At 77.0% G+C, this 57,671-nt stretch carries 53 protein-coding genes and 1 pseudogene (1 of these 54 running past the window's edge); 7 read left to right on the top strand and 47 right to left on the bottom strand.

Annotated features, from left to right (window positions below; all coding sequences use genetic code 11):
- Positions 1 to 1,236 (top strand): HNH endonuclease signature motif containing protein (locus tag EDC03_RS17700; RefSeq protein ID WP_206749998.1); only part of this gene is annotated, 1,236 nt, incomplete at its 5' end.
- Between the two features lie 257 nt (positions 1,237 to 1,493).
- Here EDC03_RS17700 and hisF read toward each other — a convergent pair.
- Positions 1,494 to 2,336, bottom strand: coding sequence for an imidazole glycerol phosphate synthase subunit HisF (gene hisF, locus EDC03_RS15135; RefSeq protein ID WP_123381108.1), 843 nt, complete (start codon positions 2,334 to 2,336; stop codon positions 1,494 to 1,496).
- A gap of 163 nt (positions 2,337 to 2,499) precedes the next feature.
- On the opposite strand from hisF, the gene EDC03_RS15140 reads away from it, so the two are divergent.
- Entirely contained in the window at positions 2,500 to 3,645 is a 1,146-nt protein-coding gene (locus EDC03_RS15140) for an FUSC family protein (RefSeq protein ID WP_158674330.1), read from the top strand.
- A 100-nt stretch (positions 3,646 to 3,745) separates the two neighbouring features.
- Here EDC03_RS15140 and EDC03_RS15145 read toward each other — a convergent pair whose 3' ends face one another.
- The 8 genes and pseudogenes from EDC03_RS15145 to EDC03_RS15180 form a co-directional block, all read right to left on the bottom strand.
- Positions 3,746 to 4,237, bottom strand: coding sequence for a PH domain-containing protein (locus EDC03_RS15145; protein ID WP_199720307.1), 492 nt, complete (start codon positions 4,235 to 4,237; stop codon positions 3,746 to 3,748).
- A gap of 2 nt (positions 4,238 to 4,239) precedes the next feature.
- Positions 4,240 to 5,085 carry an ATP phosphoribosyltransferase gene (gene hisG / locus EDC03_RS15150; protein WP_123381110.1) on the bottom strand — a complete coding sequence of 282 codons (846 nt, stop codon included), beginning with the start codon at positions 5,083 to 5,085 and terminating at the stop codon, positions 4,240 to 4,242.
- A gap of 115 nt (positions 5,086 to 5,200) precedes the next feature.
- Entirely contained in the window at positions 5,201 to 5,464 is a 264-nt protein-coding gene (locus tag EDC03_RS15155; RefSeq protein ID WP_123381111.1) for a phosphoribosyl-ATP diphosphatase, read from the bottom strand.
- A gap of 92 nt (positions 5,465 to 5,556) precedes the next feature.
- On the bottom strand, positions 5,557 to 6,291 hold the full coding sequence (pnuC, locus tag EDC03_RS15160; RefSeq protein WP_199720308.1) for a nicotinamide riboside transporter PnuC: 735 nt from the start codon (positions 6,289 to 6,291) through the stop codon (positions 5,557 to 5,559).
- A 121-nt stretch (positions 6,292 to 6,412) separates the two neighbouring features.
- Entirely contained in the window at positions 6,413 to 7,129 is a 717-nt protein-coding gene (rpe, locus tag EDC03_RS15165) for a ribulose-phosphate 3-epimerase (protein ID WP_123381223.1), read from the bottom strand.
- Between the two features lie 110 nt (positions 7,130 to 7,239).
- Positions 7,240 to 8,955: an RsmB/NOP family class I SAM-dependent RNA methyltransferase gene (locus EDC03_RS15170; protein WP_123381112.1), complete on the bottom strand. Its 1,716-nt coding sequence runs from the start codon at positions 8,953 to 8,955 to the stop codon at positions 7,240 to 7,242.
- A 74-nt stretch (positions 8,956 to 9,029) separates the two neighbouring features.
- A pseudogene (gene fmt / locus EDC03_RS15175) lies at positions 9,030 to 9,965 on the bottom strand (methionyl-tRNA formyltransferase); the annotation flags it as partial.
- A gap of 187 nt (positions 9,966 to 10,152) precedes the next feature.
- Positions 10,153 to 12,153, bottom strand: coding sequence for a primosomal protein N' family DNA-binding protein (locus EDC03_RS15180; RefSeq protein WP_422393833.1), 2,001 nt, complete (start codon positions 12,151 to 12,153; stop codon positions 10,153 to 10,155).
- Between the two features lie 299 nt (positions 12,154 to 12,452).
- Here EDC03_RS15180 and EDC03_RS15185 point away from each other — a divergent pair, with 299 nt between their 5' ends.
- Positions 12,453 to 14,327: a sensor domain-containing phosphodiesterase gene (locus EDC03_RS15185; protein ID WP_123381115.1), complete on the top strand. Its 1,875-nt coding sequence runs from the start codon at positions 12,453 to 12,455 to the stop codon at positions 14,325 to 14,327.
- Positions 14,328 to 14,360: 33 nt separating this feature from the next.
- On the opposite strand, the gene metK is transcribed toward EDC03_RS15185, so the two are convergent.
- The 14 genes from metK to pyrR form a co-directional block, all read right to left on the bottom strand.
- Entirely contained in the window at positions 14,361 to 15,560 is a 1,200-nt protein-coding gene (gene metK / locus EDC03_RS15190; protein ID WP_123381224.1) for a methionine adenosyltransferase, read from the bottom strand.
- Positions 15,561 to 15,707: 147 nt separating this feature from the next.
- On the bottom strand, positions 15,708 to 17,012 hold the full coding sequence (coaBC, locus tag EDC03_RS15195; RefSeq protein WP_123381116.1) for a bifunctional phosphopantothenoylcysteine decarboxylase/phosphopantothenate--cysteine ligase CoaBC: 1,305 nt from the start codon (positions 17,010 to 17,012) through the stop codon (positions 15,708 to 15,710).
- 8 nt (positions 17,013 to 17,020) lie between these two features.
- A complete protein-coding gene (gene rpoZ, locus EDC03_RS15200; protein ID WP_123381117.1) occupies positions 17,021 to 17,371 on the bottom strand; it encodes a DNA-directed RNA polymerase subunit omega in 351 nt (116 codons plus the stop codon).
- Positions 17,372 to 17,520: 149 nt separating this feature from the next.
- Positions 17,521 to 18,135: a guanylate kinase gene (gmk, locus tag EDC03_RS15205; RefSeq protein ID WP_123381118.1), complete on the bottom strand. Its 615-nt coding sequence runs from the start codon at positions 18,133 to 18,135 to the stop codon at positions 17,521 to 17,523.
- Positions 18,132 to 18,446 (bottom strand): integration host factor, actinobacterial type, encoded by a 315-nt coding sequence (gene mihF / locus EDC03_RS15210; protein WP_123381119.1) that lies wholly within the window; start codon positions 18,444 to 18,446, stop codon positions 18,132 to 18,134. The genes gmk and mihF overlap by 4 nt, the downstream gene beginning before the upstream one ends.
- Before the next feature lie 160 nt (positions 18,447 to 18,606).
- Positions 18,607 to 19,509 carry an orotidine-5'-phosphate decarboxylase gene (gene pyrF, locus EDC03_RS15215; RefSeq protein ID WP_241967215.1) on the bottom strand — a complete coding sequence of 301 codons (903 nt, stop codon included), beginning with the start codon at positions 19,507 to 19,509 and terminating at the stop codon, positions 18,607 to 18,609.
- Entirely contained in the window at positions 19,506 to 20,495 is a 990-nt protein-coding gene (locus EDC03_RS15220; RefSeq protein WP_199720309.1) for a dihydroorotate dehydrogenase, read from the bottom strand. The genes pyrF and EDC03_RS15220 overlap by 4 nt, the downstream gene beginning before the upstream one ends.
- Entirely contained in the window at positions 20,492 to 21,379 is an 888-nt protein-coding gene (locus tag EDC03_RS15225) for an iron-sulfur cluster-binding protein (RefSeq protein WP_123381227.1), read from the bottom strand. Before EDC03_RS15225 ends, EDC03_RS15220 begins: the two co-directional genes overlap by 4 nt.
- A 131-nt stretch (positions 21,380 to 21,510) precedes the next feature.
- Positions 21,511 to 24,867, bottom strand: a complete 3,357-nt coding sequence (gene carB / locus EDC03_RS15230; RefSeq protein ID WP_123381120.1) for a carbamoyl-phosphate synthase large subunit — start codon at positions 24,865 to 24,867, stop codon at positions 21,511 to 21,513.
- A complete protein-coding gene (gene carA / locus EDC03_RS15235) occupies positions 24,867 to 26,186 on the bottom strand; it encodes a glutamine-hydrolyzing carbamoyl-phosphate synthase small subunit (RefSeq protein WP_123381121.1) in 1,320 nt (439 codons plus the stop codon). Before carA ends, carB begins: the two co-directional genes overlap by 1 nt.
- Entirely contained in the window at positions 26,183 to 26,794 is a 612-nt protein-coding gene (locus tag EDC03_RS15240; RefSeq protein ID WP_199720311.1) for a PH-like domain-containing protein, read from the bottom strand. The genes carA and EDC03_RS15240 overlap by 4 nt, the downstream gene beginning before the upstream one ends.
- A complete protein-coding gene (locus tag EDC03_RS15245; RefSeq protein ID WP_123381122.1) occupies positions 26,791 to 28,164 on the bottom strand; it encodes a dihydroorotase in 1,374 nt (457 codons plus the stop codon). Before EDC03_RS15245 ends, EDC03_RS15240 begins: the two co-directional genes overlap by 4 nt.
- Positions 28,161 to 29,117: an aspartate carbamoyltransferase catalytic subunit gene (locus tag EDC03_RS15250; RefSeq protein WP_123381123.1), complete on the bottom strand. Its 957-nt coding sequence runs from the start codon at positions 29,115 to 29,117 to the stop codon at positions 28,161 to 28,163. Before EDC03_RS15250 ends, EDC03_RS15245 begins: the two co-directional genes overlap by 4 nt.
- Complete coding sequence (gene pyrR, locus EDC03_RS15255) at positions 29,117 to 29,713, bottom strand: bifunctional pyr operon transcriptional regulator/uracil phosphoribosyltransferase PyrR (RefSeq protein ID WP_123381124.1); 597 nt, start codon at positions 29,711 to 29,713, stop codon at positions 29,117 to 29,119. The genes EDC03_RS15250 and pyrR overlap by 1 nt, the downstream gene beginning before the upstream one ends.
- 319 nt (positions 29,714 to 30,032) lie before the next feature.
- Between pyrR and EDC03_RS15260 the strand changes: the two genes are divergently transcribed.
- Positions 30,033 to 30,533, top strand: coding sequence for a transcriptional regulator (locus tag EDC03_RS15260; RefSeq protein WP_123381125.1), 501 nt, complete (start codon positions 30,033 to 30,035; stop codon positions 30,531 to 30,533).
- A 103-nt stretch (positions 30,534 to 30,636) separates the two neighbouring features.
- On the opposite strand, the gene nusB is transcribed toward EDC03_RS15260, so the two are convergent.
- The 4 genes from nusB to aroB form a co-directional block, all read right to left on the bottom strand.
- A complete protein-coding gene (gene nusB / locus EDC03_RS15265) occupies positions 30,637 to 31,062 on the bottom strand; it encodes a transcription antitermination factor NusB (protein WP_123381126.1) in 426 nt (141 codons plus the stop codon).
- Between the two features lies 1 nt (position 31,063).
- A complete protein-coding gene (gene efp, locus EDC03_RS15270) occupies positions 31,064 to 31,624 on the bottom strand; it encodes an elongation factor P (RefSeq protein ID WP_123381127.1) in 561 nt (186 codons plus the stop codon).
- Positions 31,625 to 31,765: 141 nt separating this feature from the next.
- Positions 31,766 to 32,221, bottom strand: a complete 456-nt coding sequence (locus EDC03_RS15275) for a VOC family protein (protein WP_241967216.1) — start codon at positions 32,219 to 32,221, stop codon at positions 31,766 to 31,768.
- 57 nt (positions 32,222 to 32,278) lie between these two features.
- The gene (gene aroB, locus EDC03_RS15280; RefSeq protein WP_123381129.1) at positions 32,279 to 33,361 is read right to left on the bottom strand and encodes a 3-dehydroquinate synthase; all 1,083 of its coding nucleotides are present in this window, start codon (positions 33,359 to 33,361) and stop codon (positions 32,279 to 32,281) included.
- 188 nt (positions 33,362 to 33,549) lie between these two features.
- Here aroB and EDC03_RS15285 point away from each other — a divergent pair, with 188 nt between their 5' ends.
- The 3 genes from EDC03_RS15285 (at position 33,550) to EDC03_RS15295 (ending at position 35,570) form a co-directional block, all read left to right on the top strand.
- The gene (locus EDC03_RS15285) at positions 33,550 to 34,482 is read left to right on the top strand and encodes a hypothetical protein (protein ID WP_123381130.1); all 933 of its coding nucleotides are present in this window, start codon (positions 33,550 to 33,552) and stop codon (positions 34,480 to 34,482) included.
- A gap of 108 nt (positions 34,483 to 34,590) precedes the next feature.
- Entirely contained in the window at positions 34,591 to 35,064 is a 474-nt protein-coding gene (aroQ, locus tag EDC03_RS15290) for a type II 3-dehydroquinate dehydratase (protein WP_123381131.1), read from the top strand.
- Complete coding sequence (locus tag EDC03_RS15295; protein WP_199720312.1) at positions 35,061 to 35,570, top strand: shikimate kinase; 510 nt, start codon at positions 35,061 to 35,063, stop codon at positions 35,568 to 35,570. The genes aroQ and EDC03_RS15295 overlap by 4 nt, the downstream gene beginning before the upstream one ends.
- 5 nt (positions 35,571 to 35,575) lie before the next feature.
- On the opposite strand, the gene EDC03_RS15300 is transcribed toward EDC03_RS15295, so the two are convergent.
- From EDC03_RS15300 to EDC03_RS15395, 20 genes are all read right to left on the bottom strand, one after another.
- Complete coding sequence (locus EDC03_RS15300; RefSeq protein WP_123381132.1) at positions 35,576 to 36,484, bottom strand: hypothetical protein; 909 nt, start codon at positions 36,482 to 36,484, stop codon at positions 35,576 to 35,578.
- 110 nt (positions 36,485 to 36,594) lie between these two features.
- Complete coding sequence (gene aroC, locus EDC03_RS15305) at positions 36,595 to 37,803, bottom strand: chorismate synthase (RefSeq protein WP_123381133.1); 1,209 nt, start codon at positions 37,801 to 37,803, stop codon at positions 36,595 to 36,597.
- A 74-nt stretch (positions 37,804 to 37,877) separates the two neighbouring features.
- Positions 37,878 to 39,197, bottom strand: a complete 1,320-nt coding sequence (locus EDC03_RS15310) for a hypothetical protein (protein WP_123381134.1) — start codon at positions 39,195 to 39,197, stop codon at positions 37,878 to 37,880.
- Positions 39,194 to 39,958 (bottom strand): hypothetical protein, encoded by a 765-nt coding sequence (locus EDC03_RS17705; protein ID WP_158674331.1) that lies wholly within the window; start codon positions 39,956 to 39,958, stop codon positions 39,194 to 39,196. The genes EDC03_RS15310 and EDC03_RS17705 overlap by 4 nt, the downstream gene beginning before the upstream one ends.
- Position 39,959: 1 nt before the next feature.
- Positions 39,960 to 40,775 carry a hypothetical protein gene (locus EDC03_RS15320; protein ID WP_123381135.1) on the bottom strand — a complete coding sequence of 272 codons (816 nt, stop codon included), beginning with the start codon at positions 40,773 to 40,775 and terminating at the stop codon, positions 39,960 to 39,962.
- Complete coding sequence (gene pilM, locus EDC03_RS15325; protein WP_123381136.1) at positions 40,772 to 41,818, bottom strand: type IV pilus assembly protein PilM; 1,047 nt, start codon at positions 41,816 to 41,818, stop codon at positions 40,772 to 40,774. The genes EDC03_RS15320 and pilM overlap by 4 nt, the downstream gene beginning before the upstream one ends.
- Positions 41,819 to 41,960: 142 nt before the next feature.
- On the bottom strand, positions 41,961 to 42,749 hold the full coding sequence (locus tag EDC03_RS15330) for a prepilin peptidase (protein WP_123381137.1): 789 nt from the start codon (positions 42,747 to 42,749) through the stop codon (positions 41,961 to 41,963).
- A gap of 10 nt (positions 42,750 to 42,759) precedes the next feature.
- A complete protein-coding gene (locus tag EDC03_RS15335; protein WP_123381138.1) occupies positions 42,760 to 44,556 on the bottom strand; it encodes a hypothetical protein in 1,797 nt (598 codons plus the stop codon).
- Positions 44,553 to 45,212: a PilW family protein gene (locus tag EDC03_RS15340; RefSeq protein WP_123381139.1), complete on the bottom strand. Its 660-nt coding sequence runs from the start codon at positions 45,210 to 45,212 to the stop codon at positions 44,553 to 44,555. Before EDC03_RS15340 ends, EDC03_RS15335 begins: the two co-directional genes overlap by 4 nt.
- Complete coding sequence (locus EDC03_RS15345; RefSeq protein WP_158674332.1) at positions 45,209 to 46,444, bottom strand: prepilin-type N-terminal cleavage/methylation domain-containing protein; 1,236 nt, start codon at positions 46,442 to 46,444, stop codon at positions 45,209 to 45,211. Before EDC03_RS15345 ends, EDC03_RS15340 begins: the two co-directional genes overlap by 4 nt.
- A 109-nt stretch (positions 46,445 to 46,553) precedes the next feature.
- Positions 46,554 to 47,003, bottom strand: a complete 450-nt coding sequence (locus EDC03_RS15350) for a type II secretion system protein (RefSeq protein ID WP_123381141.1) — start codon at positions 47,001 to 47,003, stop codon at positions 46,554 to 46,556.
- Positions 47,004 to 47,287: 284 nt separating this feature from the next.
- On the bottom strand, positions 47,288 to 48,514 hold the full coding sequence (locus EDC03_RS15355) for a type II secretion system F family protein (protein ID WP_123381142.1): 1,227 nt from the start codon (positions 48,512 to 48,514) through the stop codon (positions 47,288 to 47,290).
- Between the two features lie 25 nt (positions 48,515 to 48,539).
- Entirely contained in the window at positions 48,540 to 49,727 is a 1,188-nt protein-coding gene (locus tag EDC03_RS15360) for a type IV pilus twitching motility protein PilT (protein WP_123381143.1), read from the bottom strand.
- A 65-nt stretch (positions 49,728 to 49,792) separates the two neighbouring features.
- Positions 49,793 to 51,472, bottom strand: coding sequence for a GspE/PulE family protein (locus EDC03_RS15365; protein WP_123381144.1), 1,680 nt, complete (start codon positions 51,470 to 51,472; stop codon positions 49,793 to 49,795).
- A gap of 110 nt (positions 51,473 to 51,582) precedes the next feature.
- Entirely contained in the window at positions 51,583 to 52,464 is an 882-nt protein-coding gene (locus EDC03_RS15370; RefSeq protein WP_123381145.1) for a shikimate dehydrogenase, read from the bottom strand.
- Complete coding sequence (mltG, locus tag EDC03_RS15375) at positions 52,461 to 53,492, bottom strand: endolytic transglycosylase MltG (protein WP_123381146.1); 1,032 nt, start codon at positions 53,490 to 53,492, stop codon at positions 52,461 to 52,463. The genes EDC03_RS15370 and mltG overlap by 4 nt, the downstream gene beginning before the upstream one ends.
- Positions 53,489 to 54,469: a Holliday junction resolvase RuvX gene (ruvX, locus tag EDC03_RS15380; protein WP_241967217.1), complete on the bottom strand. Its 981-nt coding sequence runs from the start codon at positions 54,467 to 54,469 to the stop codon at positions 53,489 to 53,491. The genes mltG and ruvX overlap by 4 nt, the downstream gene beginning before the upstream one ends.
- 22 nt (positions 54,470 to 54,491) lie before the next feature.
- Entirely contained in the window at positions 54,492 to 57,167 is a 2,676-nt protein-coding gene (gene alaS, locus EDC03_RS15385; RefSeq protein ID WP_123381147.1) for an alanine--tRNA ligase, read from the bottom strand.
- A gap of 104 nt (positions 57,168 to 57,271) precedes the next feature.
- The gene (locus EDC03_RS15390; RefSeq protein WP_199720313.1) at positions 57,272 to 57,544 is read right to left on the bottom strand and encodes a DUF6167 family protein; all 273 of its coding nucleotides are present in this window, start codon (positions 57,542 to 57,544) and stop codon (positions 57,272 to 57,274) included.
- 2 nt (positions 57,545 to 57,546) lie between these two features.
- A protein-coding gene (locus EDC03_RS15395; protein ID WP_123381148.1) for a DUF948 domain-containing protein crosses the window boundary here: on the bottom strand, positions 57,547 to 57,671 show its end. The gene runs 232 nt beyond the window's last position; the window shows 125 of its 357 coding nt (coding positions 233–357); its start codon lies beyond the right edge, outside the window — the gene reads right to left on this strand; its stop codon occupies positions 57,547 to 57,549.

Raw genomic sequence — 57,671 nt, forward strand, 5'->3', positions numbered from 1 at the left:
CACACCGGGCCGTGCAATGGCCCCGCGCTCAACGTGTCGCTGCCCACGCTGCTCGGCCTCGACGACGAACAGGCGTGGCTCGCCGGCCACGGCGCGGTCCCCGCCGACGTCGCCCGCGAGCTCCTCGCCGCCGGACACCCCTTCCGCCGGGTCCTCACCGACCCCTTCACCGGGAAGGTCCTCGGCGTCGACGGACACCTCCACCACCTCGACACCGGCAAGACCCGCACGACGACGCCGTCGTCGGCCGGCACCGACGCGACGACCCGGACCACCCAGACCACCCGGACCACCGGTCTGCCCATCCCCGGCGTCACCGACGACGGTCCGACGGCGGCACCGCCCACCACCGCTCCACCGAACATCCAGCCCGCTCCGGTACCTGACGCAGACCCGGTCTCCGACGTGATCCCCGACGTGGTGCCCTACCCGCCCGGTGACAGCGGGACCGGCATGCCACCAGCGCCCCCACCGACAGCCACCACGCGACAGGTACCAGCCGGCCTCGCCGACAAGCTCACCCGCATCGCCGACGCCGTCACGACCGGCACCACCACGCCCGGCACCACCACGCCCGGCACCACCACGCCCGGCGCCACCACGCCCGGCGCCACCACGCCCGGCACCACCACGCCCGGATGGGCCAAGGGGCGAGCCGCGGCGCCCGAGGATGGCGCGCCGCCCTCGTCGACCTGCCCGCTCGCGGGCCTGCCCACCGACTACGTGCCCACCGCCGAGCAGTCCCGCTACATCCGCGCCGCCCTGCCCGAGTGCACCCACCCCGGCTGCACCCGACCCTCGGTCCGGTGCGACCTCGACCACCAGGTACCCCACGGCGCCGGCGGACCGACCTGCGAGTGCAACCTCCGACCCCGCTGCCGCAAGCACCACCAGTGCCGCACCCACTACGGCTGGCTCGTGCAGCCGATCACCGACGACCCCGACGACCCGTACGGCCTCGGGACCCGATGGACCTCACCACTGGGACTGGTCCACGACGACCCCGCACCAGCCTTCCTCCTCCGACCCATCAGGCAGGTCGACGACAGCGGCACACCCCTGCCCGCCGGCTGGGGCGACCACGGCGAGCCCCTCGACTGCTCGTACCCGACCGTCGACATGGCCTGGCCCGGTGGGCAGCTGCTCATCAGCGCCACGGCACCCACCGACCACCACCGCGAACCGCCCGCGCCGCCGGCCCCGCCGACCGACGACGACGGCCCCCCGCCCTTCTGATCGCGGCGGCGCGTCACTGGCTAGGCCGAGCCCGAGAGCGGCGGCCGTCCCCCGTTCCACCACCGGCGGGGCTCCGCCGCCGTCAGGACGAGCCGTCGTCCCGTCGCCGGAGGCGGCCGTCCGTGGTGCCGTGGCCGACCGGTCGACCCACCCGCCGCAGCTCGTGGTCCCCGGACCGGCCGGCCGGGACGCCCCGCGCCCTGCCCTCTCGGCTCGCCGCGGCGCCCAGTCCGGATTCGTGCCGCCTGCGCGCGACGTCAGCCCCGCTCGGTGGCCCCCGTCACCGGGTGCTCGCCCGCGTGGACGGCCGCGCCGGCACGGCGCACGGGGTAGCCGGCGGAGGCGAGGGCGTCCTTGACCTGCCCCACCCGGAGCCGGCCGAAGTGGAAGACCGAGGCGGCGAGGACGGCGTCCGCGCCGGCCTCGACCGCGGGGGCGAAGTCCTCGAGCCGACCGGCGCCGCCGCTGGCGATGACGGGCACGCCCACGACGCCGCGGACGGCGCGGAGCATCTCGAGGTCGAAGCCGTCGGTCGTCCCGTCGGCGTCGACGGAGTTGAGGAGGATCTCTCCCGCGCCGAGGCGGGCGGCCTCCTCGGCCCAGGCGACGGCGTCGAGGCCGGTGCCGCGGCGGCCGCCGTGCGTCGTCACCTCGAAGCCCGAGGGGGTGCGCTCTCCCGGCGGGGTGCCGGGCGGGCAGCGCCGGGCGTCGACGGACAGCACGAGGACCTGGGCGCCGAAGCGGTCGGCCACCTCGGCGAGGAGCTGCGGTCGCGCCACGGCGGCCGTGTTGACGCCGACCTTGTCGGCCCCGGCGCGCAGGAGACGGTCGACGTCGGCGACGGCGCGGACACCGCCGCCCACCGTGAGGGGCACGAAGACCTGCTCCGCGGTGCGGGCGACGACGTCGTACGTCGTCGCCCGGTCGTCGGTGCTGGCCGTGACGTCGAGGAACACGAGCTCGTCGGCGCCGTCGTCGCCGTACTGCCGGGCCAGCTCCACCGGGTCGCCGGCGTCGCGCAGGCCCGCGAAGCGGACGCCCTTGACGACGCGGCCGGCGTCGACGTCGAGGCAGGGGACGACACGGACGGCGAGGCTCACGCGCGCCAGCCTAGGCAGCCGCGCGTCCCGCCCCGTGCGCCGGCGCGGGCACCGCGTCCTGCGTGGGGCCGCCGTGCCGTCCGGAGGGAGCAGGGCGCTGCCCGGGCCCCCGGCCCGGGTGGTCGACGCGCCGCGGGAGCGGCCGTCCTGGCACGATCCGGCCGTGCCCGTGAGCCCCGACCGACCGAGCGCCCGGCTCGCCCGCGAGGGCGCGCTCCGGGTGGCGGACCGGGGCACCCGGTCGGCCCGGCAGCGGGTGGCCCGGCTGCGCCGCCGCGGGCCCAACATCGTCCAGTGCGGGCTGGCCGGGGCGGCCGCGTGGGGCATCGCGCACCACCTGCTCGGCCACCCGACGCCCTTCTTCGCGCCCGTCGCCGCCGTCGTCGCCCTGGGCGCGAGCTACCAGGGGCGGCTGCGGCGCACCGGCGAGGTCGTCGTCGGCGTCGCGGTGGGCATCGGCGTCGGCGACCTCGTGGCGCAGCAGATCGGCGTGGGTGTCTGGCAGCTCGCGGTCGTCGTCTCGCTGTCGATGGCGCTGGCGGTCCTCCTCGACGCGGGCCAGCTGCTCGTCACGCAGGCGGGCGTCCAGGCGGGCATCGTCACGTCGCTCGCGGCCCCCGTCTCTGCCGGCGTCGACCGGTGGGTGGACGCCCTCGTCGGCGGCTCGGTGGCGCTCGTCGTCGCCGCGCTGCTGCCCACCGCGCCCCTGCTGCGGCCGCGGCGGCTCGCCGCGGGCGTCCTCGACGAGCTGGCCGAGCTCGTCGGCGAGGCGGCCGCGGCGGCCCGCGACGCCGACGGCGGGCGGGCCGAGGCGGCGCTCGAGCGGGCGCGCCGCAGCCAGGTGGCGCAGGACGACCTGCGCGCCGCCGCGGTCGAGGCGCTGGCTGCCGTGCGGCTGTCGCCCTTCCGCCGCCGGCACCGTCCCGGGCTCGAGGCCGTCAGCGAGCTCGCCGTGCCCCTCGACCGCGCCGTCCGCAACGTCCGCGTCCTCGTGCGCCGCGTCGCCGTCGCCGAGCACCGCGACGAGGTGCTGCCCGCCGAGCTCGCCGGCGTCCTCGAGGACCTCGCGACGTCGTCCCGCCTCCTCGGCGAGGCCGTGCTCGCGGGGCGGCGCGACGAGGACCTGCAGCTCGAGCTCGCGGAGCTCGGCCGCCGGGCCGGCGCCGTGGGCGAGCGCCACCTCGGGCTGTCCGCCGCCGTGTGCGTCGGGCAGGTGCGCAGCACCGTCGTCGACCTCCTGCAGGTCGGCGGCTGGGACCAGGAGGTCGCGCTGCGGCACGTGCCGGCCGTCGGGCCGCCCCCCGCCTGACCGGGACGCGCCTGCGCCCTGAGCGCCCGTGAGCGCCAGGTCAGCGCCCGTCAGCGTCCGTCAGCGTCCGTCAGCGTCCGTCAGCGTCCGTCAGCGTCCGTCAGCGTCCGTCAGCGTCCCGCGGTCCGTGGAGGGCGACGAGGGTCGCGAGGCGCTGCGCCTCCGCGGTGCCGTGCTCGCCGTCGGCGCGCTGCACGGCCATGACGGCGAGGACGTCGCCGTCCGAGAGGTCGAGCTGGGCCCAGGGCGCACCTCCGCCGAAGCTGACGCCGACCACCTGCGCCCACCCGAGACGGCGCGTGTGGACGAGGTTGCGGACGACGATGCCGTCCTCGTCGACGAGGACGCGCACCCCCGCCTGCCGGTACGCCACGAGGGCCACGAGCAGGCCGAGCGTGACGAAGCCGGCGGCGTCGCCGAGCCCGCCGCCGGGCACGACGACGGCGAGGACCACGCTGCCGAGCAGGGCCAGCGCGCCGATGGTCAGGGCGACGACGCGCGCCCGGCGCGGGACGAAGGGCCGGTGGAGACGGGAACGCTCGGACGGGCGGCCGGGCTCGCCGGAGGCGGCGGAGGGGCGGGGGCCGGCCACGGTCAGATCCGGCAGGCGTGGATCGTCGTGACGAGGATGGCTCGCGCGCCCACCTCGTAGAGCCGGTCCATGACGGCGTTGACCTCGGCGCGCCGGACCATCGAGCGCACGGCCACGAAGCTCGCGTCGCGCAGCGGCGACACGGTCGGCGACTCCAGGCCCGGCGTCACCGCTGACGCCTCGTCGAGCAGGTCGACGTGGACGTCGTAGTCGACCATCACGTAGTCGCGGGCGACGAGGACGCCCTGCACCCGGCGCACGAGGGTCTCGAGGCCTGCGGGGACCTCGCCGCGGCGGCGCACGAGGACCGCCTCGGACTCGAGGATCGGCTCGCCGAAGACCTCGAGCCCCGCGGCCCGCAGCGTGGACCCGGTCTCGACGACGTCGGCGATGACGTCGGCGACGCCGAGGGCGACGGAGATCTCGACGGCCCCGTCGAGCCGGACGACGGGGGCGTCGACGCCGCGGTCGGCGAGCCAGGTCCGGACGAGGCCGTCGTAGCTCGTCGCGACACGGCGGCCCGCGAGGCCGGCCACGTCGTCCGGCACCTGGCCGGTGGGCGCGGCGAAGCGGAAGGTCGAGGCGCCGAAGCCGAGCGTCAGCGCCTCCTCGGCGTCGGCGCCCGAGTCGAGGAGCAGGTCGCGGCCGGTGATGCCGGCGTCGAGGCGCCCCGAGCCCACGTAGACGGCGATGTCGCGCGGCCGGAGGAAGTACAGCTCGACGGAGTTGGCGCGGTCGTGGAGCACGAGCTCGCGCCCCGTGCGGCGCCCGGCGTAGCCGGCCTCGCGGAGCAGCTCGATGGCGGGCTCGGACAGCGAGCCCTTGTTGGGGACGGCGATGCGCAGCACGGGCGGGGCTCCAGGCGGGGTGGCGTCGGGGGCGGGACGGGCGGGACGGGCGGGGAGGAGCGGGACGGGTGGGAGACCGGCACGGCCCCGCGACGGGGCGGCCGGGCCGGGCGGCTCAGAGGTGGGCGTACACGTCCTCGAGCGTCAGGCCGCGCGCGAGGAGGAGGACCTGCAGGTGGTACAGCAGCTGCGAGACCTCCTCGGCGGTCCGCTCGTCGCTCTCGTGCTCGGCCGCCATCCACACCTCGGCGGCCTCCTCGACGACCTTCTTGCCGATGGCGTGGACGCCCGCGTCGAGCTCGGCCACGGTGCGGGAGCCCTCGGGCCGGGACGCCGCCTTGGCGGACAGCTCGGCGAAGAGGTCGTCGAAGGTCTTCACGGGTCCGAGGCTAGGGCGCCCGCGGGGGTGCCCCGGCACGGCCCCGCCCCGCTCCGCCGGCCACGGCGCACCGAGGACGACGGGCCGGGCGCTCAGCCCAGCGTGCGGACCGCCGGGTCCTCCGGCCCGCGCGGTCCGCCGTCCGCCGGCGCGGGCTCCCCCGCACGCAGCGTGCGCACCCACGTGAGGGCGCCCCACACGACGAAGCCGGCGTAGACGACGTAGAGGACCGCCGACGGGTAGTACCCGGCGGCGACGAGGAGCGGGACGCCGACGACGTCGACGGCCAGCCACAGCAGCCAGAAGTCGACCCACCCGCGGGCCATGCCGTAGGTGGCCAGCAAGGACCCCGTGAAGATCCAGGCGTCGGGGTAGGGCCCGTAGGAGCCGAGCGCGGCGAAGAGCTGCGCGAGCAGCAGCGTGCCGCCGACGAGGACGACGAGGAGCACCGCCCGCTCCCGGCCCGTGGCCCAGCGGGGGCGCACGGCCGGCGCCGACGGGGTGCCCGCCGCCCGGCCGGCGCGGGCGGTGCGGCCCCACGTCCACCACCCGTAGGTGCTGACGAGGAGGAAGAAGACCTGCCGCCCGGCCTGGCCGTAGAGGTCGACGTCCTGCGGCGTCGCGAAGACGCCGCCGAGGAAGACGGTGAGCAGGAGCAGGTTGCCGACGATGCCGACGGGCCAGGCCCACACCCGCCGGCGCATGCCGCCGACGGCCGACGCGAGACCGAAGACGTTGCCGACGACCTCGCGCGCCAGGATCGGCACCCCTCCGACGTAGAGGGTCGCGTCCAGCGCGGTCACGAGGGCGTCGCCGACGGTGGTCACGGGCGGCGGCCCACGGCTCGGGCCGCGGCGTCCACGGCTGCGGGCACCCCGACGGCTGCGGGCACCCCGACGGCTGCGGGCACCCCGACGGCTGCGGGCACCCCGACGGCTGCGGGCACCGTCATGCAGCGCTGCCGCCGGCGGCCGCGGCGGCCAGCGTGCGCAGCTCCTCGACGGCGGCCCCCGCGTCCTCGGCGCCGTAGACGGCCGAGCCGGCGACGAAGACGTCGGCGCCCGCCTCGGCGGCGCGGCCGATGGTCGTCGCGCTCACGCCGCCGTCGACCTGGACGGCGACGGCCAGCCCGGCGGCGTCGACCGCCCGTCGCAGCCGCCGGACCTTCGGCAGGACGACGTCGAGGAAGGGCTGCCCGCCGAAGCCGGGCTCGACGGTCATGACGAGCACCATGTCGACCTCGCCGAGCAGGTCGAGCCACGGCTCGACCGGCGTCGCCGGGTTGAGCGCCACGCCGGCGCGGGCCCCGAGCCGCCGGAGCTCGCGCGCCAGCCGTACGGGCGCCGCGGCCGCCTCGGCGTGGAAGGTCACGCCCTGCGCGCCCGCCTCGGCGTAGGCGGGCGCCCAGCGGTCGGGCGCCTCGACCATGAGGTGGCAGTCGAGCGGCAGCGCGCTGACGGCCGCGAGCCGCTCGACGACGGGCAGCCCCAGCGTGAGGTTGGGCACGAAGTGGTTGTCCATGACGTCGACGTGGACGGCGTCGGCGGTGCCGATGCGGCGCACCTCGGCCGCGAGGTCCGTGAAGTCGGCCGAGAGGATGCTCGGGTGGACGTGCGGCCGGCGGGGCGAGGGGCCGCCCCCCGCCCCGGGGGCGGCGGCGGGCACGGGGACGGGCTGCTCGGGCACGGCGTGGAGCCTACGAGCCGCCGGTACCCGTCGCCGGACGCGTCGGCGGCACCGGGCGCCGCCGGCGCGGTGGCGAAGGGTCTCCCGGGTCAGGCCGTCCGGCGCAGGAGGGCCAGGAACATCGCGTCGGTGCCGTGGACGTGCGGCCACAGCTGCGCCGTGGGGCCCTCCCCCGCGCCGACGTCCCGGCCGGCGACCCCGGCCAGCACCTGCGGCGCGTCGAGCAGCTCGACGGTGCCGCGGGAACGGCGGACGGCGTCCTCGACGACGGCCCGCGTCTCCGCGGCGTGCGGCGAGCAGGTGACGTAGGCGACGACGCCCCCGACGCGCACGGCCGCCAGCGCCGACGCGAGGAGGTCGCGCTGCAGCGGCGCCAGGCCGCCGAGGTCCGCCGGCGTGCGCCGCCACCGGGCCTCGGGCCGACGGCGCAGCGCCCCCAGGCCGGTGCACGGGGCGTCGACGAGCACCCGGTCGAAGGCGCCGGGCTCGTCGTCGCCGACCGTGCGGCCGTCGGCCGTGCGCACCTCCGCGGGCGGGGCCCCCGGCGGGACGGCGCCCAGCGCCTGCTCGACGAGCCGGGCCCGGTGCGCCGCCGTCTCGACGGCGACGAGCCCGGCGCCGCGCGTGGCCCCGGCGGCGGCGAGCAGGGCCGCCTTGCCGCCCGGGCCGGCGCAGAGGTCGAGCCAGCGCTCGTCGCGCCCCTCGAGCGGGGCGGCCGCCAGCGCGAGCGCCACGAGCTGGCTGCCCTCGTCCTGGACGCGGGCGCGCCCGGCCCGGACGGCGGGCAGCGCGCCGGGGTCGCCCTCGAGGAGGCGCACCGCGGTGGGGGCCCAGCGCCCGGGCTCCGTCCGCAGCACCGCCCCGGCGGCCTCGGACGCGACCTCGTCAGGGCTCGCCAGGCCCGGCCGGGCGGCGAGGGCGACCTCCGGGGCCACGTTGTCGGCGCGCAGGAGGTCCCCGACCTCGGCGACGTCGCGGCCGTGGGCGACCAGCGCCTCCCGCAGCGCCCGCACCACCCACGCCGGGTGGCTCGTGACGACGGCGAGGTGGCCGACGGCGTCGTCCTCGCGCGCCGGGGCGACCTGCCCGGCCCAGGCCGCGGCGTCCTTCTCCGCGACGCGGCGCAGCACCGCGTTGGCGAAGCCCGCCGGCCCCGCGCCGATCCGGCTGCGGACGAGGCCGACGGTCTGGCTCACGGCGGCGTGCGGCGGCACGCGCGTGGCGAGCAGCTGGTGCGCGCCCAGGCGGAGCGCGTCGAGGACCGGCGGGTCGACCCGCTCGAGGGGGCGGTCGAGGCACGCCGCGAGGACGGCGTCGTAGAGGCCCCGGCCGCGCAGGGTCCCGTAGGCCAGCTCGGTCGCCAGCGCCGCGTCGCGGGCGTCGAGGCCCTCGCGCCGCAGCAGCCCGGGCAGGACGAGGTTGGCGTAGGCGTCCTCCTCGCGGACGGCGGTGAGGACGTCGAAGGCGACGTCGCGCGCCGGGCCAGCGCCGCGTGAGCGCTGCGACGGGCGCTGGGTGGTCCAGCGCTGCCGGGCCGGGCCGCTGCGCCCGTCCTCGGGCCGCTGCTCCGCCCCGGGGCCGCCGGGCCGGCCGCCCGGGGGGCGACCGCCGCTCCCCCGGCCGGCGGGGCCGCCGGCGCCGCGCGCGCCGGAGCCGCCCGGCCCGCCCGGCCCGCGTCCGCCACGGCCACCGGGACCGCCGCCCGTGCCGCGCCCGCGACCGCCCTGGCCGCCCTGACCGCCCTGACCGCGCCCGCCCGTGCCGGACCCGCTCCTGCCGCCGTCGCGGCCGCCCTGCTCGCTCATGCCATGCCTCCCTGCGTGCCGGCGGCCGTGCCGCCGGTGCTGCTCGTGCCGGCGTCGCCGGCCGTCCCGTCCCCGAGGACCTCGCCGGGCGCGGGGCGGGCGCCGCGCGCCCAGTCCGCGGCGTCGACGGCGCGCCGTCCGGCGGGCTGCACCCACCCGAGGCGCACGACGCCGTCGCCCGTCCCGACGAGGACGCCGCCACGCGTGACCGACGGCTCCCCCGGCCCGGGGATCCGCTCCGGGGACCCCTCCCCTGCGCCGACCGGCTCGACCGGCCCGAGGCGCAGGCGCTCGCCGCGCCACGTCGTCCAGGCGCCGGGCGCGGGCGTGCAGCCGCGGACGCGCCGGTCGACGGCCGCCGCCCCGTCCTCCCAGCGCACCCGTGCGTCGTCCGGGCGCAGCTTGGGCGCCGTCGTCACGCCCTCCTCGGGCTGCGCCACGGCGGTGGCCGTCCCGGCCCCGAGCGCGTCGAGGACGTCGACGAGCAGCCGCGCGCCCGAGGTCGCGAGCCGTCCGAGCAGGTCGCCCGAGGTGTCCCGGGGACCGACCTCCTCCTCGAGCGTCCCGAGCACGGGCCCGGTGTCGAGGCCCTCCTCGAGGCGGAAGACGGTGGCGCCGGTGCGGACGTCGCCCGCGACGAGCGCGTGCTGCACGGGCGCGGCGCCCCGCCAGCGCGGCAGGAGGCTGAAGTGGAGGTTGACCCAGCCGTGCCGGGGCACGTCGAGCGCGCGGCGGGGCACGAGGGCGCCGTAGGCGACGACGGGGACGCAGTCGGGCGCGAGCGCCACGAGGTCGCGCAGCGCGTCGTCGTCACCGGGCCGGGCGGGCGCGAGGACGGGCAGGCCCGCCTCCAGCGCGAGCTCCTTGACGGGGCTCACGACGGCGCGACGGCCGCGGCCGGCCCGCGCGTCGGGCCGGGTGAGCACGCCGACGACCTCGTGCGAGGACGCCAGGAGCGCCTGCAGGGCGGGGACGGCGGGGGCCGGTGTCCCGGCGAGGACGACGCGCACGGCGGGGGCTCCTCGGGGTCGTGGCGGCCGCGGGGCGGCCGGGGCGGGCGCGCGGCGGACGGGAGGGCGCCGCGCGGTCGGCGGCGTCGGGCGACCGACGGCGCGGGTCGACCGTAACCACCGCCGTGCGGCGGTGCCGACCACGCCCGGCGGCACGGGGCGGCGCCGCGGCACCCCGGGCCGCCGGCTACCAGCCCTCGAGCGGGTCCAGCGGGTCCACCTGCACGCGCACGGCAGGCTCCTTGCGGGCCGACGTGACGGCGCGGGCCGCCCGCAGCGCGTCCGCGAGGGCCCGGGCGTCGGCGGAGGGGACCCGGAGCAGGACCTGCTGCGCCCCGGGGGCGTCGTCCGCCGGGGCGCTGCCGTCCGTCCGCAGCGCCACGGGACCGCCCGTGGCCCAGCGGCGACCCTGCGCCGGCACGGGCCCGAGCACGCCGGTGGACGGCGGCAGCCGGGCCGCCTCGAGCAGCGCCCGGACGCCGGCGGCGGGCCCGGCCACGCGCACCGCCGTCACCGCCGGCGGCAGCCCGAGCTCGACCCGCTCGACGAGCTCGCGCTCGGCGTGGCCCGCCGGGTCCCACCGCACGAGCGCCTGGAGCGGCGCGAGCCCGGCCTCGCCGACGGCGAGGACCCGCCCGCCCTCGCCGGCCGGGCGCACGAGCGAGGCGGCGGACAGCCACCGCCGCAGCGCCTCCTCCGCCGAGCGGAGGTCGGCGCGCGTCAGCAGCGCCCACGTGTCGAGCAGGAGCGCCGCCGCGTACCCGCCCGCCGCCACGGGCTCCGCGCCGGGCGTCGCGACGACGAGCGCGGGCGCGGCCGGGACGTCGTCGATGACGGCGTCCGCCCCCCCGGAGCGCCGCACCGTGGTGCCCGGCAGGGCCCGGCCCAGCTCCTCGGCCGTGCGGCCCGAGCCGACCACGAGCGCCCGCAGCGCCCGGCCGCCGCAGTGCCGGCACGCCCAGGCGGGCGCCGTGGTGGCGCACCAGCGGCACACCGGCGCCGCCGCGACGTCGGCGCCACCGGCGGCCGGCAGCGCCAGCGGGCCGCTGCAGCGGGGGCAGCGGGCCGGGTGCCGGCAGCGCTGGCAGGCCGTGGCGGGCAGGTAGCCGGCGCGCGGCACCTGCACGAGGACGGGCCCCGCCAGGAGGGACTCGCGGACGAGCCGCAACGCGCTGGCGGGCAGCCGCGCGCCCGGGCCCGCCGGGTCGCGCCCGTCGTCCTCCGCCACCGCCGTCCGCGGCGCCCGGGCGCGCACCACCTCGCGGGCGGCGACGACGGGCCGGGCCCAGCCCGTGGCCACCAGCTGCTGCGCGGCGGCCGTCCGGGCGGGCGAGCCGACGACGGCGGCGGCCCCCACGAGGTCGGCCCGCTCGACGAGCACGTCGCGGGCGTGCGGGTACGGCGCGCGCGGCTCGACGTGGGAGTCGTCCCCGTCGTCCCAGCAGACGACGAGCCCGAGGTCGGCGACGGGCGCGAGCGCCGCCGCCCGGGTGCCGACGACGACCCGGACCCGGCCGCGGCGCAGGGCCGTGTACGCCCGGTACCGCGGGGTCGGGCCGTCGTCGGCCGACAGCCGGACGTGCCGGCCGGCGCCGAGCAGCGCCGTGAGCGCGGCGTCCACCCGGGCGACGTCGCGCCGGTCCGGCACGACGAGGAGGGCACCGCGGCCGCCCGCCAGCGTCGCGGCGGCCAGGACCGCGAGGGCGCCGGCCCAGTCGTCCGGCGGCGCGCCGGGCAGCGCCGTCCAGACCGCCCGGGGCGACCCGCCCGCGAGCAGCCGCGCGACGAGCGCGCTGCCCCCGGCGTACTGCGCCCACGGGCCGGGCGCAGGCGCCGCCACCGGGCCCGCCGGGGGGCCCGGTCGCTCCTCGACCTCCACGGCGGCCCGCCGGGGCGGCACGGCCAGCCGCAGGACGTCGGCCGTCGTGCCCGCCCACCGCCGCGCCACCGCGCGGGCCAGCGCGAGCACCGCCGGGTCGAGCACCGGCTCGGGCGAGACGACCTTCCGCAGCGGCTGCAGCCGGCCCTCGTGGTCGCTGGACGGGCGGCGGTCGACGACGAAGCCCTCGACCTCGGCGCCCGCGAGCCGGGCCCTCACCCGCACCCCGGGCACGGCCGTCGCGGCCATCGACGCGGGCACCGTGTAGTCGAGGACCCGGTCCAGGTGCGGGAGCGGCACGTCGAGCACCACACCGGCGACGGGGTCGACCTCGGCGGCGCCCTCGGCGGGGGCGGGACGGCGCCCGCGGACGACGGCGCGCAGGAGGGAGAGCTGCTCGTCCTCCGCGGCCCCCGCCGCACCGTCGCCCCCCGTGCTCACGTCCCGATCCCACCAGGTCCCCCCGACGGCCCGTCCCCCGCCCGCCGGGCCGGTGGACGACCGCGCCCGGGCGGCACCCGTGCGCGCCGGAGGGGGCACCGCCGGACGGGTGACGACCGGATCGTCGTTGCCTCCAGCACCCGTCCCGCCCGGCCGATCAGCAGCCCGTGAGCGCCCTGACCCCGCCGCGCACCGCGACCCCCGAGGACGGTGCCGGCCACACCGCCGACCGCCCCACCACCGGACCGCACGCCGCCCCCGTCCCCGCCCCCCTCGACGACCTCCAGCCCGTCCTCGACGCCTTCGCCGCCATGGCCGGCGCCCCCACGGAGGACGACGCGCTCGCGCGCGCCGTCGACGTGGCCCGCCTCGCGACCGGCGCCCACCTCGGGGCCGCCGTCCTCGCGGGCGAGGACGGCGTCACGCACCTCGTCCACGCGGGCATGACGGCCGTGGAGGTCTCCCGGCTGCCCGGCCCGCCGCAGGGCCGCGGCGTCCTCGGTGCCGTCCTCGCCGGCGAGCTCGTCCGCGTCGACGACGTCGCGACCCACCCCGCGTGGCAGGGCGCGGTCCCGCACCACCCGCCGATGGAGGCCTTCCTCGGCGTCCCGGTCACCGGCGACGACGACGAGGTCCTCGGCGCCTTCTACCTGTCCAAGCCGCCCGGGCAGGCGCCCTTCGGCGACGGCGACCAGAGCCTCGTCGCCGCCCTCGCCCGGCAGTGCGGCGCCGTCGTCGTCCGGCTCCGCGCGCTGCGCCGGGGGGAGCGGCTGGCCGCCCGGCTCGTCCAGGCCGACGGCGTCCGCGCCGCGGCCGTCCAGCGGATGACCGAGGCCCTCGACCCCGTCGAGGCCGTCGACAGCGTCCTCGAGATGGCGCGCGAGCAGCTCGGCATGCCGCTCGTCGCCGTCGTGCGCGTCCGGCCCGACGGCAGCCAGGAGGTCGAGCGCGTCGCGGGCGTCCTCCACGGCGGCTCGACGCCGCTCCCCGGGACCCCGCTGCCCGCCCGGAGCCTGTGCGGCCGCGTGGTGACCGTCGGCCCGGTCGTCGTGCCCGACGTCGCCCTCGCGCCGGAGCTCGCCGAGGAGGCCGCCGCCTGGCCGGGCGTCGCCGCCTACGTCGGCGTCCCCGTCGTCGTCGGCGGCACCGTCCGCGGGTCGCTCTGCGCCGTCTCCGACACGCCGACCGACCTCACCGGCGCGGACGTCGCCGTGCTCGAGGTCGTCGCCGACGTGGCGGCCCGCCAGCTGGCGCGGCGCGAGGCCGCCACGCTCCTGCGGACCCGCCGCGAGGACCAGCTGGCGCCGCACCTCGCGCCCGGCGGCCTCGCCGTCGTCCTGCAGCCCGTCGTCGACCTGCGCGACGGCACCGTCATCGGCGTCGAGGCGCTGGCCCGTCCCACCGGCTTCCCCGGCGGGCCCGCGGAGCTCTTCGCCGAGGCCGCCGCGCTCGGGCTCGGCGTCGAGGCGGAGCTGGCCGCGGTCGACGCCGCGCTGGCGCTCCTCCCGACCCTGCCCGACGACGTGCAGATGGGCGTCAACGTCGGGCCCGCCACGGCCTGCGACCCGCGGCTGCACGAGCGGGTCGCCGCCGCGACGGCGGGCCGGTCGCACCGCGTCGTCGTCGAGCTCACCGAGCACGAGGACACGAGCGCCCACCCGGACCTGCCGTCGCGCCTCGCCGACCTGCGCGCGCTCGGCGCCCGGGTGGCCATCGACGACGCCGGCGCCGGCTACGCCGGGCTCCGGACCATCGTCGACCTGTCCCCCGACGTCCTGAAGCTCGACATCTCGCTCGTCAGCGGGATCGACACGCACCCCGCCCGCCGTGCGCTCGTCAGCAGCCTCGTGGCGCTGGCCCACGAGCTCGGCGCGTACCTCGTGGCAGAGGGCGTCGAGCGGCCCGGCGAGCTCGCGGTGCTGCGCGGGCTCGGCGTCGCCGCGGCGCAGGGCTTCTACCTAGCCCGCCCGGTACCGCGCCCGCTCCTCGACCTGCGCCCGCGCGCGGTCGTCGCCGTCCCCCGTCCGCTGCAGCGGGTCTGAGGGTCGGGACGCCCGCGGCGGCGGGCGACGTCGTCAGCCGACGGCGCCGAGCAGGTCGTCGACCCGGTCGGTGCGCTCCCACGTGAAGTCGGGCAGCTCGCGGCCGAAGTGGCCGTACGCGGCCGTCGCCGCGAAGACCGGGCGGAGCAGGTCGAGGTCGCGGACCACGGCCGCGGGCCGCAGGTCGAAGACCTCCCGGATGGCCGCCGTAATGCGGCCGAGCGGCGCCGTCTCGGTGCCGAAGCACTCGACGTAGAGGCCCACGGGCCGTGACGCCCCGATGGCGTAGGCCACCTGCACCTCGCAGCGGCGCGCCAGCCCGGCCGCGACGACGTTCTTGGCGACCCAGCGCATGGCGTACGCGGCGGAGCGGTCGACCTTCGACGGGTCCTTGCCCGAGAAGGCGCCGCCGCCGTGGCGGGCCATGCCGCCGTAGGTGTCGACGATGATCTTGCGGCCCGTCAGCCCGGCGTCGCCCATGGGGCCGCCCAGCTCGAAGCGGCCCGAGGGGTTGACGAGGAGGCGGACGCCGTCGGCGTCGAGGCCCGTGCTCTCGAGGACGGGCGTGACGACGTGCTCGAGGACGTCCGGCGCGAGCATCCCCTCGAGGGAGACGTCGGCGGCGTGCTGGCTCGAGACGACGACGGTGTCGACGCGGACGGCCCGGTCGCCGTCGTAGCCGATGGTCACCTGCGTCTTGCCGTCGGGCCGCAGGTACGGCAGGACGCCGTCGCGGCGGACCTGCGCGAGCCGCTCGGCCAGCCGGTGCGCCGTCCACACCGGCAGCGGCATGAGCTCGGGGGTGTCGTCGCAGGCGTAGCCGAACATGAGGCCCTGGTCCCCCGCGCCCTGCGCGTCGAGGACCGCGTCGAGGTCCGCGGGGACGCCGGCGCCGCCGGAACCACGGGCCTCCCAGGCGGTGTCGACGCCGGCGGCGATGTCCGGGGACTGGGCCCCGATGGACACCTCGACGCCGCACGAGGCGCCGTCGAAGCCCTTCGTCGAGCTGTCGTAGCCGATCCGCAGGATGGTGTCGCGCACGATCCGCGGGATGTCGGCCCAGCCGCTCGTCGTCACCTCGCCGGCCACGTGGACGAGACCGGTGGTGACCATCGTCTCCACCGCCACCCGGCTGCGCGGGTCCTGGGCGAGGAGCGCGTCGAGGATGCCGTCGCTGATCTGGTCGCAGATCTTGTCCGGGTGCCCCTCCGTCACGGACTCGGAGGTGAACAGGCGGAGGTCGTCGCGGGCTCGCCCCGACCGTGCTGCGGACGGTGCTGCGGACGGCGCGGGGGACGGCTGGGACGGCACGGGGCTCCTCGGGGGCAGCGGCTGCTGGCGGGGCGTCGTCACCCTAGCCGCGGGCCCGGACGGGCCGGGTCAGCGCGACGTCGGCGGGAGGTCGCGGGCCCAGCGGCGCACGACCGCGTCCCAGACGGCGTCCGCCACGTCCTCCTTGGGCGCCGGGCCGACCGGCTGCTCGGTGCCGTCGTCGCCGAGGAGGACGACGGTGTTGCCGGCCGTGCCGAAGCCGCCGCCGGTGCGGGCCTCGGCACCGACCTCGTTGACGACGAGGAGGTCGCACCCCTTGCGCGCGAGCTTGGCGCGGCCGTGCGCGAGGACGTCGCCCGCGTCGTCGCCCGTCTCCGCGGCGAAGCCGACGACGACGGCCGCCCGGTCCGGCCCGGGGCGCGCCGCCTCGGCGAGGACGTCGGGGTTGCGGACGAGGGTGACGACGGGCGCGTCCTCGGTGCCCGGGTCCTTCTTGACCTTGGTCGCGGACACCGCGGCGGGCCGGAAGTCGGCGACGGCGGCGGCCATGACGAGGGCGTCGGCCCCGGCGGCCTCGGCGAGGACGGCGGCCCGCAGCTCGCGCGCGTCCCCGACGTCGACGACGCGGACGCCGGCGGGCGCGGGGACCTCGAGGTGCGCCGCGACGAGCACGACGTCGGCACCGCGAGCCGCCGCGCGGGCGGCCAGCGCCACGCCCTGGCGCCCGGAGGAGCGGTTGCCGAGGTAGCGGACCGGGTCGAGCGGCTCGCGCGTGCCGCCCGCCGACACGACGACGCGGCGGCCGGCGAGGTCGCCCGCCGGGGCCTCCCCGGCGCCCGTGGCGCGCGGGCGGCCCGGGGTGCCGGCGTCCAGCAGCGCGAGCGCGGCGGCGTGGACCTCCTCCGGCTCCGGCAGGCGCCCCCGGCCCGTGTCGGCGCCGGTGAGGCGGCCGACGGCGGGGTCGAGGACGACGGTGCCGCGGCGGCGCAGGAGCGCGACGTTGTCGCGCGTGGCCGGGTGCTCCCACATCTCGGTGTGCATGGCCGGGGCCAGCAGCACGGGGCACGTGGCCGTCAGCAGCGTGCTCGTGAGGAGGTCGTCCGCGATCCCGGCGGCGGCGCGGGCGAGGAGGTCCGCGGTGGCCGGCGCGACGACGACGAGGTCGGCCTCGCGGCCGGTGCGGACGTGCGGGACCTCGTGGACGTCGTCCCAGACGTCGGTGGCCACGGGGTGGCCGGACAGCGCGGCCCACGTGGGCGCGCCGACGAAGCGGAGGGCGGACGCCGTGGGGAGAACCCGGACGTCGGCACCGCCCTCGGTGAGCAGCCGCAGCAGCGACGCGGCCTTGTAGGCGGCGATGCCGCCCGCCACGCCGAGGACGACGCGGGGGCGGCGGCCGCTGCTGCTGCTCACCGGAGGGGTCAGCCCTGGGCCGGGACGTCGTCCTCGGTGAGGAGGCCGTCGACCCCGCCGTCGGGGCCGATGGTCAGCTCGACGCCCTCGACCTCGCCCTCGGCGAGCGGGCGGACGGTGAGCAGGCCGGCGTCGATCTCGCGCAGCGCCACGGAGAGCGGCTTCTCCTGCACGTGGGTCTCGACGAGCGGGCCCACGTTCTCGAGGAGGCCCTCGGAGAGCTGGGCGTAGTACGCGTTGATCTGACGGGCGCGCTTGGCGCCGTAGATGACGAGGGCGTACTTGGAGTCGGCGGCCTCGAGGAGGTCGTCGATCGGCGGGTCGGTGATGCCCTCGGGGGCGGCGACGGTTCCGGACACGGTGTCCTCCTGCGGGTCTGGTCCCCGCGGCCGGGTCGGCACGGGGCGGCGTCGCGGACGGCGCCGGGTCGGCCCCCGCGCAGCGGGGGCCGGTGGAGCGGACGTGCAGCGGTCGTGCTGCGGTGCCGCTGCGGGTCGTGCGGGGCCGGTCAGGCCCCGGGCGGCCGCGGGTGCGGCCGCAGACCCATCGATGATACGAGGTCGTCGCCCGCCTGCCGGACATCGGCGTTGACGACGGTGACGTCGAACTCCGCCTCGGCGGCCAGCTCGGTGCGCGCCGTGGCCAGCCGGCGCTCCCGCTCGGCCTCGTCCTCGGTGCCGCGGCCGACGAGCCGGCGCACCAGCTCGTCCCACGACGGCGGGGCGAGGAAGACGAAGCGCGCGCCCGGCATCGTCGCGCGCACCTGGCGCGCGCCCTGCAGGTCGATCTCCAGCAGCGCGGGACGCCCCTCCGCGAGGACCTGCTCGACGGGCCCGCGCGGCGTGCCGTAGCGGTGCCGTCCGTGGACGACCGCCCACTCGAGCAGCTGTCCCTCGGCCGCGAGGCGGTCGAACTCCTCGTCGGAGGCGAAGTGGTAGTGCACGCCCTCGACCTCGCCGGGCCGCGGGGACCGCGTGGTGACCGAGACGGACAGCCACACGTCGGGGTACCGCTCGCGCACGTCGGCCGACACGGTGCCCTTGCCGACGGCCGTGGGCCCGGCGAGGACCGTGAGCCGGGCCGGCGGGACGGGTGCGCCGTCCCCCGCCGTCGCGGCGCTCAGGAGCCGAAGCGCTCGACGAGCGCGGTGATCTGGTGGGCCCCGAGGCCCCGCACGCGGCGGGACTCGGAGATGCCGACCTCGGCCATGATCTTGCGGGCCGTGACCCGGCCCACGCCGGGCATGGACTCCAGCAGCGCACTCACCTTCATCTTCCCGATGACGTCGTCCGTCCGGCCGTCGCGGACGACCTCCTCCAGGGACCCCTGCCCGTACTTGAGGCGGTTCTTCACCGCCGCACGCTCCCGGCGTGCCGCGGCCGCCTTCTCCAGCGCGGCGGCGCGCTGCTCGTCGGTCAGGTGCGGGAGCGGCACGTGCGCCTCACCTCGGGGGTGTCGGGGCGGGAGGAGGACGGGACGGCCGCAGGTCTCGAGCCGCCGTGGAGGTGGGGCGACGCTAGCGAGTCCCCGCGGCCCACGGCAACGAGGGTCGGCCGGGGGCGGCGCTCCCCCGCACCGGGTGCCGCGCGGCGGCTCACGGCGCGAGCGCCAGGGCGCACCGCTCCGCGGCGTCGCGGGCCGCGGCGCGCAGGGCGCCCACGGAGGGGCCGGCCGCGAGGACGGCCCGGCTCGACGTCGCGAGCACCTGGCCGCGCGCCGGGCCGAAGACCTGCGCGAGCTCGGCCGGCCCGGCGCCCTGCGCGCCCACGCCCGGGGCGAGGAGGGGCCCGCCGCACCCGACGAGGTCGACGCCGAGGTCGGCCGCGGCCGTCCCCGTCGTCGCGCCGACGACGAGGCCGACGGAGCCGAGCTCGCCGCGGGCGAGCGCCCCGGCGTTCTCCGCCGCCGCCGCGCGGGCCACCGCGGCGGCGACCGCGACGCCGCCCGCGTCCCGGGCGTGCTGCACGGCCGCGCCCTCGGGGTTCGACGTCAGCGCGAGCACGAAGACGCCCCGGCCGGTGGCGGCGGCGAGGTCGAGCGCGGGGCGCAGCGACCCCACGCCGAGGAAGGGCGAGAGGGTCACCGCGTCCGCCGCCAGGGGGGCGCCGTCGGCCAGCGAGGCCTGCGCGTAGGCCGTCATCGTGCTGCCGACGTCGCCGCGCTTGACGTCGAGGACGCTCAGCGTGCCGGCGTCCGCCAGCCCGGCCAGGAGCCGCTCGAGGACGGCGACGCCCCGGCTGCCGTGCCGCTCGAAGAAGGCGGCCTGCGGCTTGACGGCGGCGACCGTCCCGCCGAGGGCCTCCAGGCAGGTGAGGGCGAAGCGCTCGAGCCCCGACGGGTCGTCGGGCAGGCCCCACGCGTCGAGCAGCCCCGGGTGGGGGTCGACGCCGACGGCCAGCGGCCCGAGGGCCGCGGAGGCCTCGGAGAGGCGGGCGCCGAAGGGGCGCCGCGCGCCCGTCCCGGCCGAGCCGGGGCTCACGGGGGTCACGGGGCTCACGGCCGGTGGGCGTGGCCGACGGCCTCGCCGAGGGACGCGAGGCCCCGCTCCGCGAGCAGGGACCGCAGGCCGGCGTCGACCCGCGCGGGGGTCGACGGGTCCGCGAAGAGCGCCGTCCCCACCTGGACGGCGCTCGCCCCCGCGAGGACGAGCTGGAAGGCGTCCTCGGGGCCCGCGACGCCGCCGGTGCCGACGACGGGCACCTCGGGCAGCAGGCCCGCGAGCATCGCCGCGCGCAGCTGCCAGACGCACCGGACGGCCACCGGACGCACGGCCGGGCCGGACAGGCCGCCGGTCGTCACGGCGAGCCGCGGCCGCATCGTCCGGACGTCGATGTCGACGCCGAGCAGCGTGTTGATGGCAGTGAGCCCGCTGGCCCCCGCCTCGACGCAGGCGCGGGCGATGCCGACGAGGTCGGTGACGTCGGGCGACAGCTTGGCGAGGAGGACGACGTCGTCGCCCACCGCCGCGCGGACGGCCCGCAGCACCGCGGCGCTGCTGCCCGGGTCGCAGGCGAAGACGAGCCCGCGGTTGGCGACGTTGGGGCACGAGATGTTGACCTCGAGCGCCGCGACGCCGGCCGCGGCCGGGGACGTGACGACCCGGCGGGCCACCTCGCCGAACTCGTCCGGGTCGCCGCCGGCCACCGAGACGACGGCGGTGGCGCCGGCCGCGGCGAGCCACGGCAGGTCGTGCTCGACGAGCGCGTCGACGCCGCCGCCCTGCAGGCCGATGGAGTTGAGCATCCCCGCGGGCGTCTCGGCCATGCGCGGGGTGGGGCGTCCGGAGCGGGGCGCGAGCATGACCGACTTCGTCACGACGGCGCCGAGCGCGGCGACGTCGGTGAAGGCGGCGAGCTCGCGGCCGGCGGCCGCGCAGCCGCTCGCCGTCATGACGCCGGACCGCAGCCGCACGCCGGCGAGGTCGGCCGAGAGGTCCACGTCCTCGGGCGCGAGCCCGGGCCGGACGTCGGTCGCGGCGCTCACCGGGCTCCCCCGACGGCGGCGACGGGCGCGGGGGCGCCGACGGCGTCGTCCGGCACCCGGGCGCCGACCCCGGCGGGCCGCTGCGGCGCCGGGGCGCCGATCGCGTCCCAGCGCAGCCGCTCGCCCGGGAATACGGGGCCGTCGGTGCAGGCCCGCACCATGCGCGTGCGGCCGTCGTCGCCGACGACCGGCAGGACGCACGTCATGCAGACGCCGATCCCGCAGGCCATCGACTCCTCCGTGGCCAGCTGCGTGCTCGCACCGGCCGCGGCCGCGACCACGTGGACGGCCCGCAGCATGGCCATCGGGCCGCAGGCGAGGACGTGGCGGGCGCCCCCGGCGGCCAGCAGCGGGCCGAGGACGTCCGTGACGCGGCCGCGGGTGCCGGCCGAGCCGTCGTCGGTCGTCACGTGGACGGCGTCGACGGGCGCGTCGAGGACGCCGTCGTCGGCGGCGGGCGTGGTGTCCCCCAGCAGCCGCTCGCGCGTGGCGGCCCCGACGACGAGGTCGACCCGGCTCCCCCGCCGCCGCAGGAGGCGGCCGACCCAGGCCAGCGGCGCGGCGCCGTAGCCGCCGCCGACGAGGACGACGCCCTCGCCCGCGGGTGGCAGCGCGTACGGGCGGCCGAGGGGGGCGACCACCGACAGGCGGTCCCCCTCGCGGAGGGCCGCGACGCGCGCCGTCCCCGCGCCGGCCACGGCGACGACGAGGTCGAGCGTGCCCGCGGCCGGGTCGGCCGCGGCGATCGAGAACGAGCGGCGCAGGAGCATCCCGGAGTCGCCCGTCGAGCACGCGGCGAACTGGCCCGGCCGGGCCGCGGCGGCCGCCGCGGGCGCGTGGACGACGAGACGGGTGCACGCGCCGTCGGGGCCCGCGGAGAGCACCGGGGCGTCGACGAGGACGGCGCCCGCGGACGGGCCGGCCTCGTCCGCCGGGTCGACGAGGTCCGCCGGGTCGCCCGCCGCGCCCGGCGTCACGACCCCGAGCGGCTCCGGGGCCCCGCCGCCGACGACGCTCACGGCGCCGCCGGCGCGGCGTCCGCCCGGCCGCCCCACACGGCGTGCAGGCCGCGGGCGTGCTCCTGGAGGCTGCGGACGCGGACCTCGCCGCCGCGGGCGGCGTCGATGCCCTGGACGGCCGCGGACAGCTGCTGCACCGTCGTGATGATCGGCTTGTCCATCGCCGTCGTGGCCGCGCGGATCTCGTAGCCGTCGGCCCGCGCCGCCGTCCCCGAGGGCGTGTTGACGACGACGTCGACGTCCCCGGCGAGGATCCGCTGGACGACCGTGGGCTCCCCCGGGGCGCCGTCCACCGACGGGCCCGGGCCGGCGCTGTGCTTGCGGACGACGGTGCTGCGGATGCCGTTGCGCTGCAGCACCTCCGCGGTCCCCTCGGTCGCGAGCACCTCGAAGCCGAGCTCGACGAGCCGCTTGACCGGCAGGACGAGCGCGCGCTTGTCGCGGTCGGAGACCGAGACGAAGACCCGACCGCTCGTCGGCAGGCCCCCGTAGGCGGCGGTCTGCGACTTGGCGAAGGCCGTCGGCACGTCGACGTCGATGCCCATGACCTCGCCCGTCGAGCGCATCTCCGGGCCGAGCAGGGAGTCGACGACGTCGCCCGCCGGGGTGCGGAAGCGCTTGAAGGGCAGGACCGCCTCCTTGACGGCGACCGGCGCGCCCAGCGGCAGCGAGCCGCCGTCGCCCTCGCGGGGCAGGAGCCCCTCCTCGCGCAGCTCCGCGATCGTCGCGCCGAGCATGACGCGGGCGCAGGCCTTCGCGACCTGCACGCCCGTCGCCTTGGCGACGAACGGCACCGTACGGCTGGCGCGCGGGTTCGCCTCGAGGACGTGGAGGACGTCGCCGGCGAGGGCGAACTGCACGTTGAGCAGCCCGCGGACGCCGATCCCCCGGGCGATGGCCTCGGTGTGCCGGCGGACCCGCTCCACCTCGCGGCGGCCGAGCGTCGCGGGCGGCAGGACGCACGCCGAGTCGCCGGAGTGCACCCCGGCCTCCTCGATGTGCTCCATGACGCCGCCGAGGTACATCTCCTCGCCGTCGAAGAGCGCGTCGACGTCGATCTCGATCGCGTCCTCGAGGAACCGGTCCACGAGGAGCGGGTGGTCCGGGCTGACGACGACGCCGGTGGCGCGGGCGCGGGCCACGTACCCGGCGAGCGTCTCGCGGTCGTAGACGATCTCCATGCCGCGCCCGCCGAGGACGAAGGACGGGCGGACGAGGACGGGGTAGCCGATGTCCTCGGCGACGGCCACGGCCTCCTTGGCCGACGCCGCCGTGCCCCACCGCGGCGAGGACAGCCCCGCGGCGGCGAGGACGCGCCCGAAGGCGCCGCGGTCCTCGGCGAGGTCGATGGCCGACGGCGACGTCCCGACGACCGGGACGCCGGCCTCCTCGAGCCCGCGGGCCAGGCCGAGCGGGGTCTGGCCGCCGAGCTGGACGACGACGCCGACGACCTCGCCGCTGCGCTGCTCGGCGGCGACGACCTCGAGGACGTCCTCGAGGGTCAGCGGCTCGAAGTACAGGCGGTCGGAGGTGTCGTAGTCGGTCGACACCGTCTCGGGGTTGCAGTTGACCATGACGGTCTCGTAGCCGGCGTCGCGCAGGGCGAAGGCCGCGTGGACGCAGGAGTAGTCGAACTCGACGCCCTGGCCGATGCGGTTGGGGCCCGAGCCGAGGATGAGGACCTTGCGGCGGTCGCTGGGGGCGACCTCGTCCTCCTCGTCGTAGCTCGAGTAGTGGTACGGCGTGGCGGAGGCGAACTCCGCCGCGCAGGTGTCGACCGTCTTGTAGACCGGCCGCACGCCCAGCGCGTGCCGCACGCCGCGGACGACGTCCTCGGGCATCGAGCGCAGCGCGCCGAGCTGGGCGTCGGAGAACCCGGCCCGCTTGGCGCGCCGGAGCAGGTCGACCGTCAGCTCGGGCGAGGCCGCCACCTCGGCCGCGACCTCCTCGATCCCGGCCATCTCCTCGAGGAACCACGGGTCGATGCCCGTCGCCTCGTGGAGCACGTCGACCCCGACGCCGGCCCGCAGCGCCTGCTGGACGGCGACGATGCGCCCGTCCGTCGGCACGGCCACCTGGGCCATGAGCGAGTCGAGCTCCTCGGGGCCGGCCGGGGCGCCGTCCCAGTGGAAGGAGGAGCCGCGCTTCTCCAGCGAGCGCAGCGCCTTCTGCAGCGCCTCGGGGAAGCTGCGGCCGATGGCCATGGCCTCGCCGACGCTCTTCATCGTCGTCGTCAGCGACGCGTCGGCCGCCGGGAACTTCTCGAAGGCGAAGCGGGGCACCTTGACGACGACGTAGTCGAGCGCGGGCTCGAAGCTCGCCGGCGTCGTGCGCGTGATGTCGTTGGGGATCTCGTCGAGCGTGTAGCCGACGGCCAGCCGCGCGGCGATCTTGGCGATGGGGAAGCCCGTCGCCTTCGACGCCAGCGCCGAGCTGCGCGAGACGCGCGGGTTCATCTCGATGACGACCATGCGCCCGTCGCGCGGGTCGACGGCGAACTGGATGTTGCAGCCGCCGGTGTCGACGCCGACCTCGCGGATGACGGCGATGGCCACGTCCCGCATGTGCTGGTACTCGCGGTCGGTGAGCGTCATCGCCGGCGCGACGGTGATCGAGTCGCCGGTGTGGACGCCCATCGGGTCGAGGTTCTCGATGGAGCAGACGACGACGACGTTGTCCTTGCCGTCGCGCATGAGCTCGAGCTCGTACTCCTTCCACCCGAGGATCGACTCCTCGAGGAGGACCGAGCTGGTGGGGCTGGCCCGCAGGCCGGCGCCCGCGAAGCGCTCGAGCTCGGCGGCGTCGTGCGCGAAGCCGGAGCCGAGGCCGCCCATCGTGAAGGACGGCCGGACGACGACGGGGTAGCCCAGCTCCTCGGCGGCGACCAGCGCCTCCTCGAGCGTGTGCGCCATCGTGCTGCGGGCGCTCTCGGCGCCGCAGCGGGCGACGATCTCCTTGAAGACCTGGCGGTCCTCGCCCTTCTGGATGGCCTCGACGTCCGCGCCGATGAGCTCGACGCCGTACTTCTCCAGCACGCCGCGGTCGTGCAGCGCGATGGCCGTGTTGAGCGCCGTCTGCCCGCCGAGGGTCGCGAGGACGGCGTCCGGCCGCTCGACCTCGATGATCTTCTCGACGAACTCCGGGGTGATCGGCTCGACGTAGGTGGCGTCGGCGAACTCCGGGTCCGTCATGATCGTGGCCGGGTTGGAGTTGACGAGGACGACCCGCAGGCCCTCCTCGCGCAGCACCCGGCACGCCTGGGTGCCGGAGTAGTCGAACTCGCAGGCCTGGCCGATGACGATCGGGCCGGAGCCGATGACGAGGACCGAGCGCAGGTCGTCGCGACGGGGCATCAGGCGTTCTCCTCGGTGGTGCGCGACGGCGCGGAGGGGCTGGGGGTGTCGGGGGTCGTGCGCGGCGCGGCCATGAGGTCGCAGAAGCGGTCGAAGAGGTAGCCGGCGTCGTGCGGGCCGGCCGCCGCCTCGGGGTGGTACTGGACGCTGAAGGCGGGCGTGTCGAGGCACCGCAGGCCCTCGACGACCCGGTCGTTGAGGCACCAGTGGCTGACCTCGGCCCGGCCGAAGTCCGTGGGGAACTCCTCGCCGATGGGCGCGTCGACGGCGAACCCGTGGTTGTGCGCCGTGATCTCGACGGAGCCGGTGGCCGTGTCGATGACGGGCTGGTTCACCCCGCGGTGGCCGTAGGTGAGCTTGTAGGTCCCGAGCCCGAGGGCGCGGCCGAGGAGCTGGTTGCCGTAGCAGATGCCGAAGAACGGCAGCCGGTGCGCGAGGACGTCGCGGAGCACGCCGACCTCGTGCTCGGCCGCGGCCGGGTCGCCGGGGCCGTTGGAGTAGAAGACGCCGTGCGGCTGCAGCGCGAGGACGTCCTCGGTGCTCGACGTCGCCGGCAGCACGTGCGTGCGGACGCCGCGGCGCGCGAGGTGCCAGGGCGTCCGGGACTTGATGCCGAGGTCCAGCGCGACGACGGTCAGCGGCCGCCCGTCCGCGCCGGTCCGCGGCTCGCCCTCCGCCTCGACGAGGTACGGCTCGGGCGTCGTCACCTCGCCGGCGAGGTCGGCGCCGCGCATGGCCGGCGCGTCGAGCACGCGGACGAGCAGCTCGGACGTCTCGAGGCGGCGGCCGGTCGTCGGCTCGCGGAGCGCGTCGCCGGAGAAGACGCCGACGCGCATGGCGCCCCTCTCGCGCAGGTGGCGGGTCAGCGCCCGGGTGTCGACCCCGCTGATGCCCACGACGTCCTGGGCGGCCAGCTCCTCGTCGAGGCTGCGCCGGCTGCGCCAGCTCGACGGGCGCCGCGCCGGGTCGCGGACGACGAAGCCCGACACCCAGATGCGGCCGCTCTCGTCGTCCTCGTCGTTGACGCCCGTGTTGCCCACGTGCGGGGCCGTCATGACGACGACCTGCCGGTGGTACGACGGGTCGGTCAGGGTCTCCTGGTACCCGGTCATGGCGGTGCAGAAGACCGCCTCGCCGACGGTCGTGCCCGTGGCGCCGTACGCCCGGCCGGTGAAGGCGCGGCCGTCCTCGAGGACGAGCACCGCCTCGCCGCCGCCGGGCGCCGGGACGTCCACGCGGGTCGCCGGCTCGTGCTCGGTCACCTCGTCGAGGTGCCCGACGTGGTGGGGGGCGCCCCGGCCCGCTGTCGTCGCGCTCATGCCCTCTGCTCTCCCTGCTCTCGTCCGTCCTCGTGCGTGCCGTCCGCGGGCCCCGGGGGCCCGGGGGGTGCGTCCCGGCGGGCCAGCAGCCCCGCCAGCGCCGCGACCAGCGCGTCGGCGTCGTCGTCGCGCCGCAGGCGCAGGCCGGTGTCGACCGGCAGGCCGCCGCCGGTCCCGCCACCGTCCGCGTCCCCCGGCGCGTCCTCCCCCAGCGACCAGGTGAGGACGACGAGCCCCTCCCGGTCGACGTACTTGCCCGCCATCCCCCGCTCGCGGCGGACCCGGACCAGGGTGCCCGCGGGCACCCACAGGACGTCCTCGCCGTCGCGGGCGACGGAGACGCCGTCCGCGAAGACGCCCACCTCGCAGGCGCTGCGCCGCCCGAGCCCGTGGGCGACGACGCGGTCGAGCCAGTCGCCCTCGGTCGTCGTGCTGACGTAGACGCCCTCGCGCGGCTCGAGCAGCACCTCCCCCGGGTCGGCGGGGGCCGGCAGCGGCGCGGGGACCCCGGCCTGCCGGCGCTGGCGGCGCCGCCACCCCCACCACATGAGGGCCCACAGCACCGGGATCGCCAGGAGGACGAGGATGCCCGCCTGGGTCTCGCTCACCCGGGCCGCCCGTCCTCGTCGGGGTCGCCCACGAGGGCACCGCCGACGACGGTCGGCCGGCCGCGCAGCACCGTGGCCACGACGGCGCCGGGCAGCTCGAGCCCGCGGAAGGGGCTGTTGCGGCCCTGCGTCGCGTGCCGCGCCGGGTCGACGACGCGGCGCGCCGCCGGGTCGACGAGCACGAGGTTGGCCGGCTCGCCGACCTCGAGCGGGCGGCCCTGGTGCCCCAGGCGGCCGATGCGCGCCGGCGCCTGCGACATGACGCGCGCGACGTCGGCCCAGCCGAGCAGGCCGGTCTCGACGAGCGCCTCCTGGACGACGGACAGGGCGGTCTCGAGCCCCGTCATCCCCATGGCGGCGGCCGCCCACTCGCAGTCCTTGTCCTCGACCGGGTGGGGCGCGTGGTCGGTGGCGACGACGTCGACCGTGCCGTCGGCCACGGCCTCGCGGAGCGCCTCGACGTCGGCGCGCGTCCGCAGCGGCGGGTTGACCTTGTAGACGGGGTCGTAGCCGCGGACCAGCTCGTCGGTGAGGAGGAGGTGGTGCGGCGTCACCTCGGCGGTGACGTCGACGCCGCGGGCCTTGGCCCAGCGGACGACCTCGACGGACCCGGCGGTCGAGAGGTGGCAGACGTGCAGCCGGGAGCCGACGTGGTCGGCGAGCAGCACGTCCCGGGCGATGACGGCCTCCTCGGCCACCGCGGGCCAGCCGCGCAGCCCGAGCACGGAGGAGACGACGCCCTCGTGCATCTGCGCGCCCTCGGTGAGGCGCGGGTCCTGCGCGTGCTGGGCGACGACGCCGTCGACCGAGCGCACGTACTCCAGCGCCCGCCGCATGAGGACGGGGTCGGCGACGCAGCGGCCGTCGTCGCTGAAGACGCGGACGCGCGCGGCCGACGACGCCATGGCCCCGAGCTCGGCCAGCCGCTCGCCGCCGAGACCCACGGTCACGGCGCCGACGGGGTGGACGTCGACGAGGCCGACCTCGCGGCCGAGCCGCCACACCTGCTCGACGACGCCGGCGGTGTCGGCGACGGGGTCGGTGTTGGCCATGGCGTGCACGGCCGTGTACCCGCCGAGCGCCGCGGCCCGCGACCCGGTGCGGACGGTCTCGGCGTCCTCGCGGCCGGGCTCGCGCAGGTGCGTGTGGAGGTCGACGAGGCCGGGCAGGGCGACGAGCCCGGCGCCGTCGAGCACCTCCGCGCCCGCGGGCGCCTCGAGCGTGCCGCCGGGGCCGGTGCGCGCGACGAGACCGCCCTCGAGGAGGAGGTCGGTCGGGGCGCCGCCGAGCAGCGCCGCGCCGCGGACGAGCACGGGGGCGACGTCGCGGCCGGCCGGCCCGGCGGTCGGGGACGGGGTGGGGGTGCTCATGCGGGGTCCTCTCCGGCGAGCAGGAGGTACAGGGCGGCCATGCGGACGGCGACGCCGCTCGACACCTGCTCGACGACGGTCGAGCGGGGACCGTCGGCGGCCTCCGCGGAGATCTCGAGGCCGCGGTTCATCGGGCCGGGGTGCATGACGAGGGCGTGGTCGGGCAGCAGCCGCAGCCGTCGCCCGTCGAGGCCGAAGCGCCGCGCGTACTCCATGGCCGAGGGGAAGAAGCCGCCCCCGCCCATCCGCTCGCGCTGGACCCGCAGCGCCATGACGGCGTCGACGTGCGGGAGGACGGCGTCGAGGTCGAACGTCGTCGCGCACGGCCACGTCCCGACGCCGACGGGCAGCAGCGTGGGCGGCGCGACGAGCGTCACCTCGGCGCCGAGAGTGGTGAGCAGCAGGACGTTCGAGCGCGCGACGCGGCTGTGGAGGACGTCGCCGACCACGGCGACCCGGACGCCGTCGAGGCCGCCGTCGGCCGGGCCCGCCCAGCCGCCGGCCCGGAGGCGGCGGCGCAGCGTGAAGGCGTCGAGGAGCGCCTGGGTGGGGTGCTCGTGCGTGCCGTCGCCGGCGTTGAGCACGGTGAGGTCGCACCAGCCGGCGTGCGCGAGACGGTGGGCCGCACCGGAGGCCGGGTGCCGCAGCACGACGGCGTCGGCGCCCATGGCCTGCAGCGTCAGCGCCGTGTCCTTGAGCGACTCGCCCTTGGAGACGCTGGAGCCCTTGGCGGAGAAGGTGATGACGTCCGCGGACAGCCGCTTGGCCGCGGCCTCGAAGGAGATCCGGGTCCGGGTCGAGTCCTCGAAGAAGAGGTTGACGACGGTGCGGCCGCGCAGGGTCGGCAGCTTCTTGATCTCGCGGACCTGGGTGGCGGCCATCTGCTCGGCGACGTCGAGCAGCGCCAGGGCGCCGGCGCGGTCGAGGTCGGCGGCGGACAGGAGGTGCCGCATCAGCGGGTCCCTCCCCCGGTGCGGCGCGCCCCCGCGTCGCGGTCCTCGGGGCCGCGGATCACGACGGCGTCGTCGACCCCGTCGACCTCGCGCAGGAGCACGCGGACCTGCTCGTCGGCCGCCGTCGGGAGGTTCTTGCCGACGTGGTCGGCCCGGATCGGCAGCTGGCGGTGGCCGCGGTCCACGAGGACGGCGAGGCGCACGGCGCGGGGGCGGCCGAGGTCGGACAGCGCGTCGAGCGCCGCGCGGACGGTGCGGCCGGAGGCGAGGACGTCGTCGACGAGGACGACGACGCGGTCGTCGACGCCCCTGGCCGGGACGGCGGTGCGGCCGAGCGCGCGCACGGGCCGGCGGCGGAGGTCGTCGCGGTGCATCGTGACGTCGAGGGAGCCCCAGAGGTCCTCGACCGGGCCGGCGCCCGGCTCGGCGGCGACGAGCCGTTCGGCGACACGGCGGGCGAGCTCGGTCCCCCGCGTCGGGATGCCCAGGAGGACGAGGTCCTCGGGGCCGTGGTTGCGCTCCAGCACCTCGTGGGCGATGCGGGTGAGGATGCGGCCGATCTCGGCCGTCTCGAGCACCGGGCGGGCAGACGCCATGGCGGCGACTCCTTCCCCGCCTCTCGGGACGGAGGTAGAAGGACGTCGGTCGCCCGACGCTAGCGCACGGGGCGGGAGGCTCCGGACGACGGGCGGGCGGGGCAGATCCGGACAGCGAGTACCCTTCCGGCGCAATCACTCCCCGGTCGGGCACCACCCGTCACGGACGGGTGCGATACGTCCACCGTCCGGGCGACCCGAGGGGTCGGAGGCACTGAAGCGCTTGACGGTCCGGTGACGCTGAGTGACGATCCTGGGGAACGGTCCGGGGGGACGGGACGCACCAGTGCCGGCCCGGCCGTCGTGAGAGGGGCATCAGGTGGCAACGGAGTACGCGAAGGTGCTGGGCAACCGGCTCCGGTCCGTCCGGACCCGGCAGGGGCTCTCGCTGCAGGGTGTCGAGGCGAAGTCGCAGGGCCAGTGGAAGGCCGTCGTCGTCGGCTCGTACGAGCGCGGGGACCGCGCCGTGACGGTGCAGCGCCTGGCGGAGCTCGCGGAGTTCTACGACGTCCCGGTCACGGCGCTGCTGCCGGAGACCACGCCCGGCGAGACGGCGCTGCCGCCGCCCCGCCTCGTCCTGGACCTCGAGGCGCTGCGCCGGGTCCCGACGGAGCAGTCGGGCCCGCTGCTGCGCTACCTCGCCGACATCCGCGAGGCGCGGGGCGACGAGCAGACCGACGAGATGCCGATCCGGGTCGACGACCTGCGCTCGCTCGCGGTGATCTTCGACCTGCCGCCGTCGGCGCTCACCGAGCGCCTCATCGGCTGGGACGTCCTCGACGAGGAGGCCCGGCGCGCCGTGGCGCTGCCGGACGTCTGAGCCTCGACCGCCGGCCGCGCACGACGACGGCGCCGTCCCCCGCGGGGGACGGCGCCGTCGTCGTCCGTGCTGCTGGTCGGCCCAGGGTCGGGGCCACTGGGGCTCAGGCGATGAGCGCGGGCCTCATGGACAGGACCCGTCCGAGGACGCCGTTGACGAAGGCCGGCGAGTCGTCGGTGGACAGCTCGCGGGCCAGGTCGACGGCCTCGTCCACGGCCACCGGGCCGTCGACGTCGCCCCACAGCACCTCGGCGACGCCGAGGCGGAGGACGGCGCGGTCGACGTCGGGCATCCGGTCGACGGTCCAGCCCTGCGAGTAGGTCGCGAGGACCTCGTCGACCCGCTCGGCGTGCGCGACGACGAGCTCCACCAGCTCGACGGCGAACTGCGGCATGGGCGCGGCGCCCGGGTCGGCCGGGTTGGTCGACGCGAGGCGCTGCTGCAGGAGCTCGAGCGGGGGCATGCCCCGCTGCTCGGACTCGAAGAGGACGTCGAGCGCCCGCTTGCGGGCCTTGCTGCGGGCGCCCACGTCAGCTGACGCGGCCCAGGTAGTCGCCCGAGCGGGTGTCCACCTTGACCTTCGTGCCGGTCTCGAGGAACAGCGGGACGGCGATCTGGTAGCCGGTCTCCACGGTGGCCGGCTTGGTGCCGCCGGTGGAGCGGTCGCCCTGGAGGCCCGGCTCCGTGTAGGTGACCTCGAGGACGACCGAGGCCGGCATCTCGACGTAGAGGGGCTCGCCCTCGTGCGTGGCGACCTGCGCGGTCGCGCCCTCGAGGAGGAAGTTGGCGGCGTCGCCGACCGTGGCCTCAGCGATGGTCACCTGGTCGAAGGTGTCGGGGTCCATCCACACGAAGTCCGCGCCGTCGCGGTAGAGGAACTGCATGTCGCGGCGGTCGACGGTGGCCGTCTCGACCTTGGCGCCCGCGTTGAACGTGCGGTCGACGACCTTGCCGGAGAGGACGTTCTTCATCTTCGTGCGGACGAAGGCGCCGCCCTTTCCGGGCTTGACGTGCTGGAACTCCACGACGGACCAGAGCTGCCCGTCGATCTTCAGCACGGTGCCGTTCTTGAGGTCGTTCGTCGAGGCCACAGGAGTCCGTCCGTCGCGTGTCGAGGGGGCGTGCGGGCGTCCGCCGGGCTCGGCCGCGGCGGGCCCGGCAGGGCGCACGACGACGGCGCGCCACCCCGGGAGCGGCCCCAGGGTAGCGCGCCGTCGTCGTGCCCTCCCCCGTCAGCCGGTGAGGGCGGTGAGCTCCAGGGCGATCCCGTCGGGGTCGCGGAACTCGAGGATCGCGTAGCCGTCGAGGTCCTTGACGCCCTCGTGGGCGACGCCGAGGCGGTCCAGGACGGCCACGGCCTCGTCGAGCGCGTCCCGCTGCGGGACCGTGAAGGACACGTGGTCGAGGCCGACCCGGTCCTCGTCGAAGCGGTCGTCGCCCGGCGCCACCGGGCGCAGCCCGAGCAGGCCGCCGCCGAAGGCGTAGATGACGCCGCCGAAGAGGAAGCCGAGCTGCTCGCGCGTCTGCTCGTCGGCGTCGTCGGGCAGCTCGTAGGCGACGTCGAAGCCGAAGACGTCGTCGTAGAAGGCCCGCGAGCGGGCGATGTCGCGGACGGTGAGGCGCACGTGGGCGTAGCCGGTGGTGCGGACGTGGGCCCGGTCGGCCTGGTCGGTCGTGGTGTCGGTCACCATCGGACTGTCGCACGCGACACGTCGGTCGGCAGCCCGGCGCGGGGCTGTCCCCGGTCAGTCGCGGCTGACGGCGGTGTACGCGGCGACGAGCAGCGAGGGGTCGGGGCCCTCGAGGCGGGTGGGGCGGGCGACGTCGTCGAGGACGACGAAGCGCAGCAGGTCGCCGCGCGTCTTCTTGTCGCGGCCCATCGCCTCGAGCAGCTGCGGCCAGCGGTCGCCGCGGTAGGTCAGCGGGAGCCCCAGCGAGCCGAGGACGCTGCGGTGCCGGTCGACGACCGCGCCGTCGAGACGCCCGGCCACGGCCGCCAGCTCGGCGGCGAAGACCATGCCGACGCTGACGGCCGCGCCGTGGCGCCACGCGAAGCGCTCGACGAGCTCGACCGCGTGGGCGAGCGTGTGGCCGTAGTTGAGGACCTCCCGCTCGCCGGCCTCCTTGAGGTCGCGGCCGACGACGTCCGCCTTCACCCGGACCGCCCGCTCGACGAGCTCGCGCACGACCGGGGCGGCGGGGTCGCGGACGGCCTGCGGGTCCGCCTCGACGAGCTCGAGGATCCGCTCGTCCTTGATGAAGCCGCACTTGACCACCTCGGCCATGCCGGCGAGGAGGTCGTTGGTCGGCAGGGTCTCCAGCGCGGCGAGGTCGCAGAGGACCCCCGCCGGCGGGTGGAAGGCGCCGACGAGGTTCTTGCCCTCGGCGGTGTTGATGCCCGTCTTGCCGCCGACGGCGGCGTCGACCATGGCCAGCAGGGTCGTGGGGACGTGGACGACCTTGACGCCCCGCAGCCAGGTGGCGGCGACGAAGCCCGCGAGGTCGGTGACGGTCCCGCCGCCGACGGCGACGACCGCGTCGCTGCGGGTGAAGGACGACTGCCCGAGGACGCCCCAGAGGAAGGCGGCCACCTGCGCGGTCTTGGCGTCCTCGTCGTCGGGCACCTCCGCGGCGACGGCCTCGTACCCGGCGGCGACGAGGTCCTCGCGGACCGCCTCGGCCGTGGCCCGCAGCGCCCGCGGGTGCACGACGAGGACCTTCCGCACCCGGTCGCCGAGCATCCCCGGCAGCTCGCCGAGCAGGCCCCGCCCCACCAGCACGTCGTAGGGCTGCTCCCCGGCCACAGAGATCCGCGTCGTCCCGCTCACCCGCCGACCCTAGCCAGCGCCCGGAGGCCCTCCCGCTCTCGCCCGCCGGGCGACAGGAGTTGGTGGCTCGCCCGCGGGCCCACGGCCTGCTGACCTGCAGCGACGCCGCGTGCGTCGGACCGACGCCTGTCGTACGGCACCTGTGGACGGGCGTCCCACGAGTCGTCGGGCGCCGGGAACCTCGTCGGATGACCGACGGCGGCGTGGCGGCCCTCCTCGACGACCTCGCCCGGCGGGGTGGCACCGCCACCGCGGGGGCCCTGCGTGCCCGCCACGGCCGCGCGGCCCTCGACCGCGCCGTCGCGGGCGGTGAGGTGTGCCGGCTGGCGTACGGCGTGTACGGGCTGCCGGCCGCCCCCTCGCCGCTGCTGGCCGCCGCGGGCGTGCGCGGCGTGGTCTCCCACGCGAGCGCCGCGCGGCTGTGGCTGGTCGACCCCCTGGTCCGTGAGCAGGAGGTGTCCGTCACCGTCCCGCCCACGGCCTCGCGCCGGTCGGCGCCCGGCGTGCGGCTGCACTGGTCGACGCTCCGGCCGGACGACGTCGTCGACGGGCGTGTCACGTCCCCGCTGCGCACGACCCTCGACTGCGTCCGGAGCCTGCCGTTCGCCGAGGGCCTCGCCGTGGCCGACGGCTTCCTCCGCCGAGGTCTCGTCACCCGCGGCGACCTCGTCGCCGCCGCCGTCGTGTCCCCCGCCCGGGGACGTGCGCGGGCGACCACCGTGGCCGCCGCCGCGGACGGGCGGAGTGCCAACCCCTTCGAGTCGGCGCTGCGCGCCGCGGTCCTCGAGGGAGGCGCCGGGGACTTCGTGCCGCAGGTGGAGGTCCGGACGCCCGGCCACGGGTGGGTGCGGCCGGACCTCGTCGACCTCGGCCGTCGGCTGGCCCTCGAGGCCGACAGCCTCGCCTGGCACGGCTCGCGGTCGGCACTCGCCGCGGACTGCCGTCGGTACAACGCCCTCGTCGCCACCGGCTTCCTCGTCCTGCGTTTCCCGTGGGAGCTGGTGATGAGCGACCCCGCCCGCGTCGCCGCGGACGTCCGGGCCGTGGTCGACCTCGTCGACGGGCGCCGGGCGCGGGACAGCAGGAGTTGGTCGGAGGTCCGCCGGGCTCCGGGTCGCTGACCTGCACCTCCGCGCGGTGCCGGCGACCAACTCCTGCAGCGTGGCGGGGAGCACGGCTGTGGGAACATCGCCGCGGCCCACGAGGGGCCCTGCGGCGGAGGTGGAGACGTGCGCGTGCTCGTCCTGAACGGCCCCAACCTCGGACGCCTGGGCGTCCGGGAGCCGGGCGTCTACGGCACGACGACGTACGCCCAGCTCGCGGAGCGGCTCGTGGCGCTGGGGGGCGAGCTGGGGCTCGAGGTCGAGGTCCGGCAGACCGACGCGGAGCACGAGCTGCTCGGGTGGCTGCACGAGGCGGCGGACGCCGCGGCGCCCGTCGTGCTCAACCCCGCGGCGTGGACCCACACGTCCGTGGCCGTCCGGGACGCGTGCGCGATGCTCACCGCCCCGCTCGTCGAGGTGCACCTGTCGAACGTCCACGCGCGCGAGGACTTCCGGCGCACGAGCCTCGTCTCCCCCGTGGCGACCGGCGTCGTCGCCGGGCTCGGGACGTCGGGCTACGAGCTGGCGCTGCGCCACCTCGCGCAGGCCGCGGCGCCCGTCACGGGGTCGTCGCCCGACGGGCCGGCCGGGGACGAGTGATCGTCCTCGTCGGCTTCCTCGGGGCCGGCAAGACCACCGTCGGCCGCGCCCTGGCCCGACGCCTGGACGTGCCGTTCGCCGACGCCGACCACGTCCTCGTCGAGCGCCTGGGGCGCCCGGTCGCCGAGGTCTTCGCCACCGACGGCGAGGCGTTCTTCCGCCGGGCCGAGCACGAGGCGGTCGTGGACCTGCTGACGTCGTCCGACGGCGTGCTCGCCCTGGGCGGGGGCGCGGTCGAGCACCCGGGCACGGCGGCGGCGCTGGCGGCGCTGCCGCAGCGCCGTCCGGGGTCGTCCGTCGTGCACCTCGTCGTCGACCTCGCCGCCGCGCGCGAGCGGGTCGGCGGCGACCCGGGACGGCCGATGCTGGCCCGGCCGGACCTCGCGGACGTCCACGCGCGGCGCGCCCCCGGCTACGCGGCCGTCGCGACGCTCGAGGTGGCGACGCACGGGCGCCGCGTCGACGAGGTCGTCGACGCGGTCGTGGCGGGCCTCCCCCGCGGCTGACCCGGTCAGCCGGCGAGCAGCCCCGCGGCGAGCCCGCTGGTGGCGGCCGCCCCCGCGAGCAGGAGCCGCACGCGGCCCACGGCCACCGCGGCGCCCACGGCGAGGACCACGGCCAGCACGACGCCGGCGGTCGCGGGCGACGGCAGGAGGGCGGTCAGGAACCCGGCGGCGGCCGCCAGCGGGCCGAGCTGGTCGACGGGCGCGGGCGCCGGGGCCGCCCCTCGCGAGGCCAGGCCGACGACGACCGCCCGGACCGCCAGGGCGACGGCGGGCGGGACCAGGACGGCGGTGGCCGTCCGGCGGACGGACGCGCGGCGCCCGTGCCGTGCTGCCACGAGCAGCGCCACGACGGCGCCCGGCACCGGCGCGACGAGGACCGCGAGGCCGACGAGCGCCCCGGCGACGGCGGCGCGGCCGGCGAGCGCTGCGGCGGCGAGGAGGCCGGCCAGCAGGGCGAGGACGGGGTCGGCCGCGAGCAGCCCGACGACGGGCGCGGCGACGAGCGGGGGCACCGCCAGGGCGACGGCCGGGGGGCGGCGCCGCGCCAGGAGCCGGTGGCCCCGGACGGCGGCGGCCACGAGGGCCGCGACGGCGAGGCCGTGGAGGACGGCCCCTCCGGCCCCGGCCGCGAGCGGGGTGGGGACCCCGGCGCCGAGGGCGGCGGTCGCGGGCGTCGTCGCGTCGAGCGCGCCGCCGGCAGAGCCGACGAGGGCGGACAGCGCGACGGCGGGGACGCCGACGAGGAGACCGACGAGCGCGTCGTCGCGGGTGGGGGCGAGGACGCGGCGGGTCGGGACCGGTGAGGGCGAGGCGCTCGGGACCTCGCCCCGGTCGCCGACCGGGGCGGCGCCGCGCTGACGGGGCAGCGCGGCCGCCGTCGGGCGGGCTGTGGCGGTGGACGGGCGGCTGGACACGGGGGCGCCTCCGGCTGTGCCCGACCGTCGGGCGTCTCCCCTGGCATCGGCACACCCGGACGGCCCCTTGACCGTCGGCGCCCGACGCGCTGCGGCGGGAGGCGAGGGGGTCAGCCCCGGGCGACCTCGGCGCGCAGCGCCTCCGGCAGCGCGGCGAGGTACCCCTCGACGTTGCGCCGCGTCTCCGGCACCGAGTCCCCGCCGAACTTCTCGACCAGGGCCTCCGCGAGGACGAGCGCCACCATCGCCTCGGCGACGACCCCGGCGGCCGGGACGGCGCAGACGTCCGAGCGCTGGTGGTGCGCCCGGGCGTCCTCGCCGGTGGCGACGTCGACGGTCGCGAGGGCCCGCGGCACCGTCGCGATGGGCTTCATGGCCGCGCGGACGCGCAGGACGTCGCCCGTGCTCATGCCGCCCTCGGTGCCGCCCGCGCGGCCGGTCCGGCGGCGCAGCAGGCCGTCGGGGGCGCGCTCGATCTCGTCGTGGGCGGCCGAGCCGCGGCGGGCGGCGGTGCGGAAGCCGTCGCCGACCTCGACGCCCTTGATGGCCTGGATGCCCATGAGCGCGCCGGCCAGACGGGAGTCCAGGCGCCGGTCCCAGTGGACGTGGCTGCCGAGGCCGGGCGGCAGGCCGTAGGCGAGCACCTCGACGACGCCGCCGAGCGTGTCGCCGTCCTTGTGGGCGGCGTCGACCTCGGCGACCATCGCCGCGCTGCCGGCGGGGTCGAGGCTGCGCACGGGGTCGGCGTCGAGCGCGGCGACGTCCTCGGGCGTGGGCAGCGGGGCGTCGTCGGCCGAGCCGGCGGTGCCGATCGCGACGGTGTGGCTGACGAGCCGGATGCCCGCGGCCTGCTCGAGGAAGGCCGCGGCGACCTGGCCGAGCGCGACCCGGGCGGCCGTCTCGCGGGCGCTGGCGCGCTCGAGGACGGGACGGGCCTCGTCGAAGCCGTACTTCTGCATGCCGGCGAGGTCGGCGTGGCCGGGCCGGGGCCGGGTGAGGGGGGCGCCGCGCTTCTGGGCGGCGAGCTCGTCGGCGTCGACGGGGTCGGCGGCCATGACCGTCTCCCACTTCGGCCACTCGGTGTTCGCCACCTGGACGGCGACGGGGCCGCCCTGGGTGCGCCCGTGCCGGACGCCGCCGAGGAAGGTCACCGCGTCGGCCTCGAACTTCATCCGGGCGCCGCGGCCGTGCCCGAGCCGACGGCGCGCCAGCGCGGCCTGGACGTCCGAGGTCGTCACCGCCACGTCGGCCGGGAGCCCCTCGAGGACCCCCACGAGCGCCGGTCCGTGGGACTCCCCCGCCGTCAGCCATCGCAGCATGGGCGGCATCCTCCCACCGACGCGGGAGGCCCCCGTCCCCACCCGGGGACGGGGGCCCGCGGGGGCGTCGCCGGTCAGCCGGCGGCGATCGTCACCGTCTTGCCCTGCTCGAGCTGCAGGACACCGGTGCTCGTCGCGAGACCCGCGGTGGCGAGGGCGCCGCCGCTGCCGTCGGCCGCCGTCCCGGCACCGGTGAAGGTGACGCCGGCGGCGGCGCCGTCGAGGCCCAGGGCGCTGCCCTGCGTGACGGCGACCTTCGTGCCCTGCGTGCCGTCGACGACGGTGAAGACGTACCAGTCGCCGTCGCGGACCTCGTCCCACGTGACCTGGAGGCCGGTGGCGGCGGGGGTCGCCGCGGGCGCCGTCGAGCCCGCGACGGGGGCGGTCGTCGCGGCCGGTGCGGGGGTGGCGGCGGGCGTCGTCGTGACGGGCGTGGTGGCGGCGGGCGCCGTCGTGGGCGTCGTGCCGTCGACGGGCGTGGTCGTGACCGGCGTCGTGCCGGCGGCCGTGCCCGCCCCGCCGGCGAAGGGGTCGCGGCCGACGGGCGTCTCGGGGAGCGGCGCCTCCGCCGCGACGTCGGTGGTGCCGGGCGCCGCGGCGCCGGTGGTCCCGGGGACGGCGGCGGGGACGACCGCCGCGACCGGCAGCTCCTCGGCGGGGGCGGTGAGGAGCAGGGCCCCGCCGACGCCGCCGGCGAGCAGGACGCCCGCGAGGGCGACGACGAGGAGCCGGCGCCGGCTGCCCGGCTGCTCGGCCGCCGTGGTGGTCGGGGCGGGCGCGGGGACCCGTGCGGCGCCGGTGGGCGCGCCGGGGGCGGTCGGCAGGGCGGCGCCGACGGCGGCCAGCGCGGGCGTCACGGGGGTCGTGGGCAGCGACGGGGAGCCGGTCCGGGGCGCCGGGACGGCGGGGGGCGTCGGGGCCGCCGGCAGCACCGCCGTCGTGGCGCGGGGGGCGCCGGCCGGCGAGGACGAGGGCGTCGCCGCCGCCGGGGTCGTGGGGGCGCCGAAGGGGCTCGGCGCCGCCGCGGTGCCGAAGGGGCTGGGCGAGGGGGTCGCCGAGGTGCCCGCCGCCGAGCTCGCCGTGGGGACGGCGGGCGCGGCGGGACGGGACGCGGCCGAGGCCGAGGGCGCGGTCGGCGCGCCGAAGGGGCTCGTCGTCGGCGTGAAGGCGCCGACGGAGGACGCGGGGGGCGGCGTGGCCGGTGCACGGAAGGGGCTGGGCGCGCCGCCGCCGGGCAGCACGCCGGGGCTCACGGGCGGGCCGAGGACGGAGGCGCCGGTGGGAGCGGGACGCGGGGACGACACCTCGACCGCGGGGGCGGGCGCGGCGGTGGCGGCGAAGGGGTTGCCGCCGGGGGTCCCGAAGGACGGGGCGGCGTTCTGCCCGGTGGTCACATCGGCTCCTGGGTGCTCGTGCCGGCGGCGTCGACGGTCGCGGCGTCGTCCGCGGCGGGCGCGGGGGTGGCGGTGGGGGCGGGCGTGGCGGCGGGGGCCGCGGCGAGGGCGAGCTGCTCCTCCTGCGCTGTGAGGGGCAGGACGAAGACGTCGGCGGTCACGGCGAGGTCGACACCGGTGTCGGCGGCGGTCATGGACGCGTCCTTGACGAGGACCGCCCGCGGCAGCTCCGTCTGCACCAGACGGAGGAGTTCCTGCACCTGCGCGAAGGTCCCCGTCGCGGTGACGGCGACAGGCACGGTCTCCAGTCCGCCGGGCTCAGCAGCAGCGGTGCCGTCGGTCGTCGCCACCGGCGCCGCCGCGTCTGCGGGGACCGCAGCGGGGTCGGCCGCCGTCGTAGGAGCCGCGGCGGCGGCGGCGGTCGGCTCCGTGGGCGTCACGCCGACGAGGGTGGTCCCCGAGCGGTCGGCGAGCGCCGAGAGCTGACGGATCAACGAGGGCAGGTCCGCCTGCGCCGGCAGCTGCTCGCGGAGCGCCGCGGCCTCGGCACGCCGGGCCGGCAGCTCGGCGAGCTGCGCCTCGAGCCCGGCGATCCGGGTCTCGAGGACGTCGTTCTGGGAGGCGACGGACGACGTCTGCTCGCGGAGCGCAGCGGCCTCGTCGTGCCGCGGGGCCACGAGGCCGAACCACGAGCCGGTGGTCAGCGCCAGGGCGGCGAGAGCGGCGCCGCCGACCCACAGCCGGGTGCGGGTGAGCTGCATGTCAGCGTCCTTCGTCGGTGGTCGTCGTGGCCGCGACGGGCTCGGTCGTGCCGGTGGCCACCGGGGCTGCCGGGGCGGCGGCCGGGTCGGGCTGCGTCCAGCGCCCCGAGAGGGCGGCGCGGCTGACGTCGACGTGGGCGGCCACGGTCGTGTCCCCGGTCGTCGGGTCGACGGTCGTGCTGTCGGCCCACGGGCCGGCGAGGCCCGGGGTGGCGTCGAGGACGTCGAGGAGAGCGGCGGAGTCCGGCACCGTCGAGCCGTCGAGCGCAAGGGTCATCGAGCCCACGGGGGCGTCGGTCGAGGCCGTCGCGACTTCCGTCGCCGGGTCCACGGCCGCCGGTGTCGACGACATCTGCAGGGACGTGAGGCGCATGGACTGCGGGAGCGCACCGGACAGGTGGGCGGAGTAGCGGTACCAGAGCACCTCGTCGCCGAGGGCGGCCGTCCGGGCGGTCGTCAGCGCGTCGAGCTGCGCCTGGACGAGCGGCACGTCGGCGTACTGGGCCTCCTGCTGCTGGAGGCTCGTGGTCCGCGCCTGCTCGGCCGCCAGCTCGCCCTCGGCGTGGGTCACCTGGGACCCGGCGAGGACGGTCGCCGCGGCCGCGCCGACGACGACGAGCCCCAGGGCGGCGGCCAGGCCGACCTGCACCCGGCGGAAGGAGTCGGCGCTGGCGACGGACGCCGGCATGAGGTCCACCCGAGGCAGGCCCGGCAGGAGGACGACCTCGACGTCGTCGTCCTCGTGCTTGCGCTGGCCGGGGAGGCCGAAGCCGCCGGCGGGCGAGCCGGAGGCCGCGAAGGGGCTGGGCGAGGTCACGCGGCACCTCCGAGAGCGAGGCCGACGGGCACGCCGGCGAGGACGGCGACGTCACGGTCGGGGCCCTCGGCGGTACCGCCGCGGCCGACGACGAGGTGGGCGAGCGCGTCGCCACGGCGCACCGGCAGGCCGACGACCTCGGAGAGCAGGTCGACGAAGCCGGGCACGAGCGCGGTGCCGCCGACGAGGACGACGCCGCGCAGCGGGTCGCCGCCCTGGGTGGCCGAGTAGTAGTCGAGCGAGCCGCGGACGCCGTCGGCGAGCCGCTCGGCGGCCCGGACGGTCACCTCTGACGAGCGGGGGTCCGAGCTGCCGCCGGCCGGCGGGCGGACGCCCTCGTCGCGCAGCAGGCGCCGCGCGTCGTCGGGGTCGAGGCCGGAGGTCACGAGCTCGTCGACGACCCGGTCGCCGCCGCCGAGGAGGACGCGGACGAAGCGCGGGGCGCCGGCGGAGTGGACGAGGACGTTGGTGACGCGGGCGCCGACGTCGACGACGGCCTCGGCGCCGTCGCCCGACCCGGGCGTCGCGAGGGCCCGCAGCAGGGCGAAGGGGGCGAGGTCCACGCCCGTGACGCGGACGCCGCCCTTGCGGACGGCCTCGACGCGCGACATGACGGAGTCCTCGGCGGCGGCGACGAGGAGGCCGCGCAGGGTCGTCTGGCCGCCGCTCGTCCGCTCCTCGACGGGGTGGAAGTCGAGCACGGCCTGGTCGACCGGCATGGGCAGGACGTCCTGCACCTGGAACGGGAGGGCGCGGCGCAGGTCCTCGGGCGGCATCTTGGGGAGGTCGACGCTGCGGACGACGACCTTCTGCGAGGCGACGCCGACGACGGCCTTCTTCGAGCGGAAGCGGCCGGTCTGCCACAGCTCGGCGACGGCCGCGGCGACGGCAGAGCCGTCGAGGACGTCGCCGTCGCGGACGGCGCCGTGCGGGAGTGCGACGCTGGCGAAGCGCTCGAGCACGGGGCCGCTGCGGGTGTGGGCGACCTCGGCGGCGCGGACGCCCGACGTGCCGATGTCGAGCCCGATGCTGGTGCGGGCCACGGCACCTCCTGGATGACGACGACGGTCCCGGCGAGCGGGCGGCGGCCGGCGGGCCGCTCCACGCCTGTGTCATCGGCACCGCCCCGACGGCCTTGAGCCCTCCGGGTGAAGTCGTGCGCCGGTCGTCGGGAAGCGCTGCGCCTCAGCCCTGCAGGCCCATGAGGCCGAGGTAGGCGCCGGCGACGGGAGCCCCCACGGCGACGCCGAGCGCGGCGCCGACGAGCATCGAGGGGCCGTAGGGGACGGCGGTCTTGCGCCCCGCCCGTCGCGTGGCGAGGAGGGCCACGCCGACGACGCCGCCGACGAGGAAGCCGGCGAAGGCGCCGGCCGCCAGCTCGGCCCAGCCGAGGAAGGCGAGGTGCATGCCGAGGAGCCCGGCGAGCTTGACGTCCCCGAAGCCCATGCCGCCCGGCCGCGCGACGGCGACGCCGAAGTAGAGGAGCCACAGCCCCGCCCCGCCGACGGCGGCCCGGACGAGCGCGTCCCACTCCCCCGTCGCGGCGGCGGCGACGAGCAGCAGCACGGCGCCGACGACGTACGACGGCAGCACGATCGCGTCCGGCAGCCGGTGCGTGTCGAGGTCGATGGCGGCGAGCGCGACGGCGACGCACCCGAGGTAGAGGAACGCCGGGAGGACCGGGCTCCACCCGAGGTGCCAGGCCGTCAGCGCGAGCAGCACGGCGGTGCCGAGCTCGACGAGCGGGTACCGCACGCTGATGGGCGCCCGGCAGTCGCGGCACCGCCCCCGGAGGACGAGCCACGACAGGACGGGCACGTTGTCGCGGGATCGGAGCCGGTGCCCGCACCGCGGGCACGCGCTCGGCGGCGCGACGACGGACTCCCCCGCCGGCACCCGGTGGACGACGACGTTGAGGAAGGACCCGACGAGCAGGCCGAGGAGGCCGCAGGCGAGGACGAGGACGGTGGTCATGCCCGTGGCCTCACCCGTCGGTCACCCTGACGGCCGACCACGGGGTGGACTCGGGCGTCAAGAAGTACGGGGGCGGCAGGTAGCGCAGTCGTTCGTCGTAGCTGTAGGCCTTCGTGAAGCCGGTGCCCGGGCTGCCTGAGGTCCCGACGGCTCCGCGGTACTTCTGCGCGATGACACCGTCCACGGTGAGGTTCCCCCGTCGTGCGCCCTCGGCCCAGTTCTGCACGAGGAAGCTGTGCTGGAGGCTGAGGATGGCGGCCTGGATCGTAACCGGCCCGCCGTACCCGGCGAGGGCGTTACCCGAGGCGTTTACGGGGTTGTAGACCCAGACGAAGTTGTTGGGGATGAGGCCGACGACGTCGCTGCCCGTGAGGCCCGACGCGTACGTCAGGTCACCGGTCACGACGATGTCCCGCTCGGTGGCGACCGTCACCTGGCCCTTCACCTCGCCCTGGACGAAGGCCGTACCGGACTTGCAGTCGTACTGCGTCGTCGTCCCGCTCGTGTCCTCACCGCTACGTGGGTAGCCGAGGGCGAACGCACAGGTTGCCGTCGAGTCCTTGACGTAGATCACCGACGGGATCGGGACGGTCTGCTCGTTGGCCCGGTTGGCCGTGCTGAGGCAGCCAGACTGGGTCGACGTCGTGCCAGGGCTGAGGACCTTCATCGAGGCGCCCACGAAGGTGATACGGGTCTCACCGGTGTACGTGCATCCGGTGCCGTCGGCCCCCGCGTAAGAACGGAGGTCGTCGTTCGTCTTCGGCAGGGAGAGCGGTGGCGCGTAGACCGGCGACGTCCCGATCGGCGTGCCGGCTCCCCAGTATCGCCGGCCAGCGGCAGGCGCGGGCGTCGCGCTGTCCGCCCAGCTCGACTCCGTCTGCGGGCTCTGGAAGGTCACCGTTCCGCTCGACCCGATGAGCAGGGCATCGTTCGAGTGCAGAGCCCCGGTGATGACGTCACCACCGCCGAACTGGATGTTCTGGCAGGCAAAGGTGATCTTCTTGCCGTAGTCCGAGCTCTTGGTGAGGCCGCCGGTCGGCCTCCACGCCTGGTTGGAGTAGTCGTAACGCTGCTCCCAGTAGGGAAGGCTCGCGGACGACTGGTAGGTCGGGGCGTTCCGCCCCTCGTAGTAGCGCTTGGCGCAGGTGGTGAGGACGGCCGAGGGGTCGGCGTAGGCCACGAAAGCCGGGCTCCCCCCGTTGGTGTAGCGCGTGCCCGAGCCGTTGACCGCAGCGCTCACGGTGGCCGTGTTGTAGAGGCTCGGGTCGACCGCCTCGACGTCCGTCACGTAGATGTACTGGAGGAAGCCCGGCTGCTGCAGCGTCGCCGTGAGCGTCCGGCTCTCGGCGGGCCGGGTGGCCGTGGACGTGGTGGTCCCGGTGACGCGCAGGCGGATGGTGCCGCCGCGGCTTGTCTCAGTGGGCGAGGTGAGGAGCTGGTACCGGAAGTAGGCGCCCTGCGTCCCGGAGCCCGGTACTTGCACGCCACGGGGGTCTCGGCCGTCGCCGTAGCTGCTGCCGTCCCGTCGCACGACGAATGCCTTATTGCTCGCGTCGTCCCCGGTGCCGTTGACGTTGTAGTACGTCGAGTTCTCGGCGAGCCGGGCGACGTACTCCTCGATGCCGGCCTGCGCCGCGGCGGTCGCGGTGACGACGTCGCCCACGGAGCGGCTAGGGACCGCGGCTCGGACGGCCGTGGTCATCGCCAGCATCGCGAAGAGCGCGAGGCCGAGCATCGTCAGCAGCACGGCGACGAGGGCGTAGCCGGACTCGTCTCGGCGGGGGTCGAAGCGGCGCATCGTGCTCACAGTCCCAGGTTCTCGAGCACGACCCGCGTGCTGTCCCGTGTCGTGGCGGTACCGGCGCCGGACGTCTGGGTGACGGCCAACGAGACGCCCACCGAGCGCACCGCGGACGCCGTGGCGGTCGTGGTCGACCCGGTCGCACCCGCGTAGTAGGTGAAGATCGACGAGCCACCACCGCTGACGGACCCCCGCACCAGGCACGTGGTCCTGGCCCCGGTGGTCCACGTGTACGGCGCCGCCGCACCGGACCCAGGCGTCAACGTCTCGGTGAGGCAGCCGCTCGAGGCGTCGTACGCGTAGGCGACCAGCGTGGGCACGGGGTCGACCGTGGCCGACGGGCTCGTGGCGACGCTGGCGTAGAAGCTGAGCTTGTCCGCCTGCGCCACGACCAGCGCTGCGTCGGTGGCGTTCGGCGTGACGGCCACGCGCAGCCGGCGCGAGATGACGTCGGTCGCGAAGGCGGCGTCCGCCGTCGTCGACGTCTTCGCCATCACGGTGGACGCGGTCCGCAGCCCGGAGGTGTAGACGCCCGCGACCGTGATGAGTAGCAGGCCGGCGAGGGCCATGCCGACGACCAGCTCGACCAGCGTCACTCCGTCGTCGCCGCGGCGGTCGACGGAGCCGGTCCGGGCGAGCGGGCGGCCAGGGTCCTGCCTCACAGCTCCACCTGCGTGGTCGTCGTCGTCCCGAGGGTGACGGTCGTCGAGGTCCCGCCCGACCGGGCGAAGGTCCAGGTGCCCACGGGCAGGGCCACGCCGCTGCCCGTCGTCCTCACGCCGGTGAGGGTGTGGACGGCCGCGGTGCACCCGTTGAGCGGCTGGCTCGTCACGGTGACCGTGCTGCTGCCCGCGGTGCCGGCCTTGAGCCGGACGGTCACGGGCGCGAGAGCCACCTGGACGGGCGTAGTCCGCCCCGACGTGACGACCGCTGACACCGGCGTGCCGGAGGGCGGGGCGACACCGCACCCGCCGGCGCTGACGAGGTACGTCGCGGGGAAGAGCTGTGCTGCGGTGCGCGGTGAGCCGGTGAGGCAGCCCACCGGCGCGGCCGCGTTGCCGTCGCAGTCGTCGAAGGAGCGGTAGGTCTGGGGGGCGAAACGGGCCGTGTCGAGCGTCAAGGACGCCGGAGCGGTCGTCGGCTGGACGGTGAAGCCCGCAGGAGCGGTGAGCGTGACGGCCAGGGCCCCCGCCGGGGCGAGCAGGACGGTCGCCGGCTGCGTCGTCGTGCCGGCGCTGACGACCACCGTGCTCGTGGAGGCGGGCCTGCCGTCCACGTCGACGTAGCCGGTGCGTCCGGCCGACAGCGTGTACGAGCCGGGCGTGAGGGAGTCGAACACCACGCAGCCGTCCGTGCCGCTGGACTGGGACTGGCTGCCGAGGGTGACCGTCACCCCGTCGAGGGGCGCGGTGGCCGCGCCGTCGAGGGTCTGCACCTGCACCGCGACCGCACCGCGGGTCGAGGCGGCGGCCCGCTCGGCGGGGGTCAGGGCGACGAGGGTGTCCGCGCGGACAGGGGCGGTGGTGCCCATGTCGGGCCAGATGACGCTGACGCTGACGCGCTTGTAGGCGAGGTCGCCGTTGCCGGCGGCGCAGGCGGCGCCGGTGGCGGCCGCCAACGGGGTGACGGTCTGGGTGACGGAGTAGGTCGTGCCCTGGAGCGTGCTGGTGCCGACGACCGAGCTGCCGTTGGCCACGGTCGTCGCGCTCGCGCTTCGCACGGCCTCGAGCTGGGTCCGCGCGACGGACGCCGCCTGGACGCGCTGGGCGTTGTCGCGCGTCAGGTCGAGGGACTGCACGAGGACGACCGCCGTGGCGGCAGCCATGATGCTGAGGACGACAGCGGCCACGACGACCTCGATGAGCGTGAAGCCCTCGTCCTTGGGGCAAGCCATCATCGACTCCCTTTCGCTGCCGGACTGACCGGTGTTACGTCGGCGACCACGGCATGGGCGTGACGACGGGGGGCTGTGACGTCCACAGCCCCCCGTCAGTGGTCGAGAGTCAGCACTGACCGGCCGAGAGCCCGCCCTTGTTGAACTTCCAGGTCTTGTTCGCCGCGCTGCCGTCGGCGTTGGTGAAGGCGACGCACCAGTCGGTCGCGCCGGTGCCCGTCACGTTGGCGAGCACGGTGCCCTTGCTGAGGGAGCCGGTGCTCAGCTGCGCCCCACCAGCCCCCGTCGTGGAGATCGTGTACGCGGGCGTCGCGGCGTTGGCGGCGGTCGTCGTGACAGTGATGGGAGAGGTCCCGTCGACGTAGTAGGCAGCGATCTCCTTGCCCACCGTCGAGACGTCCGCCTTGGTGGCCGTGTCCCGGGCCTTCTCGCGCTGGGACAGGAAGACCGGGATGGCGATGGCGGCGAGGATGCCGATGATGATCATGACGACGAGGAGCTCGATGAGCGTGAAGCCGGCGTCCTTCTCGCGGATCGACTTCTGGATGCGAGCCAGCATGGCGGTGTCCCTTCGGGGATTGGTGGTGAGTCGCTGGTGAACCCGCGCCCTGTGCGCTCCGACTCGGTGGTACCCCTGACATCGGCGCCAGCTGAACCGCCTTGAGCACTCACCCCGCGGCCCTGGCTGGGTCACCCGGACGGCGCATCCCAGTGGTCCGGCCGCCGCAGCTCCTTCTCGGCCGTGCTACGGGCGGACGACGCCAATAGACGGACGGCGCCGGTGGACGCACGGCGACCCCGTCACGGATCACGTGACGGGGTCTCGGGTGAGTAGGCTTGTCACTATTGGATGGCGTTGAAGACCGTGAAGATCGGCATGTAGAGGGCGACGATCATGGCGCCGATGACCGAGCCCAGGACGGCGATCATGAGCGGCTCGATGAGCGAGGTCAGCGCCTCCGTCGTCGACTCGACCTCCTGGTCGTAGAAGTCGCTGATCTTGTGGAGCATCGAGTCCACGGCGCCCGTGTCCTCTCCGACGGCAAGCATCTGCACGACCATCGCGGGGAACACCGGGTGCTGCGCCAGCGGTCCGGAGATCGTGCGCCCCTGCCGGACGGACTCGGCGACGTCGTCCGTCGCCCGTTGGATGACGACGTTGCCGGCAGCCTGGCCGACGATCTCGAGACTCTGGAGGATGGGGACGCCGCAGGCGACCATCGTCCCGAGGTTACGCGTGAAACGGCTGATGGCCACTTTGCGGAAGAGGTTGCCGAACACCGGCAGCTTCAGCTTGAGGGGGTCGACGACGTCCCGCACCCGCGCATGCGTCTTGTACCTGCTCCAGGCCACGGCCCCGGCGACGCCCAGGACGAGGAGGACCGGGGCTCCCTTCGTCATGACGCTGCTCAGCCCGACAAGGACCTTCGTCGGGGTCGGCAGGTCCGCGCCCAGATCGGCGAACATCCCGGTGAAGACGGGGACGATGAAGATCAGCATGCCGATGACGGCCAGGATGGCCATGACGAAGACGACCACCGGGTAGGTCATCGCCGACTTGATCTTGGCGCGGAGCTTGACCTCCGCCTCGAAGCTCTCGGCGATCTGGAGCAGGACGGTGTCCAGGAAGCCGCCGACCTCGCCGGCTCGGACCATGTTGGTCATCAGCGGGGGAAAGACCTTCGGGTGGGCGGTCAAACCGTCCGACAGCGACGAGCCGGCCTCCACCCGCGACCGGACGTCGGCCAGAGCCTTCTGGAGGCCCTTGGACTCCGACTGCTCCGCGAGGATCGCGAGCGAGCGGAGGAGCGACAGACCGGCACCGACCATCGTCGCGAACTGCCGCGACATGACCGCGAGGTCCTTCATGGACACCCGGTCGGACCCGGGCAGCGAGATCTCGGTGTTGAGGCCGGAGGTCTTCTTCTCCTGCAAAGAGACCGGCGCGTACCCCATCCCCTTGAGCCGGGAGACGACCGCGGCCTCGCTCGACGCCTCGAGCGTGCCGCTGACGAGCGCACCGCCCGCGTCGCGGACGGCGTACTCGTAGGTCTTCGTGGCGGTCGCCATGGGTCTCCCTCGGGATGGGTCGGGGTCAGGAGCGGCCGCAGAGCCGGGCGACGTCCGCCGGGCTGTGGCTCTTCTCGACGGCGTGCTCGTAGGTGATGACGCCGACGCGCACGAGCTCGGCCAGGTGCTGGTCGAGGGTGTGCATGCCGTGCTGGGCCCCGGCCTGCAGCGACGAGTAGATCTGGTGCGTCTTGCCCTCGCGGATGAGGTTGCGGATGGCGGGGGTCGCCATCATGACCTCGGTCGCGACGGCACGGCCCTGGCCGTCGGCGCGCTTGCAGAGCGTCTGGCAGACGACGCCCTGGAGGGCGCCGGCGAGCATGGCGCGGACCTGGTGCTGCTGGTCGGCGGGGAAGACGTCGATGACGCGGTCGATGGTCTGGGCGGCGTCCTGCGTGTGCAGCGTCGCGAAGACGAGGTGACCGGTCTCGGCGGCGGTGAGCGCGATGGAGATGGTCTCGAGGTCGCGCAGCTCGCCGACGAGGATGATGTCCGGGTCCTGCCGCAGCGCGTGCTTGAGCGCCTCGGCGAAGGAGTGGGTGTCCTCCCCCACCTCGCGCTGGTTGACGACGCACGACTTGTGCTCGTGGAGGAACTCGATGGGGTCCTCGACGGTCATGATGTGGTCGCGCCGCGTGCGGTTGGCGAGGTCGATGATGGAGGCGAGCGTCGTCGACTTGCCCGAGCCCGTGGGGCCGGTGACGAGGACGAGGCCGCGCGGCATGTGGGCGAAGGCGGCCACGGCCGGCGGGACGCCGAGGTCCTCGAGCGGGCGCAGCTCGAAGGGGATGACGCGGAAGGCCGCGCCGACGCTCCCCCGCTGCCGGTAGAGGTTGACGCGGAAGCGGGCCACGTTCGGCAGCGCGTGCGAGAGGTCCAGCTCCAGGGCGCTCTCGAACCGCTCGCGCATCTTGGCGGGCAGCATCGAGAAGAGCGCGCGCTCGAGCGCCTGGGGGGTGCAGACCTCGAAGCCGTCGAGCGGCTGCAGCTCGCCGCGGACCCGGACCATCGGCCGCACGCCGGAGGTCAGGTGCAGGTCGGAGGCCCCCAGCGCCACCATCGCGTGCAGGGCGGCCGGGATGTCGACGGTCGGCTCGGCGTCGGGCGCGGCGCTGCGCTGCTGCGGCAGCCCGGCGGCGGGCAGGGTTGCCGCGGGGGCGGCGACGGGCGGCGCGACCGGCAGGTCGACGGCGAGGACGGGCTCGAGCTCCATGGCTTCCTTGTCGGACGGGCGGGCGGCGGCTTGAGGCCGGCGGGGTCGGAGCACCCGCCCGCCGCTCAGGCGACGACGCGGACGATCTCCTCGACGGAGGTGAGGCCGGCGCGGACCTTCCCCCAGCCGTCGTCGCGGAGGCTGCCCATGCCCTGGGCCCGGGCGGTGCGGCCGATCTCCGACGCCGAGGCGTGCGAGACGGCGAGCCGCTCGACCTCCTCGGTGACGGACATGACCTCGTGGAGCGCGAGCCGGCCCTTGTAGCCGGTCTTGGAGCAGGCGGGGCAGCCGACGGCGCGGTGCAGCACGGGCACGGCCTCCCCCGGCGCGAGCGGGAAGCCGAGCGTCTGCAGGTGCGCCTCGTCGGGGCGGTACGCCTCCTTGCACCGGTCGCAGAGCCGGCGCGCGAGCCGCTGCGCGAGGACGCAGTCCAGCGCCGAGCCGACGAGGAAGGGCTCGATGCCCATCTCCGTGAGGCGGGTGACGGCGGACGGCGCGTCGTTGGTGTGCAGCGTCGAGAGGACGAGGTGGCCGGTGAGCGCGGCCTCGACGGCGATGGTCGCCGTCTCCTTGTCGCGGATCTCGCCGAGGAGGACGACGTCGGGGTCGGAGCGGAGGATCGAGCGCAGGGCGCCGGCGAAGGTGAGGCCCGCCTTGGGGTTGACCTGCACCTGGTTGATGCCGGGGAGCCGGTACTCGACGGGGTCCTCGACGGTGATGACGTTGATCTCGGGCTTGCTGACGATGTTGAGCGTCGCGTACAGCGTCGTCGACTTGCCCGAGCCGGTCGGGCCGGTGACGAGGAGCATCCCGTAGGGCTTGCGGTAGCTCGTCGCGTACCGCGCGTGGTTGGACTCGCTGAAGCCGAGGTCGGCGAGGTCGAGGCTCGCCGTCGAGTTGTCGAGGATCCGCATGACGACCTTCTCGCCCCACACCGTGGGCAGCGTCGCGACGCGCAGATCGATCTTGCGGCCGTGGTGGACGACCGAGAGCCGCCCGTCCTGCGGCTTGCGCCGCTCGGCGATGTCGATGTCCGCCATGATCTTCAGCCGGCTCGTGACGCCCGACTGGATGGACCGGGGCGAGCGCATGACCTCGTGGAGCACGCCGTCGATGCGGAAGCGCACGCGCAGCTCGTGCTCGCCCGGCTCGATGTGGATGTCGGAGGCGCGGTCGGTGATGGCCTGGTCGATGAGGAGGTTGACGTAGCGGACGATCGGCGCGTCCTCGACCGCGGCGGCGACGAGGGAGAGGTCCTCCTCCACCTCGGCGTCCGCGTGCATCGCCGTCGTGAGGTCGTCGAGGTCGGCGTCGGCGCGGCAGAAGCGCTCGATGGCCGTCCGGAGGTCGTCGCGGGTGGCGACGACCGGCTGGACGTCGAGGCCGGTGATGCTGCGGATGTCGTCGACGGCGACGACGTCGCCGGGGTCGGCCATGGCGACGACGAGGCGCCGCTCGGCGTCGAGGCCGATGGGCAGGAGCGTGCTCCGGCGGCACAGGGCCGCGGGCACGCGCGCGACGGCGGACGGGTCCACCGGGTGCTCGCCGAGGTCGACGAAGGAGAGCCCGACCTGGGTCGCGAGGGTGGCGACGAGCTGCGCCTCGGTGAGGACGCCCGTGCTGACGAGCGCCTGGCCGACCCGCTCCCCCGTGACCTGCTGGTGCGCGAGCGCGTCGCTCAGCTGCTCGGGGGTGATGACGCCCTGCTGGACGAGGAGGTCGCCGAGCCGGGTACGGGTCCGCATGTCGTGCTCATCGGCAGGCGGCCCGCCCGCCTTGACCCGTCCGGGCGCATCCGTCCGGTGGGCCCGCGGGGCGTCCGGAGGACACCTGCCGGCCGGCCCTCAGGTCCGGGTCAGGGGCGTCCGAGGAGGTCCGCCTCCGCGCGGCGGCGGCGCTCGGCGAGGGCCGCCGCCCGCAGGACCGCGGCGTCGGGGGCGTGCCCCGTCATGAGCCGCACCTGGCCGACGGCCTGGTGGGCGAGCATCTCCAGGCCGTCGACGACCGGGCCGCGACGGCCCCAGGCCGCGGCCAGCGCGGTGGGCCACGGCGCGTAGACGACGTCGAGGAGCACCTGCGGGCGCTCGCCCGCGGGCGGCAGGTCGGCCGCCACGACGTCGGCGGCGCCCGCGGGCGCGGTGGAGACGACGACGTCCGCGGCGTCCACCGCGGCCGCCGCGCCGGCGAAGGGCACGAGCCGGACGGCGACGTCGCACGCCACGCCGACGGCGAGCAGCGGCCGGGCGCGGGCCGGGTCGCGCACGGCGCCGACGACCTCGGTGCACCCGAGGCGCGCCAGCGCGGCGACGGCCGAGACACCGGTCGCCCCGCCGCCGAGGACGAGGCCCGTGCGCGGGGCCGCTGCCGGCGTCAGCACCGCCGCGACGGCCCGCTCGACGCCGTCGACGTCGGTGTTCGCGCCGTGGGGCCGCCGGTCGTCGTCCCAGGTCACCGTGTTCACGACGCCCGTGGCCGCCGCCACCGGGTCGGTGCCCGCGAGCAGCGGCACGACGGCGCGCTTGAGGGGCATGGTGAGCGAGAGCCCCGCCCACGCCGAGTCGTCGCCGCACGCGGCCACCGTCCGCGCGAGGTCCGCCTCGTCGGTCTCGCGGGCGTCGTACGACCAGCCGTCGAGCCGGAGCGCCGCGTACGCCGCCCGGTGCATGGCCGGGGACAGCGAGTGGGCGACCGGCCGCCCGAGGACGGCCGCCCGGCGGGGCGTCGTCCCCTGCGTCACCCGTTCTCGCGCAGCCACTGCTGGAACAGCGCGACGTTCCGCTCGTGCTCGGCGAAGGTCTCGGCGAAGTTCGTCTCCCCCGTGTCCGGGTTCACGGCCACGAAGTAGAGCCACGGGCCCTCGGCCGGGGCGGCCGCGGCGGCGATGGCGCTGTCGCCGGGCGAGTCGATCGGCCCGGGGGGCAGGCCCGGGTAGACGTAGGTGTTGTACGGCGAGTCGGTGGCCCGGTCGTCGTCGCTCGTCGTGAGGCCGCGCTTGCCGGTGGCGTAGTCGACGGTCGTGTCGAACTGCAGGGGCATGCCCATCCCCACGCGGTTCTCGATGACACGGGCGACCTTGGGGCGGTCCTCCTCGCGGGAGGCCTCGGCCTCGACGAGGCTGGCCACCGTCATCGTGCGGTGCCAGCGCTCCGGCGGGACACCGGCCGACGTCAGCGACTGCTCCGTGCGGGCGACCATCGTCGCCACGAGCTCGAGCGCCGTGACGTCGGGCTCGAAGTCGTACGTCGCCGGGAAGAGGTAGCCCTCGAGGTTGCCTCTCGCCTCGGCCGGCAGCCGGACGGCGGGGTCGTCGGCGACGGCCTGGAGCTCGGCCACGGGGATGCCCGTGTCCTCCTCGATGGTCGCGAGCGCGTCCACGGCCCGCAGGCCCTCGATGAGCTGCACGCGCAGGCTGATGCGCGACTCGGGGGCCAGCAGCAGCGCCAGGGCCCCCTCGCCCGTCATCTGCTCCTGCAGGCGGTACGTGCCGGGCTGGATGCCCGACGCCCGCGGCTCCGTGGCGGCCGCCGTCGTGAAGGCCTCCTCGGTGAGCACGACGTCCGCGGCCTGCAGCGTCGCCGCGATCTGCTGGCCGGTGTCGCCCTCGGCGACCTGGACCTCGACGGGGTCGCCGCCCGGGCCCGCGTAGTCGACGGGCTCCTCGGTGCGGTCGAGCAGCGGCTTGACGAAGTCCCACCCGACGACGCCCGCGCCGACGACGAGGCCCAGCGCGAGGAGCAGGACGACCGCCGCGCGCAGGCGCCTCACGGCGTGCTCCCCTCGTCGCCCGCCGTCACGGCGGGGCGGCGTCCCGGCGGGGGTCCGGGGACGGGGCGGGGACGCGCGGGCCCCTCGGGGCCGGCGGTCTCGCGGGCGGTGCTCGTCACGGTCGTGCCCTCCTGCGGGGCGGGGCCGTCCGGCCCTGCTCCCTGCTCTCGGTCCGGCCGCGCCCCCCGGCGCCCTGCGACCTCGTCGTCGTCCTCCTGGTCGTGCGGGTGGTGCTCGTCGTGCTGCGGGTCCTGCGCGGCGGCGCCCGGCGTCGGGCGACCGCTCCCGTGCTGCCGGGACAGCGGCGTCACCGGGCTCCCGGGCGGCCGGCCCGTCGAGCGCTCGAGGTCGAGCGCCGCCTGGAGCACCCACGCGGCGGCCACCTGGTCCACCACCGCGCGGTGGCGGCGACCCGGCGTCCCGCCCTCGTGGAGCGCCCGCTGGGCGCCGGAGGTGCTGAGCCGCTCGTCGACGAGCCGCACCGGGACCGGCGCGACGAGGTCGGCGAGACGCGCAGCGTACTGCCGGGCCAGACCCGCAGCCCGGTTCTCCGCGCCGGACATCGACCGCGGGAGCCCCACGACGACCTCGACGGCGCCCCGCTCCGCCGCGACCGCGGCGATGCGCCGCAGGTCGGACGGCTCGCCCCGCTCCTGCGCCGCCGCGCGCGCCGCGGCCCGCGCGGCGGCCGTCCGGGGCCGGGGACCGGCCGCGGGGCGCTCGCGCGGCACCGTCTCGACGGCCGAGGCGAGCACGGCCCCCGGGTCGCTCGCCGCGAGGCCGACGCGGACGCTGCCGACGTCGACGCCGAGGCGCACGCCGGGACGGACCGTGGGCACGGTGTCGGGCGCCGCCGGGAACGGCTCGTCCACCGCCGCCGGCTCGTCCGCCGTCACCGCGTCGGCGACGTCGACCGGTCCGACGGCCGGCTCCGCCCCGCGCTTGCGCTTGGGGCGGGGCTGCCCGCTGCGTGCCACCCGGCTCCCCCGTCGGCCCCGGTCAGCCCGTGACCGCGGCGCCGACCTGGTGCTCGACGGCGGTGAGCGCCTCGCCGAGGCGTGCGACGTCGGTCCCGCCGCCCTGGGCGAGGTCGTCCTTGCCGCCGCCACCGCCGCCGAGGACGCCCGCGGCGGTCCGCACGAGCGCCCCCGCCCTGACGCCCCACTCGCGGGCGCGCTCGTTCGTCGCGACGACGACGAGCGGGCGGCCCTTGGCGACGCCGCCGACGGCGACGGTCGTGGGCCGGTCGGCGCCGAGGCGCCCCCGCACGTCGAGGACGAGCGCGCGCAGGTCGTCGGCCGAGGAGACCTCGCCGGCGTCGTGCGTGACGACGGCGACGCCGAACACGTCGGCCGGCGCGGACGCCAGCTGCCCCGCCGCGGCGAGGACGCGGTCGGTGCGGCCGCGGGCCAGCTCGCGGTCGGCGTCGCGCAGGCGGCCGACCATGTCCTGGACGCGGCCGACGAGGTCGGCCTCCGGCGTCTTGAGGACGTCGGTCAGCTGCTGGACGAGGTCCCGCTCGCGGGCGAGGTAGCGGAAGCCCTCCACGCCGACGACGGCCTCGACGCGGCGGTTGCTCGCGCCGACCGACTGCTCGCCGGTGAGGACGAGCGGCCCGACCTGGCTGCTGCGCTGCACGTGCGTCCCGCCGCAGAGCTCGCGCGACCAGGGGCCGCCGATCTCGACGACGCGGACCTCCTCGCCGTACGTCTCCCCGAAGAGCGCCAGGGCGCCCCACTCGCGGGCCTGCGGCAGCGTCATCCACTGCGCGCTGACGGGCAGGTCGTCGCGGACGGCGAGGTTGCTGACGTCCTCGACGTCGCGGCGCTGCTGCGCCGAGAGCCCGCCCTTCCACGCGAAGTCGAGCCGGAGGTAGCCCGGCCGGTTGTACGAGCCGGACTGCTGCGCCGACGGGCCGAGCACCTGGCGGAGCGCGGCGTGGACGACGTGCGTGCCGGAGTGCGCCTGGCAGGCGTCGACGCGCCACTGCGGGTCGACCGACGCCCGCAGCTCGGTCTCCTGGGCGAGCTCGCCGTCGAGGACGCGGACCTGGTGGACGACGAGACCCTTGACCGGGCGCTGGACGTCCAGCACCTCGGCGGAGCCGCCGTCCCAGACGAGCGAGCCGGCGTCGGCGCTCTGGCCGCCGGACTCGGCGTAGAAGGGCGTGCGGTCGAGGACGACCTCGACGACGCGGCCCTCCCCCGCCGCCGGGACGGGGTCGACGCCGTCGACGACCGCGAGCACGCGGGACGTCGTCGTCAGCGTCGTGTACGCCTGCCAGTCCGTCGGGCCGTTCGCGTCGAGCACGTCCCGGTAGGCGCCGACGGCCGCGGCCCCCGTGCGCTTGGAGCGCGCGTCGGCCCGGGCCCGCTCGCGCTGCTCGGTCATGAGCTCGCGGAAGCCCTGCTCGTCGACGGAGACGCCCTGCTCGGACGCCATCTCGAGCGTGAGGTCGATGGGGAAGCCGTACGTGTCGTGGAGCTGGAAGGCGCGCGCCGCGGGCACCTGCGTGCCGCCGCCGGCCTTGGTCTCCCGCACCGCCGTGTCGAGGATGGTCGTGCCCGCCACGAGCGTGCGGCGGAACGCCTCCTCCTCGGCGGCGACGACCTCGCTGATGCGGCCGAAGTCCGTCCCGAGCTCGGGGTACGACAGCGCCATGCGGTCCTTGCTGACCGTCGTCAGCTCGGCCAGGGAGGGCGCGTCGACGCCGAGCAGGCGCATGGCGCGGACGGCACGGCGCAGGAGGCGGCGCAGGACGTAGCCGCGGCCCTCGTTGCCGGGGCGGACGCCGTCGCCGACGAGCATGAGCCCCGAGCGGACGTGGTCGGCGACGACGCGCAGCCGCACGTCGGCCTCGCGGTCGGCGCCGTAGCGCACGCCCGCCATCGCCGAGGCCGCCTCGATGACGGGGAAGACCTCGTCGATCTCGTACATGTTGTCCTTGCCCTGGAGCAGGTACGCGACCCGCTCCAGGCCCATGCCCGTGTCGATGTTCTTGCGCGGCAGCTCGCCGAGGATGGGGAAGCCGGACTTGCCGCCGCCCTCGCCCCGCTCGAACTCCATGAACACGAGGTTCCAGATCTCGATGTAGCGGTCCTCGTCGACCGCCGGGCCGCCGTCGCGGCCGAGGTGCGCGCCGGCGTCGACGAAGATCTCGCTGCACGGGCCGCAGGGGCCGGGGCCGCCGGTCGACCAGTAGTTGGGGCCCATGCCGAGGCGCTGGACGCGGTCCGGCGAGACGCCGACGTCCTTCGTCCAGATGCGGTGGGCCTCGTCGTCGTCCTCGTAGACGGTGACCCAGAGGTCCTTCTCGTCGAAGCCGTAGCCGCCCTGCTCCTTCGGCGTGGTGACGAGCTCCCACGCCCACGGGATCGCCGACTCCTTGAAGTAGTCGCCGAAGGAGAAGTTGCCGTTCATCTGGAAGAACGTGCCGTGGCGCGTGGTCTTGCCGACCTCCTCGATGTCGAGGGTGCGCACGCACTTCTGGACGCTCGTCGCGCGGTCGAAGGGCGCCGGCTCCCGCCCCGTGAGGTAGGGGATGAAGGGCACCATGCCGGCGACGGTGAACAGCAGCGTCGGGTCGGGCGAGACGAGCGAGGCGCTCGGGACCACGGTGTGGTCCTTGCCCTCGAAGAAGCTGAGCCAGCGACGGCGGATCTCCGCGGTCTCCATGACGGGCCTTCCGGGTGGGAGGGCCGGCGCGCGCGGGGGGCGGCGACGCCGGCGGGGGCGGGCTGCGGGCGGCGGCCGCCCGGGGAGGACGGTCGCCGCGGGCGTCAGCCGCGCGGGCTGTAGGGGCGCTCGACGAGGTCGCGCGCCTCGGTCTCGCTCATCGCGCCGGCGTCGACCCCGAGGGCGACGCGCAGCTCGGTCTCGCGCTCGGCGGCACCGGCGCGGACGTCGGCCACGAAGGCGCGGACGTCGGCCAGCCAGCCGTCGGCCCGGCCCTGGAGCCCGGCCGGGGTGGCGGACCGGACGGCGCCCGCGGCGCGGCGGACGGCGACGACGCCGGCCACGGCCCCGAGGCCGAGCCACACGAGGCGGCCCACCGTCAGGCCTTCTTCCGGCGGCCGGAGACGGCGCCGCGGACGCCGTAGGTGAAGGCGGCCAGCTTGACGACGGGCGAGCCGAGCGTGGCGGCGAAGAGGGCCGTCAGCGCGGACACGTTGGTGGCCA

The sequence above is a fragment of the Pseudokineococcus lusitanus genome, from assembly GCF_003751265.1.
Taxonomy (GTDB): domain Bacteria; phylum Actinomycetota; class Actinomycetes; order Actinomycetales; family Quadrisphaeraceae; genus Pseudokineococcus; species Pseudokineococcus lusitanus.

Coding starts and splice junctions, on each gene's coding strand:
- EDC03_RS15170 (WP_123381112.1), bottom strand. CDS start 8,955: ATGAGCGAGCAGGGCGGCCGCGACGGCGGCAGGAGCGGGTCCGGCACG.
- carB (WP_123381120.1), bottom strand. CDS start 24,867: ATGCCCCGTCGCGACGACCTGCGCTCGGTCCTCGTCATCGGCTCCGGC.
- carA (WP_123381121.1), bottom strand. CDS start 26,186: ATGAGCGCGACGACAGCGGGCCGGGGCGCCCCCCACCACGTCGGGCAC.
- EDC03_RS15245 (WP_123381122.1), bottom strand. CDS start 28,164: ATGAGCACCCCCACCCCGTCCCCGACCGCCGGGCCGGCCGGCCGCGAC.
- EDC03_RS15250 (WP_123381123.1), bottom strand. CDS start 29,117: ATGCGGCACCTCCTGTCCGCCGCCGACCTCGACCGCGCCGGCGCCCTG.
- pyrR (WP_123381124.1), bottom strand. CDS start 29,713: ATGGCGTCTGCCCGCCCGGTGCTCGAGACGGCCGAGATCGGCCGCATC.
- EDC03_RS15285 (WP_123381130.1), top strand. CDS start 33,550: ATGACCGACGGCGGCGTGGCGGCCCTCCTCGACGACCTCGCCCGGCGG.
- aroC (WP_123381133.1), bottom strand. CDS start 37,803: ATGCTGCGATGGCTGACGGCGGGGGAGTCCCACGGACCGGCGCTCGTG.
- EDC03_RS17705 (WP_158674331.1), bottom strand. CDS start 39,958: ATGCAGCTCACCCGCACCCGGCTGTGGGTCGGCGGCGCCGCTCTCGCC.
- EDC03_RS15330 (WP_123381137.1), bottom strand. CDS start 42,749: ATGACCACCGTCCTCGTCCTCGCCTGCGGCCTCCTCGGCCTGCTCGTC.
- EDC03_RS15345 (WP_158674332.1), bottom strand. CDS start 46,444: ATGGCTTGCCCCAAGGACGAGGGCTTCACGCTCATCGAGGTCGTCGTG.
- EDC03_RS15350 (WP_123381141.1), bottom strand. CDS start 47,003: ATGCTGGCTCGCATCCAGAAGTCGATCCGCGAGAAGGACGCCGGCTTC.
- EDC03_RS15355 (WP_123381142.1), bottom strand. CDS start 48,514: ATGGCGACCGCCACGAAGACCTACGAGTACGCCGTCCGCGACGCGGGC.
- EDC03_RS15360 (WP_123381143.1), bottom strand. CDS start 49,727: ATGGAGCTCGAGCCCGTCCTCGCCGTCGACCTGCCGGTCGCGCCGCCC.
- EDC03_RS15365 (WP_123381144.1), bottom strand. CDS start 51,472: ATGCGGACCCGTACCCGGCTCGGCGACCTCCTCGTCCAGCAGGGCGTC.
- alaS (WP_123381147.1), bottom strand. CDS start 57,167: ATGGAGACCGCGGAGATCCGCCGTCGCTGGCTCAGCTTCTTCGAGGGC.